Annotated in this window: 32 protein-coding genes, 14 tRNA genes and 2 rRNA genes; 44 read left to right on the forward strand and 4 right to left on the reverse strand. The window is 39.0% G+C overall.

Annotation, left to right across the window (positions count from 1 at the left end; translation table 11 throughout):
• Positions 1-129 precede the first annotated feature (129 nt).
• The 32 genes from rrf (BHF68_RS05185) (at position 130) to BHF68_RS05340 (ending at position 22,472) form a co-directional block, all read left to right on the forward strand.
• Positions 130-246: ribosomal RNA gene (gene rrf, locus BHF68_RS05185) — 5S ribosomal RNA — on the forward strand.
• Positions 247-260: 14 nt separating this feature from the next.
• Positions 261-335: transfer RNA gene (locus tag BHF68_RS05190), tRNA-Asn, on the forward strand.
• 1 nt (position 336) lies between these two features.
• A tRNA-Thr gene (locus tag BHF68_RS05195) sits at positions 337-412 on the forward strand.
• Positions 413-455: 43 nt separating this feature from the next.
• Positions 456-530: transfer RNA gene (locus BHF68_RS05200), tRNA-Glu, on the forward strand.
• 5 nt (positions 531-535) lie between these two features.
• Positions 536-611, forward strand: a tRNA-Val gene (locus tag BHF68_RS05205).
• Positions 612-669: 58 nt separating this feature from the next.
• Positions 670-745: transfer RNA gene (locus BHF68_RS05210), tRNA-Thr, on the forward strand.
• A gap of 3 nt (positions 746-748) precedes the next feature.
• Positions 749-834 (forward strand) — tRNA-Tyr (locus BHF68_RS05215).
• 31 nt (positions 835-865) lie between these two features.
• Positions 866-940 (forward strand) — tRNA-Gln (locus tag BHF68_RS05220).
• Positions 941-943: 3 nt separating this feature from the next.
• A tRNA-Lys gene (locus tag BHF68_RS05225) sits at positions 944-1,019 on the forward strand.
• A 51-nt stretch (positions 1,020-1,070) separates the two neighbouring features.
• Positions 1,071-1,155 (forward strand) — tRNA-Leu (locus BHF68_RS05230).
• A gap of 45 nt (positions 1,156-1,200) precedes the next feature.
• Positions 1,201-1,275 (forward strand) — tRNA-Gly (locus BHF68_RS05235).
• A gap of 6 nt (positions 1,276-1,281) precedes the next feature.
• Positions 1,282-1,398 (forward strand): 5S ribosomal RNA (gene rrf, locus BHF68_RS05240).
• 2 nt (positions 1,399-1,400) lie between these two features.
• Positions 1,401-1,477, forward strand: a tRNA-Arg gene (locus BHF68_RS05245).
• A 53-nt stretch (positions 1,478-1,530) separates the two neighbouring features.
• A tRNA-Pro gene (locus BHF68_RS05250) sits at positions 1,531-1,607 on the forward strand.
• A gap of 19 nt (positions 1,608-1,626) precedes the next feature.
• Positions 1,627-1,700: transfer RNA gene (locus BHF68_RS05255), tRNA-Gly, on the forward strand.
• A gap of 3 nt (positions 1,701-1,703) precedes the next feature.
• Positions 1,704-1,779 (forward strand) — tRNA-Ala (locus BHF68_RS05260).
• A 262-nt stretch (positions 1,780-2,041) separates the two neighbouring features.
• Positions 2,042-3,502, forward strand: coding sequence for a helix-turn-helix domain-containing protein (locus BHF68_RS05265; protein WP_069642609.1), 1,461 nt, complete (start codon positions 2,042-2,044; stop codon positions 3,500-3,502).
• 145 nt (positions 3,503-3,647) lie between these two features.
• Positions 3,648-4,841: a ferredoxin-like domain-containing protein gene (locus BHF68_RS05270; protein ID WP_069642610.1), complete on the forward strand. Its 1,194-nt coding sequence runs from the start codon at positions 3,648-3,650 to the stop codon at positions 4,839-4,841.
• Between the two features lie 97 nt (positions 4,842-4,938).
• Positions 4,939-6,690, forward strand: a complete 1,752-nt coding sequence (locus BHF68_RS05275; protein WP_069642611.1) for an adenylyl-sulfate reductase subunit alpha — start codon at positions 4,939-4,941, stop codon at positions 6,688-6,690.
• Between the two features lie 28 nt (positions 6,691-6,718).
• A complete protein-coding gene (locus BHF68_RS05280; RefSeq protein WP_069642612.1) occupies positions 6,719-7,039 on the forward strand; it encodes a 4Fe-4S dicluster domain-containing protein in 321 nt (106 codons plus the stop codon).
• Positions 7,040-7,144: 105 nt separating this feature from the next.
• Complete coding sequence (gene sat, locus BHF68_RS05285) at positions 7,145-8,296, forward strand: sulfate adenylyltransferase (protein ID WP_069642638.1); 1,152 nt, start codon at positions 7,145-7,147, stop codon at positions 8,294-8,296.
• 194 nt (positions 8,297-8,490) lie between these two features.
• Complete coding sequence (gene cdaA / locus BHF68_RS05290) at positions 8,491-9,306, forward strand: diadenylate cyclase CdaA (protein ID WP_069642613.1); 816 nt, start codon at positions 8,491-8,493, stop codon at positions 9,304-9,306.
• Positions 9,299-10,519 (forward strand): CdaR family protein, encoded by a 1,221-nt coding sequence (locus BHF68_RS05295; protein ID WP_069642614.1) that lies wholly within the window; start codon positions 9,299-9,301, stop codon positions 10,517-10,519. The genes cdaA and BHF68_RS05295 overlap by 8 nt, the downstream gene beginning before the upstream one ends.
• Before the next feature lie 66 nt (positions 10,520-10,585).
• Positions 10,586-12,244, forward strand: a complete 1,659-nt coding sequence (locus tag BHF68_RS05300; protein ID WP_069642615.1) for an NAD(P)/FAD-dependent oxidoreductase — start codon at positions 10,586-10,588, stop codon at positions 12,242-12,244.
• Between the two features lie 15 nt (positions 12,245-12,259).
• Complete coding sequence (glmM, locus tag BHF68_RS05305; protein WP_069642616.1) at positions 12,260-13,636, forward strand: phosphoglucosamine mutase; 1,377 nt, start codon at positions 12,260-12,262, stop codon at positions 13,634-13,636.
• A 183-nt stretch (positions 13,637-13,819) separates the two neighbouring features.
• Complete coding sequence (locus BHF68_RS05310; RefSeq protein WP_069642617.1) at positions 13,820-15,898, forward strand: putative bifunctional diguanylate cyclase/phosphodiesterase; 2,079 nt, start codon at positions 13,820-13,822, stop codon at positions 15,896-15,898.
• Positions 15,899-16,226: 328 nt separating this feature from the next.
• Positions 16,227-18,056, forward strand: coding sequence for a glutamine--fructose-6-phosphate transaminase (isomerizing) (gene glmS / locus BHF68_RS05315; RefSeq protein WP_069642618.1), 1,830 nt, complete (start codon positions 16,227-16,229; stop codon positions 18,054-18,056).
• Between the two features lie 114 nt (positions 18,057-18,170).
• Positions 18,171-19,112, forward strand: coding sequence for a bile acid:sodium symporter family protein (locus tag BHF68_RS05320; protein WP_245669637.1), 942 nt, complete (start codon positions 18,171-18,173; stop codon positions 19,110-19,112).
• 88 nt (positions 19,113-19,200) lie between these two features.
• On the forward strand, positions 19,201-21,006 hold the full coding sequence (locus tag BHF68_RS05325) for a MutS family DNA mismatch repair protein (RefSeq protein ID WP_069642619.1): 1,806 nt from the start codon (positions 19,201-19,203) through the stop codon (positions 21,004-21,006).
• 175 nt (positions 21,007-21,181) lie between these two features.
• On the forward strand, positions 21,182-21,685 hold the full coding sequence (locus BHF68_RS05330) for a YeeE/YedE thiosulfate transporter family protein (RefSeq protein ID WP_176719883.1): 504 nt from the start codon (positions 21,182-21,184) through the stop codon (positions 21,683-21,685).
• 15 nt (positions 21,686-21,700) lie between these two features.
• Entirely contained in the window at positions 21,701-22,246 is a 546-nt protein-coding gene (locus BHF68_RS05335) for a YeeE/YedE thiosulfate transporter family protein (protein WP_069642621.1), read from the forward strand.
• A 1-nt stretch (position 22,247) separates the two neighbouring features.
• The gene (locus BHF68_RS05340) at positions 22,248-22,472 is read left to right on the forward strand and encodes a sulfurtransferase TusA family protein (protein ID WP_069642622.1); all 225 of its coding nucleotides are present in this window, start codon (positions 22,248-22,250) and stop codon (positions 22,470-22,472) included.
• A 121-nt stretch (positions 22,473-22,593) separates the two neighbouring features.
• Here BHF68_RS05340 and BHF68_RS05345 read toward each other — a convergent pair whose 3' ends face one another.
• A complete protein-coding gene (locus tag BHF68_RS05345; RefSeq protein WP_069642623.1) occupies positions 22,594-23,520 on the reverse strand; it encodes a LysR substrate-binding domain-containing protein in 927 nt (308 codons plus the stop codon).
• 490 nt (positions 23,521-24,010) lie between these two features.
• Between BHF68_RS05345 and BHF68_RS05350 the strand changes: the two genes are divergently transcribed.
• The 4 genes from BHF68_RS05350 (at position 24,011) to BHF68_RS05365 (ending at position 28,531) form a co-directional block, all read left to right on the forward strand.
• Complete coding sequence (locus BHF68_RS05350; RefSeq protein ID WP_069642624.1) at positions 24,011-24,751, forward strand: 4Fe-4S dicluster domain-containing protein; 741 nt, start codon at positions 24,011-24,013, stop codon at positions 24,749-24,751.
• A 54-nt stretch (positions 24,752-24,805) separates the two neighbouring features.
• Positions 24,806-26,959: a molybdopterin-containing oxidoreductase family protein gene (locus BHF68_RS05355; protein WP_069642625.1), complete on the forward strand. Its 2,154-nt coding sequence runs from the start codon at positions 24,806-24,808 to the stop codon at positions 26,957-26,959.
• A 52-nt stretch (positions 26,960-27,011) separates the two neighbouring features.
• Positions 27,012-27,638, forward strand: a complete 627-nt coding sequence (locus BHF68_RS05360; protein ID WP_069642626.1) for a TorD/DmsD family molecular chaperone — start codon at positions 27,012-27,014, stop codon at positions 27,636-27,638.
• Between the two features lie 188 nt (positions 27,639-27,826).
• A complete protein-coding gene (locus tag BHF68_RS05365) occupies positions 27,827-28,531 on the forward strand; it encodes a SurA N-terminal domain-containing protein (protein ID WP_069642627.1) in 705 nt (234 codons plus the stop codon).
• A gap of 86 nt (positions 28,532-28,617) precedes the next feature.
• Here BHF68_RS05365 and cax read toward each other — a convergent pair whose 3' ends face one another.
• The gene (gene cax / locus BHF68_RS05370) at positions 28,618-29,667 is read right to left on the reverse strand and encodes a calcium/proton exchanger (protein WP_084019231.1); all 1,050 of its coding nucleotides are present in this window, start codon (positions 29,665-29,667) and stop codon (positions 28,618-28,620) included.
• Positions 29,668-29,805: 138 nt separating this feature from the next.
• Between cax and BHF68_RS05375 the strand changes: the two genes are divergently transcribed.
• Positions 29,806-30,075, forward strand: coding sequence for a DUF3006 domain-containing protein (locus tag BHF68_RS05375; RefSeq protein ID WP_069642629.1), 270 nt, complete (start codon positions 29,806-29,808; stop codon positions 30,073-30,075).
• A gap of 82 nt (positions 30,076-30,157) precedes the next feature.
• On the opposite strand, the gene BHF68_RS05380 is transcribed toward BHF68_RS05375, so the two are convergent.
• A complete protein-coding gene (locus BHF68_RS05380) occupies positions 30,158-32,173 on the reverse strand; it encodes a methyl-accepting chemotaxis protein (protein WP_069642630.1) in 2,016 nt (671 codons plus the stop codon).
• A gap of 62 nt (positions 32,174-32,235) precedes the next feature.
• The gene (locus BHF68_RS05385) at positions 32,236-32,853 is read right to left on the reverse strand and encodes a tetratricopeptide repeat protein (RefSeq protein ID WP_069642631.1); all 618 of its coding nucleotides are present in this window, start codon (positions 32,851-32,853) and stop codon (positions 32,236-32,238) included.
• A gap of 303 nt (positions 32,854-33,156) precedes the next feature.
• Here BHF68_RS05385 and BHF68_RS05390 point away from each other — a divergent pair, with 303 nt between their 5' ends.
• From BHF68_RS05390 to BHF68_RS05420, 7 genes are all read left to right on the forward strand, one after another.
• Positions 33,157-34,218: an agmatine deiminase family protein gene (locus BHF68_RS05390; protein WP_069642632.1), complete on the forward strand. Its 1,062-nt coding sequence runs from the start codon at positions 33,157-33,159 to the stop codon at positions 34,216-34,218.
• Between the two features lie 27 nt (positions 34,219-34,245).
• On the forward strand, positions 34,246-35,121 hold the full coding sequence (gene aguB / locus BHF68_RS05395; protein WP_069642633.1) for an N-carbamoylputrescine amidase: 876 nt from the start codon (positions 34,246-34,248) through the stop codon (positions 35,119-35,121).
• Between the two features lie 63 nt (positions 35,122-35,184).
• Positions 35,185-35,625, forward strand: a complete 441-nt coding sequence (locus BHF68_RS05400) for a hypothetical protein (RefSeq protein WP_069642634.1) — start codon at positions 35,185-35,187, stop codon at positions 35,623-35,625.
• Between the two features lie 117 nt (positions 35,626-35,742).
• Complete coding sequence (locus BHF68_RS15070) at positions 35,743-37,242, forward strand: sensor histidine kinase (protein ID WP_176719884.1); 1,500 nt, start codon at positions 35,743-35,745, stop codon at positions 37,240-37,242.
• A 91-nt stretch (positions 37,243-37,333) separates the two neighbouring features.
• Positions 37,334-37,696, forward strand: coding sequence for a response regulator (locus BHF68_RS05410; RefSeq protein ID WP_069642635.1), 363 nt, complete (start codon positions 37,334-37,336; stop codon positions 37,694-37,696).
• 100 nt (positions 37,697-37,796) lie between these two features.
• Positions 37,797-38,888 carry a response regulator transcription factor gene (locus BHF68_RS05415; RefSeq protein WP_069642636.1) on the forward strand — a complete coding sequence of 364 codons (1,092 nt, stop codon included), beginning with the start codon at positions 37,797-37,799 and terminating at the stop codon, positions 38,886-38,888.
• Positions 38,889-38,999: 111 nt separating this feature from the next.
• Positions 39,000-41,045: a methyl-accepting chemotaxis protein gene (locus BHF68_RS05420; RefSeq protein ID WP_069642637.1), complete on the forward strand. Its 2,046-nt coding sequence runs from the start codon at positions 39,000-39,002 to the stop codon at positions 41,043-41,045.
• Positions 41,046-41,359 lie beyond the last annotated feature (314 nt).

Below are 41,359 nucleotides of genomic sequence, written 5' to 3' on the forward strand. Positions count from 1 at the left end.
CATAGTGATATGTTTAGCGGACAGATACTAATCGGTCGAGGGCTTAACCACAAGGGTTAACAAAGATCGTAGGGAAACACAATGATATAAGCTTTTATGTCTATAGATTTAGGAAGTGTAGTTGTAAAGTCTGGTGGCGATAGCGGAGGGGACACACACGTACCCATCCCGAACACGACCGTTAAGCCCTCCAGCGCCGATGGTACTTGGGGTGAAGACCCCTGGGAGAGTAGGACGTTGCCAGGCTAAAAAAGCATTATTCCTTCGTAGCTCAATGGTGGAGCAACCGGCTGTTAACCGGTAGGTTGTAGGTTCGAGTCCTACCGAAGGAGCCATGCTCGCATAGCTCAGTCGGTAGAGCGCATCCATGGTAAGGATGAGGTCATCGGTTCAATCCCGGTTGCGAGCTCCAGTTGATGCTTAACACATAAAGAGTTTTGGCTAGCAATTCATAGGGCCCGTTGGTCAAGCGGTTAAGACACCGCCCTTTCACGGCGGTAACAGGGGTTCGATTCCCCTACGGGTCACCAATTATGGACGATTAGCTCAGCTGGGAGAGCACCTGCCTTACAAGCAGGGGGTCGGCGGTTCGATCCCGTCATCGTCCACCATGATATACAATTATATCAAATGGTAATACTACAAAAATGAACATGTTCATAACATCATGCCGCTGTAGCTCAATTGGTAGAGCAACTGACTTGTAATCAGTAGGTTGGGGGTTCAAGTCCTCTCGGCGGCACCATTTGGATGGATGCCCGAGCTGGCCAAAGGGAGCAGACTGTAAATCTGCCGGCATCGCCTTCGTAGGTTCGAATCCTACTCCATCCACCATCTTTGGACATGCTACTTGTTCATTCAGTAGTGGGAAGTCGCCAAGTGGTAAGGCACCAGACTTTGACTCTGGTATGCGTAGGTTCGATCCCTACCTTCCCAGCCATATGAGCCATTAGCTCAGTTGGTAGAGCACCTGACTTTTAATCAGGGTGTCACTGGTTCGAATCCAGTATGGCTCACCACTTTTATTTTAACTGCAGAGTTAATTAAAAGTAGTAGGAGTAATTTAATATGCGGGTGTGGCGGAATTGGCAGACGCACTAGACTTAGGATCTAGCGTTTTACGACGTGGGGGTTCAAGTCCCTCCACCCGCACCATTAAGTATAAAACTTAATAAATAGGATAATATGATATTATCTAATGCGGAAGTGGCTCAGTGGTAGAGTATCGCCTTGCCAAGGCGAGGGTCGCGGGTTCGAATCCCGTCTTCCGCTCCATAATTGTCTGGTGGCGATAGCGGAGGGGACACACACGTTCCCATACCGAACACGACCGTTAAGCCCTCCAGCGCCGATGGTACTTGGGGTGAAGACCCCTGGGAGAGTAGGACGTTGCCAGGCATGTGCCCTTAGCTCAGCTGGATAGAGCGTTTGACTACGAATCAAAAGGCCGGGAGTTCGAATCTCTCAGGGCACGCCACTTACATAACGGTTCCGTAAGAAGACATAGATTCTCTTACGGGGCCGCTTTAACGGGGTATGGCTCAGCTTGGTAGAGCGCTTGGTTTGGGACCAAGAGGCCGGGGGTTCGAATCCCTCTGCCCCGACCATCATTACAAAAGAATAATTGCGGGTGTAGTTCAATGGTAGAACACTAGCCTTCCAAGCTAGATGCGTGGGTTCGATTCCCATCACCCGCTCCATATGGGGCCATAGCTCAGCTGGGAGAGCGCCTGCCTTGCACGCAGGAGGTCAGCGGTTCGATCCCGCTTGGCTCCACCATAAACCTTTGTACTCTTTGTACGAAGGTTTTTTGATATATCCAACTATTTACATGCATACTAAGCAGGAGTTTAGAGCTATTTACAGAAATAGATATTACGATAGACTATAATTAATTAGTATTGATAGTTAGATTGATTATTTTGCAATTAGTTTATTATTTTGTAATTGATTATTTTGCAATTAGATTATAATTTTGTAATTGATACTATTATAATAGATTATTTTGTAATTAGATTGATAATTTTAGGAGGTAACGTTTGTGTCTGATTATAATTTTGATGATCAAATGGTTCCGTTTAGCTTTTTTCATTCTGTTATTGAAATGCTGCCTATCGCCATCGATATAATTAATGAGGAACAAACGTCAGTGTTATCTAACTCACTATTTGCTGAGATGTTTGCGTGGAACGATAAATATCCCTTCACTGAAGAGATTTATCAAGCATTTTTATTTAAGACCGCCATCAACACAGATGAGTATAAATGTAAAACTATCTCTGGTGATGAGCGAACTGTTCATTTGATAGTCGAGCCGTTATTTGATCAAGCCGATGTTATCGGGGCAGTTATCATTGCCAGAGATATTACTAACATAGTAAATTATCAACAGGAATACACCAAACTCGAAAATACTGTTACTGAACTGAAAAATCTATTAGCAGAAAAACAAGAGCTTTTATTGAAGATTGAATCACATTCGACATCGTCCCAGGAGCTATCTAGTGGCCATACGATAGATGACAAAAACTTAAAAGAAGAGATAGATTATACGAGTCGTGATAATAATACCTGGCTAGCTATCAGAGAGCTTAGAAACAGTATCAAAGCTAATCATCCAGTTTACTTATATGGTGATATAGGCTTGGAGAAGCGAGCTATGGTTAAGCAAATATTGCAAGCTATGCGCATTCGAACCATTAGCTGGATTGATTTAAAAGCTAATAAGCAACTTAGCCAGCTAAGAAGTGATATGGAGGTTAGTAAGTCTTTTGTAGTTGTAGACGTTAAACACAAGCAATTGCTACAACCAACGATAGATATGTTGGCTGGCCTATCACATAATGCTAATAAAAACTGGCTTATAATTGGCGATGCCCCAATTAAAACATTAAATAACAACATAGACATAATTCGCATACCATCATTAAAAGAAAGAAAGTCAGACATTCTTCTTCTGGTAGACAAGCTATTGCCTGAAGGAATTGAATTAGATGATGAAGTGAAAAGGAAGTTTATACAGTATCAGTGGCCTAAGAATATTCGTGAGCTACGTAGTGTGTTAATTTATGCAGATAGCATGCGAGCACCCCATGAGCCCAGTATAACAATAGATCACTTAGATGGAATGAAATTAACTTTAAGTAAAGCAATGAAATTGGAGAGCAATATAGAAGACTCATCAACTAAAACAAAGTTTGAAACAAAGTCAACTGAAGCAACTTCAAATGTGGAAACATCAAGTACAGGTACAATAATAAAGAAAGCTACCTCGGATATGAATGCCCTTGACCTGTTGCTGCAATCTATGGACAAGTCAAATCAAAGCATGCCAGATATATTTGAAAAAATTGAACGCATCTATATTGAAAAGGTATTCCAGAAATCAGATTACAATATAACTCATACCGCAAATAAACTAGGTATTAAGCGCCAAGCATTACAGTATAAGTTGAAAAAGTATAATCTAGCTCCTGATGAAGCGCCAGAGAAATTAAATTGATATTATGCTAGTATGTGTGCAAATCAAAGTACTGATATGCTCTATTACTAGCTTTTTTTTCTTGACTAATAGCACATTATAAAGTATCCTTAAATACAATAAAACATATCAGTTTACTATGAATTAAAAATTAGGAGGAAAATATATGCTCTATCATCAGAGATTTGTGCCAACTGTGGAAGAATTATTTGACAAAAAAGTTGCACCTGAAGATAAGTTCTCATGCTGGAATTGTCATGGCGAAGTATTGCCTGAATATCTATATTGTCCAGGGTGTGGACAGGAGGCTAGATTTTGTCGAACGTGTAAAACTCATATTGAAGCAGATGAGACTATTTGTCCAACCTGCATTGATGGCTTTAATTGGGATGTAGAAAAACGTAAGAAAGTCACTAACCAAACCTTTCAGGACTATGTTGAATTTCGCTTAGGAGGAAAGTCTGGATTCTATGATCGCTATCCAGTTTCAGAAGAACGACGCGATTTATTCCGTGATTATGTTAAGGAACGTCAAGGGAATCTATGGACAATTCGCACCAGGGTAGATCAAGGGAATATTAACTTGGAGCAAATGAGAACTGTTACGGAATTGGTGGAGAAATATCAATTGGGAGATTTGCACTGGACAGATCGTCAAGGCTTGCAGTTAATTAATGTAGATGGTCGACAGCTTTTTACCATTACTCGTCAATTGGCTGCAGTAGGGTTATATCTATCCCCGCGGGGAGGTACCGTGCGAAATACGATTGCATGCCCGTCATTACCAGATTGTCGTAATGGACTAATACATGCTTATGGTTTAGCTAAGATATTAAATAGCCGTTATAAAGACATTACAGGTCTACCGCATAAATTCAAGCTATCTGTTGCTGGCTGCCCTAATAGCTGTACCCGTGCACAGGCTCATGACATAGGAGTCATGGGTACGCAGGTTATTAAAATTAACCAGGCGACCTGTACGGGCTGTGGTCACTGTGCAAACGCATGTAAGGAAGATGCAATAACAATAAAAGACCAAAAGGCAACTATAGATTACTCCGCTTGCGTGGATTGTGGTATGTGTCATCGCGCATGTCCAACAGGAAGTGCAGAAATTGCCAAGGCTGGTGTCAGCTTATATGTAGGAGGCTGTGGTGGTCGTCATCCGCAGAACGGGAAACGTCTACTGAGAAATGCAGATGTTGAGCAAATTTTCCCTTGGATTGAAGCGCTACTTACAGAATGGAAGACCTATGGAGAAAAACGCTGGCGCTTAGGACGTTGGATTGAATACGTTGGCTGGGATGAGTTTAAAGCGAAGGTTAGCGCACGTGTACATGCACAAAATACCATAAAATAACTATATTGATAAAGAAATAGTAGGTTTATGCCCATAAGCATTTAGCTTATGGGTGTAAATTTACATTCCTTAGTACGGATTGAAGGGAGATTATCTAATGTCACATAATTATAAACATATAAATACAGATATTTTAATTATAGGTGGTGGAACTGCTGGCTGTCTCGCAGCAGTGGAAGCGAAGGAATTAAACCCAGAATTACAAGTAACCATTTTAGAAAAAGCAAACATCGAAAGAAGTGGCTGTCTAGCAGCTGGTATGAACGCCATAAACGCTTACTTAAATCCTGGGGAAACTCCAGAAAGCTTTACTAAATATGTCCGCTATGACGCATGTGGATTGCTACGCGAGGATTTAGTACTATCCCAGTCCAAAGAATTCGAATACGTAGTAAAAAAAGTAGAGTCATGGGGTCTTCCTATCCTAAAAGACGAGCAAGGGAATTATCAGCCAAGAGGTCGCTGGAACATCAAAATTAACGGCGAAAAACTAAAGCCAATCATAGCTAAGAAAGCTATTGAGTCTGGTGTTGAAGTTATTAATAGAGCTTACGCCACTAACTATATTGTTGATGGAGGCGCGGTTAAGGGAGTTTATGCAGCAAGTACAAAAGACGATACATTCTATGTAATCAGAGCCAAGAAAACAATCGTAGCAACGGGTGGAGCTGCTGGTATTTATAAACCAAATAACACAGGTGATGCACGACATAAAATTTGGTATTCGCCGTTCAATGCAGGAGCTGGCTATGCCATGGGAATACGCGCTGGTGCAGAAATGACATCATTCGAGCACCGCTTTATTGCACTACGTACAAAAGACATTATATCGCCAACAGGCACACTTGCCTTAGGCTTTGGAGCCCCACAGGTAAACGCAAATAAAGAAAAATTCATGCAAACAAAGCTAGCCCATGTTGGTGGAGAAGGGGCACCTACTCCGTATCGTGTGTTCGGCCCGACTCGTGAAATGAAGGAAGGTAGAGGACCTTGCTACATGGATACGACCCACCTTACTAAAGAACAAGCATATGAGCTAAAGAAATCCTTCCTTGATATGTATCCAGACATTGTCTTATATTGGGCAGCTAATGGTATTGAGCCAGATCAAGAGCCAATTGAGATTCAAGGAACAGAGCCATATATTATGGGTGGACACAATCAAGCTGGCTACTGGGTAACAGAAGATCGGAAAACTACCCTAGAAGGTTTATTTGCTGCAGGAGATGTAGCAGGTGGAGCGCCGTTTAAATTTGTCAGTGGCTGCTTTGCTGAAGGAGTAATTGCAGCACGTAAAGCAGTTAAGGAGTTAAGCACAGCTGACCAAGCTGCTAATACCAATAATGAAAATACTGAACATATAACCAATAGCAATGAAGCTGATGCTGAATACAGACGTGTGTACCAGCCGTTAGCAAGAAATCAAGCACATAACGAAGGTATAACGTACGAAGAGATGGAAGACCGCCTACAAAAAATCATGGATGAGTATGCTGGTGGAGTTAGTAGCTATTATGAAATGTCTGAACCAAGGCTGAAAATCGCAGAAAAAAGACTAAAACAACTGCGTGAACAGATTCCGTACCTAATTGCTGAAGACCATTTTCAGCTTATGAATGTACATGAAATTATAGACCGTATAGATGTCGCCGAAGTCCTAGTTCAACATCTGCTTTATAGAAAAGAAACACGTTGGCCTGCATACCAATCACGTACTGATTTCCCTGAGAGAAACGATATTGCATGGCTCAAATTTGTAAACTCCTATAAAGATAAGAGTGGAAACATCAACATGGTAGAACGTCCATATGAACAAATTGTACCTGGGGACAGATATCTCCCTAGATAAAGCTAATATTTCAAGGAGGATATTTTACATGACTGTTAAAGTTAATCAAAATTTATGTAACGGATGTAACGGAATAGCTGAGAGTCGCTGTGAAGCGGTTTGTCCAGGGAATTTAATGACAAGAGACGCTGAGCAGCTAGCATATATTAGAAGTTCAAAGGATTGCTGGGATTGTATGGCCTGCGTGAAAGCGTGTCCACAGCAAGCGCTTCAGACAAAGCTGCCATTTCAATTAGCTGGCTACGGTTCTAAATTAGTACCTAAATCAGAAAAGAAGCAGATACACTGGACCCTAACCCATCCTGACGGGAAAGTAGAAACCTTTACAATTCCGACTGAGTCAATTTAGTCAGAAAATATATAAACGTGATAAAGAGTTACAAAAGACAGTTTATAAAGTTTATTTTATATAGTTTATAAAGCTTATTTTATAAGGAAGGAATGAATTTTGTACATGTCAGAGCAAATAAAACCACATGGTGGAATATTGATTAACCGTATGGCAGAAGATAAACAAAGACAAGAATTAAATCTTGAGCACCTACCAATTATTGAGATTGATAGCTGGACCTTATCCGATATTGAAATGATAGCAGTTGGAGCATTTAGTCCACTGACAGGCTTTATGGGTAAACAAGATTACCATAGCGTTCTGGAAAATATGCGTTTGCATAATGGCCTAGCTTGGAGTATTCCAATCACTTTAGCTATTAGTAAGGATAAGGCAGACAGCCTGGTAATCGGAGAAACAGTACAGCTTCAATGTAAAAAAACAGGTACTACCTATGCCATAATGACTGTTGAAGAGACATATACTTACGATAAGCAAGTTGAAGCAGAGCAGATATTCAAAACCTCTGACTTAGCCCATCCTGGTGTAAAGCGCCTATTTGAACGTGAAGATATCTATATTGCGGGTCCGATAACGATGATTCAGGAGCGCACAGATAGACCACATGAGCAATATTACTTCACACCTGCAGAAACGCGCCAGGAATTCAAGAACAGAGGCTGGAAGACGATTGTTGGCTTCCAAACAAGAAATCCTGTCCATAGAGCCCACGAATATATACAGAAAAGCGCACTGGAAATTGTTGATGGCTTGTTTTTAAATCCCTTGGTAGGGGATACGAAAGAGGACGATATACCAGCAGATATTCGAATGGAAAGCTACGAAGTATTGCTAAAAAACTATTATCCACAGGAGCGGACGTTTTTAGGGATTTTCCCTGCTGCAATGCGTTATGCAGGACCACGTGAAGCAATTTTTCATGCGATTGTGCGCAAAAACTATGGCTGTACCCATTTCATAGTGGGGAGAGATCATGCTGGTGTGGGCGATTATTATGGTTCATACGATGCCCAGCACATATTTTTGCACTTTGACCAAGGCGAGTTAGATATTACACCATTATTTTTTGAGCATAGCTTTTATTGTACAAAGTGTGAGGGAATGGCATCATTTAAGACATGTCCACACGCAGCAGAGGACAGGTTGATTCTAAGTGGCACCATGGTTAGGGCGATGCTACGGAGTGGGCAGCGTCCACCGGCGCAATTTACGCGTCCAGAGGTAGCCGACGTGTTAATAAAAGGCCTTTCCTAGTTAGAACGTACTGTACTGCCCTGCTTTCCATTAGTTGAAAAAAATTCCTTTTGAATTATTTTAATAAAGAGGAATTACTGCTTTTTTGTTGAACTATATTAATGTATACTCTATGTTATTATTGAATACTTTTTAATACTTTACTTGCCAATACTAAATAACAAGTTTAGTTTAAATGGAAAGCAGGGGCAGTTATGCTAGGTTTTGAATTTACAAATGTCTTTAGGGATTTTAAAGATATAATTGATATATTTTTGGTCAGTTTTGTCTTATATAAATTGATTGTATTGATACGCGGAACGAGAGCCGTGCAATTGCTCAAAGGTATAATTGTGATTATCTTAGCTACAGCATTAAGTAGCTACTTTGAACTACGGGCATTTAATTGGCTTTTAGACAAAACCCTTACCACCTTCTTCTTTGCGATACCGGTCGTATTTCAGCCTGAACTACGCCGTGCTTTAGAGCAATTAGGGAGGGGTAGCTTTTTTGTGCGTTCACATCATGATGAAGCAGTCCTGCAGGAATCAATTCATGATATTGTGAAAGCAGCTACTTCTCTTTCGAAGAATAAGATTGGTGGCTTAATTGTAATTGAGGGTGAATCAGGCCTAAACGACTTTTCTGAATCAGGTACGAAATTAGGCGCGGATATTAGTTCTGAGCTACTAATAAATTTATTCATCCCAAATACACCGTTACATGACGGTGCTGTAATTATACGTAAAGAAAAAATCCTTGCAGCAGCATGCTACCTGCCTTTAAGTGAGAATCCTTTCATTAGCAAGGCATTAGGAACTAGACATCGTGCTGGTATAGGAATTAGTGAGCAGTCTGATGCTATGTCTGTTATTATTTCAGAAGAGACAGGGCAGATTTCTGTTGCTGATAATGGGCAGCTGTATAAAGATTTAGACGAAAAAGCTTTAAGAGAGAAATTAACGAAGCACATGGCATCTCCTAAATCAAAGACACCATCTTGGTTAAGGAGGTTGTCGAAGAATGGATAAATGGCTAGAAAGCAACCTATTTGCAAAGATTTTCGCTGTTATGCTAGCTGTATTGCTCTGGTTAGTCGTTAGTACTGAAGAGCCAACGGCACCGCCAAGTCTGACAGAACATGAGTTTAAGGTTCCAGTTACCTATAATCTAGATGAGACTCAGTATGCACTGATAGATGCTACTGAAAGTGTAGATATTATACTAAGGGGAAATCCAGCTGATATTCGCACTGTAATGCCAGGGTCGTTACGAGTAATTGCCGACATAGATGGTTTAGGCCATGGCGTTCATGAGCAAATTCCCGTTATTATCGAGGGTGTACCCCGTGGTGTAACGGCAAGCTCCCGTCCTGCGACTGTTATGTTGGAGCTAGCTCGCAAAACAACAGTAGAGCTTCCAGTCAGGATTACATTACAAGGCACAGCGGCACCAGGGTTCACTGCTGGGCAGCCTATAGTTTCACCAAGTCGTGTATTCGTAACGGCGACAGAGGAAGAATTAGACTATATAGAGCTTATTACAGCTCAGGTAAATATCGATAACGCAAGATCTGTTATTGATGAGACTGTGCGAGTGCGCGCTGTCGATAATGAAGGTAATGAACTTGATGTTGAAATCAATCCAACGGTCGTTGATGTGATAGTGCCTGTTTCTAGTCCTTTTAAGGAGCTACCACTAAGTCTTCAATATGAAGGTTTCCCTGCGGAAGGCTTTGCAGTGAATGAAGTGCGCTTATCGACAGATCAAGTGACAATCTTTGGGCCTATTAGCGAGATAGAGCGCTATGAGTTTTTCCCAGGACCAGTTGTATCAATAGCAGACTTAAGAGAAACTACTACAATTGAGCAACAATTACAACCGATTCACGGTACGACTAAGGTAGAGCCTGAAGAAGTGCTAATTACCGTTGAAATAGTTCCATCTGAGACGACTCGCATTGAAGATATACCGATTACAATTAATGGCGTTGCGGATAATATTAGTGTAACGTTAGACTTCCAAACAACTGATATTTCCCTTGAGGCAGCACCTAACCGCATTGAAAATGTACAACGGGATGACATTCAAATATTTATTGATGTTAGTAATAAATCCTTAGGAGAGCATCAGGTGCCAGTACAGGTTAATACACCTAGATTTGTTAGACCGTTTGCTATAGAAAGACCAACTATTACGGTTGTTATTGAACGCACTGAAGAAAATAATGAGCAAAGTCCCTAGAACAATAATACAAGATGCACCTCAATCAGAGTAATTACTTGTTACGTAGGATAAGGGGATGACCAGATGATTAAAGTATCAAATATAAAACTACCAGTAGGGCATGATAACCATGCCCTGCTTTTAGCTATAGGGAAGAAATTACGGATTCCTAAAGAGCAAATAGGTAACATTCAAATATTAAAAAGATCAATTGATGCGCGAAAAAAACCTCAGCTGTATTTTGTGTATCAGGTGCTAGTAGAAACCGATCAAGAGCATAAAATCCTACAGTTCCTTCAAAAAAAGCATAAACGCCCTAGCCAAGATATTGAACACTACAACAACCAAGCCCATAATCCCCTACGTACAGGGGAGGAATTGCTAGAGAACCGACCAGTGGTTATAGGAACTGGACCTGCAGGTTTAATGGCAGCCCTCTTATTAGCAGAGAATGGTTACAAGCCGTTAGTGTTTGAACGGGGTAAAAACGTACATAAACGTGCTGATGATATTCAATTGTTTTGGCAAACTGGAGAGCTACATCCAGAATCAAATGTGCAATTTGGTGAAGGAGGAGCAGGCACATTTTCCGATGGGAAGTTAACCACGCGAATCCGTGACACGAGAATTGACAAAGTGTATCAGTATTTAGTGGAAGCAGGTGCTCCAGAGGAGATTCTTTATATTAACAAGCCGCATATAGGGACGGACAAGTTACGTTTAGTGGTAGAAAGGCTTAGGAACCGACTTGAACATCTCGGAGGCGAGGTGTTTTTCAACCATAAGCTAATAGATATGGAAATTAAAAACAACGAGTTACAGGGTGTACTGATTAAGAATCTGGAAACAGAACAGTATATATTCTATCCGACTCAGCAAGTTGTATTAGCGATAGGTCATAGTGCACGCGATACTTACGAAATGCTTCATCGAAGAAATGTTTCCATGGATGCCAAGGCTCTTGCAATCGGTGTTCGCATCGAGCATCCACAGACGATGATTAACTATTCGCAGTATGGTGCATATGATATTCATAGTAGTTTAGGGGCGGCCGAATATCAGCTAGTTAAGAAAAAGGATTTAAATTGTAATCGTACTGTTTACTCCTTTTGCATGTGCCCAGGAGGGGTCGTAGTTGCTGCGGCTTCGGAACCTGGTGGTGTTGTAACTAATGGTATGAGTTATCATGCGAGGGACTTAAAGAATGCAAATGCTGCCTTAGTAGTTAATATAGATCCAGAGGATTTTGGTTACTCCCAAGGAAAATCCCCTTTACTTGGCATCGATTATTTGAGAAAATGGGAAAGGCAAGCATTTAACCTAGGTGGTGGAAATTATCACGCTCCAGCCCAGCTAGTTAAAGACTTCCTGCAGGGTGTGCCAACAGAGGACTTCACAAACACCATTGTAACACCTAGCTATAGCCCAGGTGTTAAGGGAGCAAATCTACACGAATGCTTACCAGACTTTGTGGCAGAAGCGCTAATGGTTGCAATAAGAGAATTTGGCAAGCGGATTGCGGGCTTTGATATGGGTGACGCTGTTTTGACTGGAGTTGAGACGAGAACCTCATCGCCCATTAGAATACATCGTTTAGATAATGGAGAATCAGTTAGTCTTAAGGGATTATACCCTACAGGTGAAGGCGCTGGTTATGCCGGAGGAATTATTAGTGCAGCTGTTGATGGCTTAAAGGCAGCTGAACAGATTATTAGTAAATACGCACCGATAAAATTGAAGTAGAAGCAGGTGATAGCAGTGGGAGAGTTTTTTGGTACTGATGGAATTCGTGGAGTTGCAAATAAAGATTTAACCCCAGAGCTAGCCTACCGTTTAGGCAGGGCTGCGGGTTATGTGCTTACAAAGCAGTTAGAGCTAGACCAGTCACAGCTTGACCAGTCGCAGGATAAGTTAGTGTTAATCGGTAAGGATACACGTCTTTCAAGTGATATGCTTGAAGGGGCATTAGCCGCAGGCTTCATGTCTGTTGGAGTAAATGTTATGAGGCTTGGAGTAATACCAACACCAGGGGTAGCATATTTAATTACACACTATAATGCCATGGCAGGTGCAATGATTAGTGCATCCCATAATCCATATCAAGATAACGGGATAAAGATTTTTAATAATAAAGGATTTAAACTTTCTGAGGCAATGGAGCAGGAAGTTGAGAGCTATTTATCTAATGAACAATTGTTTTTAGAGATTCCGAGGTCAACCCATGGAGACATTGGTTGTTTTGTAGACGACTTTAATGGCCCTGACCTTTATAAAGAGCACTTAATGAGTACGATAAGCATACCGTTAATTGGTATGAAGATAATTCTTGACTGTGCTAATGGTGCAGCAACTGAATATGCCCCTGGTATTTTCCAGGAGCTAGGAGCAGAAGTTTGCTGTTTGTCTATAAATCCAGACGGAACGAATATAAATAATAAGTGTGGCTCTACCCATTTAGATGAATTAAGAAAGCAAGTAGTTGAGCAACATGCTGACCTAGGATTAGCATTTGATGGAGACGCTGACAGACTTATAGCAGTTGATCATTTAGGAGAGGTAGTAGACGGTGACTATATCCTAACAATTTGTGGTATTGACCTGAAAGAGCAGGGGAAGCTTGTAGATGATACAATAGTAACTACAGTTATGGCTAACATGGGCTTTTTTGTTGCTATGCAGGACCAAGATATTAATACCTTGCAGACGAAGGTTGGTGACAAATACGTCTTAGAGGAAATGGTTAAGGGCGGATACACATTAGGTGGTGAACAATCTGGCCATATTATCTTTCTAGACTATGCTAAAACAGGCGACGGCATATTAACGGCGCTACATCTGACTGATTTAGTCGCACGTAGAAAAACATCGTTACATGAACTTTGTGGTCAAATGGTGAAATACCCACAGCTATTAGTAAACGTTAGAGTAGTTGACAAGGAAGGCCTACATTCCAATCAAAAAATCGCTGACGTGATTCAGCAAAACGAACAAAAACTAGGAAATCAAGGTAGGGTTTTAGTGCGCCCATCGGGCACAGAGGCACTTGTTAGAGTTATGGCTGAAGGTCCTAACGAAGAGGTGCTAGAAGAAGTAGTAAATAATATCGTAGAAGTTGTAAAAGAAGAACTGACGTAAATTGGATGTCGTAATAAGCACTAAGGAATCAGGTCGTAAAGGCTTTCCTGAGTGCTTTTTTTACGTTTTTAAACATCGAGCTAAATTCTGGTGCAGCAGAACTATTGTTAAATGACTAATTACAGAATACAATGGAGGTAGTTATATATAACTATTGTATAGTTGGTCTAGGGGGTGTGTGCGATGAGGGTTCTGCTTGTAAGTTCTCGTTTAGGTACTGATGTAAGTTCGCAAGCAACAATAGAGCAGCTTTTAAAAGGAGCATCTATTGAAATTGTTCAATGCGACAGCTTAAAGAATGCCAAGGTACTGGGTATTAGTCATACAACTGATTTAATGATAATACATCAGAGATTCTTAAGGGAAACAGATGCAGCAAAAATAATTGCAAGTGTCAGTGAAGACCTACCAATACTACTTGTAATTAACGACATTAAAGCAGTAGATATTATGCAAGTCTATGAGTTAGGCTGTATTGATTACATACTAGAACCATTATGTAGAGAAGATTTTCTAAATCGTGTTCTCCTATCCAGAAAGCGTAAATATAAAATTGCAATCAAGGACTCAATGGAATATTCGTTAGCCCATTTAAGAATGTCTTTTTCTGCACTTTTTCAAAACACCCCAGATGCAATCGTGCATTTTAACATAAAACATGAAATTGTAGATGTAAACCCAGGGTTTTTGCAGCTTTACGGGTACGCAAAATCTGAAGTAATAGGCAAATATATTAATAATATAATTGATCCGAATGCCATGCTTAAGGAGTATGGCTCATATAAGGTGCTTGCTGGCGAGTCAGTATATTATGAGGATACCGTGCGCTATCATAAGAATGGAAATCCTATCGAAGTAATACATCGAGGGATACCATTAATTATTAACAATCAGGTTGTCGGTGGCTACGCTATATACACAGATATTACAAAAAGAAAGCAAGCTGAGAAAAAGAACCGCTATTTAGCATATCATGATCCACTTACTGGGCTATTAAATATGAGGAGTTTACAAAAACAATTCACAAAAACCCTGAGCAATTTAAATGCAACACAAGCGGGAGCTGTACTTTTCATAGATATAGATAGGTTTAAAAATGTTAATGATTCATTAGGACATCACTTTGGCGATTTATTACTGCAGGAAATTGCAGATAGATTAAAATCAATCCTTTCCGATAAACCAATCTATAGACCTGGCGGAGACGAGTTTATTGTTATATTGGATGATGCGACGGGTGTTTCTGATATATCACAACAGATTGTAGAAGAAATTGCCAAGCCATTTATTATCGTTGATAGAGAATTAACAATAACTACAAGTATTGGGATTAGCCGATATCCTCAGGATGGTACAGACATTAACACCCTGTTTAGTAACGCAGATACTGCTATGTATAGAGCTAAGGATCGTGGTAAGAATCAATACTGCTATTACTCCGAAGACATGAACGCACGCATGCTTGAGGAACTGACACTTGAACATGAATTACGTAAAGCAATGGAAAACAATGAATTTGAACTGTATTATCAGCCACAATATGACTTTGTAACTGAGTGTATCATCGGAAACGAAGCTCTTATACGTTGGCATAATCCTTTTAGAGGAACAGTCGCGCCAGATGTTTTTATCCCGATTGCTGAAGAGACAGGGCTTATTTTACAAATAGGGGAGTGGGTTATACGCGAAGCATGCCATCAGAACAAACAATGGCAAAACCAGGGTCTTGCACCTAGGCCAGTGGCTGTAAACGTATCGCCGCTACAGTTTTTACAAAATGACTTTGTACCAAAAATAGAAAAAATCCTGCGAGAGACGGGACTTGAGCCTAAATATTTAGATTTAGAGATAACTGAGAGTATTGCTATGACAGACATAAATGAAGCAGTGAAAAAGGTGAAGAGACTACGAGACTTAGGGATACAGGTGTCGATAGATGATTTTGGTACGGGATACTCATCACTTAGTAATTTCCGAGACCTACCAATCAATAAATTGAAAATTGATCGTTCGTTTATAAGTCGCATACATGAGGATTCTAAGGACGCAGAAATTGTTGATACGATAATAGTTATGGCACAAAAGCTAGGCTTGGAAATTATTGCTGAGGGAGTAGAGACCAAGGAGCATATGCAATACCTGAAGGAAAGAAATTGCAAAATCGCCCAGGGCTACCTGTTTAGCAAGCCCGTAAAAGCCCTAGATATTGAACAGATGCTAAAAAACAACCATTTGTTAATTAAAGGCTATTGCACAAAATGACAATCTACGGCATACTCTATAGTATGCCGTTTATTTTGTATATGTAGATTTTGTAATATGATTAAGTAACAACAATAATGTAACGAACTTTTATGGTAGCGCCTGAACTGCTAAGAGCAGTTGACGAGGTGGAGGATAATCGAAAGCGTCGGCGGATGCCTCCCAGTGCTGGCCTGTGCTGTAAGCAATGACCGAAAACCATAGGGCGACCTATGACACAAGGGCATTACAAGGCTGGAAGTCTACATATTCTCAAGGGCGGCTGTAAACGCAGCGAAGGCCTTGTTTTTTGCTGTCAAAAATGTCTTTGAGAGGAGTATGTTTATTTATGTGTGGAATTGTTGGTTATATTGGGCAAAAGCAAGCCCAGGACATCTTAGTTAATGGTTTGAAAAAGCTTGAGTACAGAGGTTACGACTCAGCAGGGGTTGCCATTGATGTTGGCGGCTCTATTGTCGTGAGTAAATCAGTAGGAAGATTGAAAGAACTAGAGTCAAAAATTAATGGTACGAAGCTGCTAGGTTTTAGAGGGATTGGACATACACGTTGGGCCACCCATGGACGCCCTTCAGATGAAAACAGTCATCCCCATTTTGATTGCACAGAGAAGTTTGTAGTCGTACACAATGGAATTATCGAGAATTATGCGGAGTTAAGAGAAGAACTTAAGGCGCTAGGTCATGAGTTTAAATCTGAGACAGATACAGAGGTTATCTCTCACTTAATAGAAGAACTATATAACGGTAATTTACTAGAAACCTTCAGGATGGCAGTTGCTAGGCTCGAAGGCTCCTATGCATGCGCTGTCATGTCAGAAGATGAAAAAGATAAAATCATCGTTGCTCGTAAGGATAGCCCGTTAGTTGTGGGGATTGGTGTAGGAGAGAATTTCATTGCCTCAGATATTCCTGCTATCTTAGAGCATACGAGAAATGCATATATTTTAGACGATTACGAGATAGCTGTGCTGACAGCAGACTCCGTAGATATCTTTGACCGTCAAGGTAAGCATATTAAGAAAAGTGTATTTGAAGTGAAATGGGATGCGGTATCTGCTGAAAAAGGTGGCTACGACCATTTCATGCTAAAAGAAATCGATGAACAACCAAAAGCACTAAAGGATACATTACGCGGACGTATTGACGAGCAAAATCAGAAAATAAAGCTAGAAGAAGTAAAGCTAACTGCCAAAGAACTTCAAGATATTCAGAAAATCCATATAGTTGCCTGTGGTACAGCGTATCATGCAGGGCTTGTTGGTAAATATGCAATTGAGCAATTGGTACGTATACCTGTTGAGGTAGAAGTAGCATCAGAATTTCGTTATCGAAATCCAATCCTAAACGAAAAAACACTCGTGATGGTTATCAGCCAATCTGGAGAAACAGCAGATACGCTGGCTGCACTAAGGCTCGGTAAAGCTGCTGGTTCTAGAGTGGCAGCAATAACGAATGTAGTAGGTAGCTCTGTATCCCGTGAAGCCGACGATGTAATTTATACCTGGGCAGGGCCAGAGATTGCTGTTGCTTCAACGAAAGCCTATACTACACAGCTACTGGCAGTCTATATGTTCGCCCTGTACATGGCAGAAATTCGTCAGACCATATCAGAACAAGCACGTATTGAAATCTATCAAGCGCTACAATATATCCCAGAGCAAGCTGCAAGAATATTGGCAGACAAAGACCACGCAAAAAAAGTGGCACAAGGTTTGATAGATTGGAACAGTGCCTTCTTCATCGGTCGTGGTATGGATTACACAGTGGCACTAGAAGGAGCATTAAAATTAAAAGAGATATCATATATACACGCTGAAGCATACGCTGCTGGTGAACTAAAGCATGGAACAATCGCTTTAATTGAAGAAGGAATTCCAGTCATTAGTCTATTAACGCAGCCAGATGTATACGAGAAAACTATGAGTAATGTAATTGAAGTAAAAGCCAGGGATGCCAAAATCATCGCTGTCGTCAATGAAGGGGATGTAAAGTCCAAGGATGTGGCAGATGAGCTTATTGAGATACCAAAGACTCACCCAATTCTGACACCAATCCTATCGGTTATACCGTTACAGTTGATCTCATATTATGCGTCAGTTTTACGAGGAAACGACGTCGATAAGCCTAGAAACCTTGCTAAATCGGTAACAGTAGAATAAACTGCAAAGAGTAGTTATACAAAAAAATATCCAAAGCCCTGGGTGTATAATGTGCCAGAAAACACATTATACACCCAGGGTGTTTTAATAAGAGTGCTAGATTTTTTGTAGGGTGTGATTAAAATATTATACATTACGAATTTCATAACTAGATATTTGGCGCTTCTGATTATTCTAGTTGCAGTTGCAACTTATTATTCACCAATATACTTAGAAGTGTCGACTACGTTTCCAGGACTTCTATTAGCGATTGTAATATTTTTCACAGGATTATCGATGAATGTCAAGGCAATCAAAGACATACGTGCAAAGAAACGAGAGCTATTGATAGCAACCCTTCTAAAGTGGATAGTCATGGTGCTAGTTTCCATAGGTTTAGCGCATTTGTTTTTTTCATCTAAACCAGAGATTGCAGCAGGCCTAATATTAGCAGGGACAGTACCTAGCGCAACATCTGCGGTAGTGTATACATTTTTAGCTGGTGGCAATACATCGTTAGTCGTTGCTGCATCACTACTAGATGTTATTATCAGTCCAGTGGTAACGCCAGTTGCTCTTATAAGCATAGTTAATGCTCAAGTTGATATTTCGATCTCAAGCTTATTATTATCTTTCCTATTAATCGTTATTATTCCATTAGCAATAGGCATTTTCCTACAACGTGTTTTTCCTAATTTATCAACGCATTCTAGGAATATAACTAGAATTGGTTCTAGTCTAGCTCTTCTACTTATAGTTCATACAATAATCGGAAATGGAAGAGAAGCGATAGCATCGGAGTTTGAGATATTACATTTAATAGCACTGGCTACAGTTCTGCAAATAACAATACCAATGGTAACGGCATATTATATCGCCCTAAAGCTAAAAATTAATGATACAGATGCTAGAGGGATTCTATTTCATGTAGGACTAGCCAATACTGCATTAGCAGCTATTCTAGCATATCAATTTATTGGGGATGTAGGGGCGATTGCGCCAATAATGAACGTGGTCTTTAACACATCAATTGGAGCGGTGATAGCTAACTATTTTGCAGACAAAAAACGGCATTGAACTTTCCATTTCACTAGCATTAGGTTATAGTAGTAATCGATGAAGTGAGGGTATAAGGTTAAAAGCTAAATGGCAAATGGAGGTACGTATGCAGGGAAAACAAGAATTTCAACAGGAAGTTGATAAATACCAGCAACAGGAAGAACAGTTGAAGAAGCGTTTAGATACATTAAGTCATATTCGCTTAGGCACCTTCCTTATAGGTGCGGCTTTAGCGGGTTGGTTATACTTTCAGGGGAATGACGCAGCAGGGACATTAACGTTAGCTGTTTTTGGAGCAGCCTTTATATACTGGGTTATTAGTCATAGCAGGACAAAAAAAGAATTACTTAGAACTAGATGTCGAATCCAAATAAATCAGCAATACATGGATCGTTTAAGTGGTAGCTGGATAAGCTTTAAGGACCGAGGAATGGATTTTGTACAGCCTGAGCATCCGTTTACTAGTGACTTAGATGTCTTTGGGAACAGCTCTTTGTTTCAATTAATTAACGTTGGGAACACATATTATGGGCGCAAAATTCTTGCAGACTTTTTAGCAACTCCGACAAAAAATATAGAGGAAATTAGGCAGCGTCAGGCTGCAGTGAGCGAATTAGCAACTAAATATGAATTTACTCAAGAATTACAGGCAGAGGGAATGATGGCTGAACGCATAAGTCAGCATCCAGAGGGTTTTATCGCAACAATTGTAAAGCGAGTGGATATTGATGGACTAAGAAAGTGGAAAGCATTATTCTACATCTTACCAGCTTTGACGATAGCGTCGATTATAGCACTTGTAATCGGGGTAGGGGTTTCTCCGTATGTGCCTTTAGGGTTGATTATTGTGCAACTTATACTTACTGCAGTTGGATTCTTTCGAGCAGCAGCGTTCCTAAGTGATGTCTATACCTTTAGAGAAAGTATAGAGGCTTACAGGAAATTCATTACATTAGTTGAGCGGGAGAGTTTTACAAACTCATATCTTGAGCAATTAAAGGCAAAGATGCACTCAAGGAACAAGCCTGTATCTAAACAGCTTGAAGATTTAGAGAAAGTTGGGACAGCGATTGATATGCGGCATAGTGCACTATTGTACTTCCTGCTTAATGCACTGCTATTATGGGATTATCATTGTCTATTCGCCCTAGATAAATGGAAGAAAAATCATGCTACTGGTGTACGGACATGGTTAGAGACGATTGGAGAATTGGAAGCACTATCAAGCTTGGCGGTTATTCATAAACTGAATCCTAACTGGGCGTTCCCAGAATTTACAACACAAGAGCTTGTGGTAGATTGTCAAGATATTGGACATCCACTGATCAATGTTGAACAACGTGTATGCAATGACATGTCGATTAAGAACAGCCTAGGGATTATTACGGGATCTAATATGTCTGGTAAAACCACAATGCTTCGTACAATTGGTATAAACCTTGTGCTAGCATATTCTGGGGCACCTGTGTGTGCAAAACGTATGCAATGCGCACTTGTAGACATCTTTACATCAATGCGAATTACAGACGATTTAAATAGTGGTATATCATCCTTTTACGCAGAGCTTTTACGCATCAAGAAAATTATTGAGCATTCCCATACCAAACAACCAATGCTATTCTTAATAGATGAAATCTTCCGTGGGACGAACTCCCAAGACCGAATTCTAGGGGCTAAAAGCGTAATGAAAAATCTCAGTAAAGACTGGGTTATTGGGTTGATTTCAACACATGATTTTGAGTTGTGCGATTTGGAGAATGAGCCAAATATAAGCATTAAGAATTACCATTTTACAGAACACTATGTGAATAATGAAATAAAATTTGACTATAAGCTGCGGGCTGGACGTTGCAGTACAACAAATGCCAAATATTTAATGAAAATGGTAGGAATACAGCTAGCTGAAATATAACAAATAGGCTCACACATAATGTGTGGGTCTATTTTTTACTACAACGATAGCTAATTGCGACTAAGGACATTAGTAAATTATTTTCATAGTTATTTCATAATTTTAATTGTATAATAATAGCCAACCACATCTTTATAACATATATTTATAAAATATGAAATGAAGGGAAATGCCTATGAAGCATCTATTAAAACTAGAATGGCCCTATCTTTGGGGAGGAATTGCCATTGCTGTTTTTAATACCTTCTTCTTGCTGCTTAATGGTAAACCATGGGGAGTTACTACTTCGCTAACGCTGTTAAGTGCAAAAATAGTGGATTTTTTTGGGTTAGGCATTAGTGGCTGGAGTTATTATATGGGTAATGAGCGCTATGCTCAATTTATTAACAATTGGATTATCGAGATTGACTTAATAATAATTATTGGATTTTTTGCAGGTGTGCTGATTTCAAGTATTAGTGCTAAGGAATTTAGTTGGAAAAAGATTCGAAGCAAAAAGCAAATAATGTTAGCAATTACAGGTGGTTTTATCATGGGTTATGGGGCGCGGTTAGCATCAGGCTGTAATGTTGGTGCATTCATTGGCAGTTTTTCATCTTTAAGCTTACATGGTTGGGTATTTGCTATTGCATCTTTTGTTGGTGTATATATGGGTATTAAAATTATGTACAGTCGTTAGAGAGGTGGTGTGAAAATGATGGGAGCAATCATTTTAGCTAATTTAGTGTTAGGTGTGGCCTTAGGTTATGCATTGCATCGGTCTCGTTTCTGTTTTGCGGGGGCGTTTAGGGACTTCATATTATTCCGAGATGGGGGCTTGCTAAAAGCACTAATTATTTCTTTAATGATATCAACTATCACCTTTGCACTAATTCAATATATATATTTAATTGGCGACACTACAGTGCCTGGGAACTTCTATCCTATTGGTCTATATACAATAGTGGGCGGAATTTTATTTGGTATTGGTATGGTTATTGCTGGTGGATGCGTTTGTAGTATATTTTTGCGTTTTGGTGAAGGCTTTAAATTGTTTACCTTTGTTTTATTGGGTTTGATATTAGGTTCACTAGTGGGGACGCTAAATTACCCTTGGTGGGAGATGAATTTTACCTGGGTTGAACCTGTATATTTGGCGGAAATCCTAAGTTGGCCAATCGCCATAGGATCACAGTTGGTGCTATTGTGGGGGCTATATAAAATAGTAAATCGTCAAGAGAATAATATGGGAGGGCTATAGAATGGACAAGTACGAACTTGACTTACTAGGAGAGGTTTGCCCTGTCCCCTTATTAAAGGCTCAGGAGAAGCTGGCTGTAATGAACAGCGGAGATATATTAATAGTTCATACAGATTTTACGCGATCGGTAAGAAATATTATGAATCTATGTCTTAAGCATGATTATCCAATTGATGTGAAAGAAGTGAGTTCAGGTGTGTGGGAGCTTACGGTAACTAAGGGGTAAAGTTTATACTGATAATTTTAAAAATAAAGGTGAATAAAGCAAGAGCTTATAAGTGGGAACAGGACACTCATAAGCTCTTTTTGTATGTTTTTTTATTATTATTTCAAGATTATCAATGCATCTATTCGCAGTACTGTAATTCTTGTGGAACTGTAATGAATTGAATGAAGCGCTTTGAGATTAGGGATAGAAAGCTGTCGTTTCTATACACTAGCTTAAATGGCATTGGTGCAGCAAAGTCGGGTATTGCTAATTCGCGAATTGTCCCATGCTTTAATTCTTTTTGGACTGCCATACGACTACTAATAGAATAGCCTAACCCTGCAAGTACAGATGATTTAATCGAACCTATACTACCTAATTCAGAAGCTATATTAAAGCTATCAATTGATAGGTCGTTCTTCTCTAGGGTATCAAGGAAAGGCTCTACTAGACCAAGTCCTTTTTTTGGCATAATAAACGGGTGTTTAGATAATTCGCTTAGACTGTCAATTGTTTCAAATTGCTCTGTCCAGGCATCTTGTCCAGGGTAAATTATTATGGCCTCGTCGCTACTAGTCATTTTTTCGATAAACCTATTTTCGTAGAGTTTTAAATAGTCCATTCCTTCTACAACGGCAATATCTATTTGCCCATCTGCAAGCTGCTGCAGGATGCTTTTTAAACTATCGACCTCTAGAATAATTTTGGCATTAGGGTATTTTTGTTTAAAGGTCCATATGCTGCACGGTATTGCGTAGTTGCCAACGGTCTGCGTAGTCCCAACTATTAGCTTCTGATTATCGATGTTTAGATATTGGTCTATTTCTCTGTCCATCTCATCATAAGAAGCTAGAATTTTTAATGCGTGTTTCATAGCAATTTTACCTGGCGCTGTTAACTCTACACCTTGCTTCGTACGCTCAAACATACTAGCCCCATAATGGTTTTCTATAGCTTTAATTTGTGAGCTTACTGCAGGCTGGCTTAGGTGCAATAGTTTAGCAGCACTTGAAATTTGTTTTGTTTGCGCAACTGTCAAAAAAACCTCAAGCTGGTGCTTGTTCATCGAATCATCTCCTGAATAATAATACAAGCTCTTATTTGAATATAAGTAAATTCTATATTCAACTATTAGTACAATCCCTATTGTATAACATTTTCTTCGGAATACAACGATCATAGATTTTATAAAAACTTAACGGAGCATGCTGTTGTGAACATAATTAGTAATATAATACTATAAAAATGAAGAAATGTTGAAAGGGAAATTAAGCGATAAATGCAGTAGTTCACAGTTTGCAATTATATGATGCGTGAAAAAAATAAGCAAACAACACTAGGTATTACTAGCACTACTAGTAAATATATAAATTTTATTTATATCCCATAGAAAAGCGGTATGCACAAATCAGTCTGAAAGTGAAGATAAATTGAAGATATCGTGTTATGATTAGCTTGTCAAAAAACAAATAATCCTGATGTGTATGCAGAGATATACAGAAGATTAGTTGCTTTTGGCATAATTCTAATATTTTGATGGAAGGGGAGCAATTTCGATGTTAGAAAAGAAAATTGATCGCAGAAATCTATTGAAGATTGGTACCACATCTGCTGTAGTTGGCACAGCGTTGCTGTTTACAGGTTGTGAGGAAGAGGCGGCAGCACCGATTTTTACTGATGCAACTAAAACAGCAATATTAATGGACACTAGTCTATGTGTTGAATGTCACGCCTGTAGAGTAGCGTGCCAAAATCACAACGCTCTACCAGTAGAGCAATCCTATATTAAATTTGAATCAGTAGAGAAGGGATCATTCCCTAAGGTCGAATACCATTTATCACGTAATAGCTGCATGCACTGCACTGACGCACCTTGCGTTGATATTTGTCCTGTAAAAGCACTATATAAGGGTGACACTGGCTTTACGCACATGAACTATGATGCGTGTATCGGCTGTGGAATGTGTAAGATGCAATGCCCTTACGATGTACCAGTAATAGCTGAAGTAGATAGTGCGCGCAAAATGTTTAAATGCCAAGGCTGTGAAGATCTAATTACTGAAGGTCAAGAGCCTGCATGTGTTAATACTTGTATCGCTAATAGTCTTAAGTATGGACCAGTAGAAGAAATGATTGATGCTGCTAAAGCTAGAGTTGAAGTATTGAAGGTTAAATATCCTAAAGCAAATGTATATGGTGTTACACAACAAGACGGCTTAGGTCTGATTCTAATTCTTCGTGATGATGCTAAAGAATTTAAACTTGTTTATAAAGATAAAGTTACTAGCTTAGCATAAGGTTTCCATAAATTTCAATATCAATTACGAATTCTATATAGGAGGTAGTTATTCATGTTTTTTAATAGAAGAAAGTTCTTGAAAAGTACAATTGCTGCTGGTGCGTTTTTAGCTACAGGTGTGAAGTTAAACTTCAAAGCATGGGCTAGTGAACAAGAAAAAGCACCTGTTGAATTAAAATATTCATACTGTAATACATGCTCAAGTCACTGTGGACTATGGATTCATGTGAAGAACGGAAGAGCTTGGAAGGTAACAGGTAATGAAGACCATGCTCGTAGCCGTGGTAAGCTTTGTGCTAGAGCACACGCAGGGTTAGCGTGGATTTATGATCCAGGCCGTGTTAAAACACCTTTAAAGCGTGTAGGTGAAAACCAATTCCAAGAAATTAGCTGGGAGCAAGCAGCAACGGAGATTGGTGATAAAGTCCAAGGTATTATCGCTGAGCATGGACCTCAAGGGATTGTATGGAAGCATAACCCAAGGGAAACGGGAGTATTTTATGGACGTAGATTTCTACATGCACTAGGTTCAAATACGATTATGACGCATAACGCTGCTTGTAATACTACGTTGGCTGTTGGTTTTGGAGAGACTATAGGTAGAACTCCAGGCGCTGATAGAAATAGAACAGATTACATGATGTGTATTGGTCGTAACTATGGTGAGGGGATTCGTACAAACGAGGCAACTCAGTTTATGGGTGCGTTAGCTAGAGGTGCAAAAGTTGTGTGTGTAGACCCACGTTTAAGTGCAACTGGTGCATTAGCAACAGAATGGGTGCCTATCCGACCTGGTACAGACTTAGCTTTTGTATTAGCAATGTGTAACGTACTAATTAAAGAAGACTTATATGATAAAGAATTTATTGCTAACCATACTGAAGGATTCGAAGAGTTCCTGGCTGTTATTGATGAATATACTCCAGAATGGGCGGCAGCAATTACAGATATTGACGCTGAGACAATTAAACGTTTAGCTCGTGAGTTGGCAGCACATGCTCCTAAAGCACTTGTAGACCCGTCCTGGAAAGGTGCTTTCGGTACTAACTACAAAAACAGTACAGAAACAGCTCGTGCAGTTGCATACATTAACGCGTTGCTAGGAAACATCGGTCAGCCTGGTGGATTATCTTTAGGTGCAAGCTTAGAGACTGGATTAGGAAACCTTGATAGTGAAAGATATCCAGCTCCAGCAGCGCCAACGCTACCAAGAATCGATGGTGCAGGAATTACTGGAGAGTATCCATTATCTAGAGCTCAGGGTCTACCGCACTATGTAGCAGAGAAAGCAAAGCAAGGATTAATTAAGGCATGGTTTATCCGTCATAGCAACCCAGTACGTAACTTCCCTGATTATGAACATATGCGTCAAGGACTGTTAAACTCGGATTTAGTAGTTACTATTGAGACCCATATGACAGAATCTGCATTAGTTTCAGATTATATTTTGCCGGAACCATCTTATGCTGAAAGAGAAGAAGTAATCGAACAAATCGGTAACTCAGTATCGATGAGAACTGTTGCTGTACCAAAGGTTCATCCTGAGACTAAGAGTTTAGATGAAATTATAACATTGTTAGCAGAGAAGTGCGGAGTTGGCGAATACTTCAATTTCACACTAGATGAATTAAATAATGCACGTCTAGCTCCACTGGGACTTACTACTGATGAATTACGTCAAAAGGGCTGCGTAAATCAGCAAACAAAACCAAATGAGTTAGATACATTCAAGTTCTTCAATCAGAAGTTTGTTGATGCAGGCTTTAGTGGAGTTGTACAATGGATTGAGCCAGCAGTTGGAACTAGGGTTGGTGCAGATGAGTTCTTTATCCTTAACGGAAAACAAGGATACCATTCACACACAGCAACAGCTAATATTCCACAACTAGCGCAAATCACTAAGGACTACAATAGCCAAAGGGTATGGATAAATGCTACGAAGGCAGCGGCGCTAGGTATTAAAGACGGTGACTGGATTAACATTAGCTCGAACAATGAAGCTGGTAGAGTACAAGTGAAAGTAACGGAGCGAATTCACCCTGATGCTATGTTTATCCCAGGTGGATATGGAAATAAAACTCCTTACTATGAACTATCTAAGCAGCTAGGCGGAGTTAATCCGAACGACCTTGTAAAATATCAATTAGAGCCACACATTGGTCATGCAATGCTACAAGAGTCTATTGTTAAAGTATCATTAGCGTAAATAGGCGAAAACGAAAGTAAACTTACTAACGCAGTAATAGGGGGACGAAACAATGGAAATAAAACAATTGCGGGAACAAGGATACACACTCTTAAGTCAATTATTTGAGCAACCGAGTGATAATTTAGTAGATACTATTAAAAGCACACCTTACAAAGAATATTGGCAACGAATAGAAGAAATCTACGGAATATCGATTCCTCATAGTTGGCAAGCAGAGAACCTTCCTCAATTGAGCCAGCTATTGCAAATGTGGGCTGTTACGATGGGGCCAGTTAAACCCTTGGCTGAGCCGATTGAATCGCTATATAAGCAATGGACCATTGACCCTAGCTGTGAGATGACATTCGCTAGACAAAAAGGTTGGTTGCGTGGTGACTGGGCTTGTCATATGGAAGAAATATTAAAGGACCTTGGTTTTGAAGTTCCACAGCAATTTAACCATTGTCCAGATCATATTATACTAATATTTGAATTAATGGGTGCTATGGTTGAGAATGCACCATATGAAGTTCAGCATCAGTTTGCAAGTCAACATTTAGACTGGTTGGATGATCTGATTGAAACTGCGATAGAAAGAAAAGCTCCAACAGAGTACGTAGAATTATACAAATTATGCAAAGATTTTGTTGAAGCAGATAAATTATATTTAGCAAAGCAACAAAATAAAATTCAATAAGCTTTATTCTCCCATTAAATATATACAAAAGAAAGCGGATATCAGAGCTAATAAACTGATATCCGTTTTCTTTTTAGTTCAATATAGTAGAGCGCAGTTGGTCAAATTTGTAATTCAATATTAAATATGTTAACCTTGCAGTCAATGCCTAAAAAGGTATTAAATTTTTCAATAAAGGAGTTTTTCAATTGTTACGAAAAATATTACTGCTAAGTACGGTTGCCATATTAAGCTTTGCAATTGTTGCTTGTTCAGGAAATGCAGAACCAGAAGAAGTAGATTTTACACCTGCAACGGGTGATGATGCTAATGTTGTAGATGGTGAAGCAGTAGCTATAGTAAATGGTCAGGAAATTTCCGTGGAAGAGTTCAACGGGATGATGGGTAGTATGAAAGCGATGTACGCTCAAAGCGGATTTGATTTTGAAGATGAAGAAGCTATAGGTATGCTTCAAGAGCTAGAGCAGCAGGTTTTGAATAACCTAATTAGCATGGAAGTATTGCGTCAAGAAGCAGAGGGTAACGGCTATGAAGTTACAGAAGAAGAAATTGATGTAGAAATTGACCAATTAAAAGTCCAGTTTGGAACGGACGAAGAATTCGCTGAAGTTTTGGCTGCTAATAGTATGACGCTTGAACAGCTTCGAAATAGTATTGGCAACGAAATTCTTATAGACAGGTTTGTTGAGAATGAGATGCCACAGCCAAGTGTAACAGAGGAAGAGGCGCTAGTGTTATATGAAGAATATAGCATGATGCAGGAAGATATGCCTGCCTTTGAAGAGGTTCGCGATATGATAGAAGATGAATTGCGCCAACAAAAGCTTGATCAACAAATAGGGCAGGTTATTCAGACACTAGTTGAAGAGAGCGATATAGAGATATTAATATAAGTATATCTAAGTTGCAATCTAAGTAGTATTACACTGCGGCTGTCACCTACAAATGCTAGGTGGCGGTCTTTTTTGTCTGTTTTTTCCTAAATCAGATAAAAACCAATACCAATGATTAAGTAGGCAGCTAGCAGTATTAATCCTTCAAACCAATTTGTATCGCCATCAATAAATATAAATATTGATAAAAACACAGATAAAACCATCGCTACTAACGCTGGCATAGAAAAAAGCAATGGCATTTGTACTGGAAGTAGTAAAGATAACAGTACTAATAAGGGTGTTACGAACATAGCGATTTGCAATGTCGAGCCAATAGCAATTTCTACAGATATATTCATCTTATTTTTAAAGGCCATCAGGATTGCTGTGATATTTTCAGCAGAGTTACCAATAATAGCAACAATAATTACACCGATAAATAGTTCAGTCCACCCGAAGGTCTCGCCGACGACCTCAAAGGTATCAACTAACATATCGCTAATAAAGGCGACTGCGATAGCGGCGGATGCTAGAATGATAATTGCCTTCTTTTTATTCCATTCGGGCTCCTCATCCTCTTGGCCATCGGATTTTTGTGCGTACACCCCACGGTGAGAGACGAGCTTAAAATATAATAAGGCGAAATACAGAATTAACATAATCACGGCTATCCACACACTCATAGTCATAATCTCAGCTTCTGTTAAATAACTAGCAAACACAGCAGGAAAAACAAATGATAGCACCACACAAAACATTAATAAGCCAGCATTGTGTCGAGCGTCGAAAATATTGAACTTTTGACGCTTATACTTTAGACCACCAATGAAAAATGATAAACCAGCTACAAGTAAAAGGTTACTAATTACAGCTCCTGTCAATGAAGCTAGAACAATCGACAGAAAACCTGCTTTTAGTGCGAACACAGAGATCGTTAGCTCTACAACATTGCCGAAGGTGACATTTAGTAATCCACCGATACGTGGCCCTGAGACAATAGCCAGACTTTCTGTAGCCCGTCCGATATAGGAAGCAAGTGACACGATTGCTAAGCTATAAACAATGAACATCATAGTGGCTGCAAAACCAAGGAAGTTACCTATAAAAGCAAAGGGCACAGTGACTATTAACATTCCTAAGAGTAGCTTTTGAATCATTTATTACAATCCCTTCTAACGTTTGCAAGTTTATTACTATTGTTTTATTATTGCTAATGACAACAGATTTTATCAAAAACTTGCGGAAGGCTTCCGTTTCAACAAAGCAAGTGGGAGATGTCGGGAGGAGTATACATGAACGCTGTTATAGATAGGATTTTAAAGTTGGAAGGTAAGGCAGTATTAATAATAGACATTAATCACAAAGAGTTAGTAGTTCCAATTGAATTACTACCGACAGCCGCCCAGGAAGGCGATTATGTATCTATCACCAAAGACCATGAACTAAGTATTATTATTGAAATAGATACACACAAAACTTCGGATGCCAAAACGAGAATTGAGAACAAACTAACCAAGCTTAGACAAAATGCAGAAAGTCGCTTTAAAAAGCCTAATTATTGAAAATGATATAATAAAATAGTTAAAGCCTTTGAGCTTCATTGCTCGAAGGCTTTAACTATTGTGCGCCCAGCATGGGCGTTTGCTAAATTTTAAATCTTTCTATCATGTCCTCTAATTCGTGGGAAAGCTTCGATAAATGCTCTGATGACTTGTTGATTTGCTCAATAGCGTTTACTTGTTCTTGAATTTGATTAGCTATTTCATGGGTGTCTTCATTCGCTTGTGTCGAGATCGTTGATACTTCGTTAACGGAAGCGCTTACTTCCTGGGCTCCTGCAGACATTTGCTCTGATACAGCAGATAGGCTTTCAATCTTCTCAGCGACACTTCCAATAGAATTAAGGATACTGATAAAGATACTATCTACTTCTTTAACAGAGTTAATTCCAGCAATCGTCTCTTTTTGGTTATCGCCAATTGTCTTAACTGTATCATTAGTAATAGATTTAATCTCTTGTACTATAGCGTTAATCTCCCTAGTAGATTGCGCAGAGCTTTCTGCTAACTTTCTTACTTCTTCGGCTACGACAGCAAATCCGCGACCGTGTTCGCCTGCGCGAGCGGCTTCGATACTAGCATTTAGTGCAAGTAAGTTGGTCTGCTCTGAGATGTCATTTATTGTGCTTACGAATACATTAATTTTATCTAGACCTTCTACCAATTGGTCGATTGTATCTGCAATATTTTTTGCACTTGCTTGAATTTCATTCATTTGCTGCACAGCATTGGAAACTACAACCTTACCTTGATCAGCGTTTATTCTCATGTTGGCTGATTCTTCTGTTACACTAGCAGCAGTTTCTGCAACCTGCCCAATACCGCTTGCCATTTCCTCCATAGCCCTTGATGAGTCCTTAGCTATATGGGTCTGTGTCTCAGAAACCTCTTGAATACTATGGATTTTTTCTTCCATAAGCTTTAATGAATTCAATGTTGCTTCAGACAATTGAAGTAGCTCATCTGAAGATCCAGCAACTATTGAACTATTATCTTGTAGTTGCATGATTAAATCCTTTGTATTATTTTGCATCTGCTCTATAGCTGTAGCCATTGAGCCAATTTCATCGGCGTGCTTGAAGAACTTGTCTGGAACTCTTTCCTTGTAATCGTAATTTGCAATTGAAGCTATAACATTGGTCATACTGGCAATTGGAGAAATTTTATAATTTATAATTGGATAGAAAACAAAGAAAAATACGACTTGCACAATTATCTGAAAAGCTACCCCGATTAATAAATCGGTTCGATTCTGTCTATCGAAAGGCTCGGCACTTGTTGATGATGAGATCATACCTATCACGCTATTATCTGGGCCAAATACTGGCATAATTGTATAGAAAAAATCTTCGCCAGAGCTTGCTAAACGTCCCTGCCACATCTCACCCTTATTTAACACCTGTTCGCTTACATTTCGCTGCTGTAATTGGCTTGCTGTGGGTAGGCTACCATCAGATTTGGACGATATAAGCACTTGATCCCTTAAGAAAATGGTGAAATCAACACCAAAACCTGCCTGCATCGCTTGCATATCCTTGGCAGGGATTTCACGCCCGACCTCTATGATGGCTATCGGATTTCGATACTGGTCAGAAAAAATACCAGCAACCCTAATGGCGACACCTTCTTCAGTGATGTCATAGGTAGAAATAGTAGTTTGAGTACTAGTAACTTGCTGCAGTAATAAATCGGAGCTAACGTCATCTCCGTATCGATTAGGAGCGTCGGCTCGATAAAATGCCGTTAAGTCAAGGTCGTACATTCTTAAGCTAGTAATCCCTAATTGTCTACTTAGGTTAGCGAAGATTGCATCTAATTCGTGAGATACAGAAGAACGGCGGTTTTGTTCGAATGCTCTTACGATGGCTGGATTATATACTCCTATGTCATCGATAACCTGTTCGAACTGCTCTAATTCCTGCTCTATAATGAAATTATAGGCTGTTATTTTATCATGTAAGGTGTTTACCGCAATCTCGTCTGTAAAACCAGAAGTCCTGAATGCAGAGATAATCTGCAACGCTGTCATTGATACAAGTATTGCTGCTACTACTAATACCTGGAGCTTTAAGTTCAATTTTAATTTTTTATCCAAATTCATGGTGTGTCTCCTCTCTCTATACCCTTTTTATATTTATATTATTTAAGCAAGCTCATATTTATTTAAACATTTCCTTTTTCGTCAGCTAATTTAAGTAGCTGATCTTTTAAAGATGAAGCCATAGATTTATCGAAATTTTTGCCCATATCAGTTACTAATGCAGTATTACAAAGGTTAATAGCAGCATCATACTTTCCACGCTTCTTCATGATTATCGCCTTATAGTAGTAAGCCCAATAAGCTTTTTCAGGAGTTATGAAAATTGCTTGATTTAAATTATCTATTGCTTCGTCGTAGCGCTCAAGATTCATTAAGGATAATCCCTTTTCTAGATAAGACATCATATGATCTTTCTTAAGGGCAATTGCCTGGTCATAATGTGTGAGTGCTTGCTCGTATTGCTGTATATCATTAGAGGTAAGTAAAGAGCCTTTGATATAATGGTACTCAGGGTTATCGGGCTCAATCGCTATTAATCCGTCAACAACTTCTATAGCTTCTGCATAACGGTTGTAGGCCATTAGACAGTATAATTTATCTCGATAAGGACGAGTTTTTGTGGGGTCCATCTCAATCATTTCACTATATATTTTAATGGCTTTTTCGAAGCGCATTTTATGTGATAGATAATTTCCTTTCATGCCCCAGAACGTGTATTTTAGCTTTTTAAGTATACTCATATGTACAATCCCTTCTGTTAAAATATCTTATGTGTATATAATCAAATGTAACTGTGAAACAGTAAAACTACGCAGTATATATAATCTGCTATCGTCGTTTATTCTATAACAATAATTATTCTATAACAGAAATGTAAAACCTGCTTATTCACCAAAAAAATATATTCAAATATTTGATGACAAACATGCACACTAAATCTAGACAGGTATGAGGAAATCATTCATAATATAATAGCTTTAAAGAAAAGCTAAAAACAAAGATAATTTAACTGAACATATTAATATAAGGTGGTATGATAACCCATGTATCCAAAAGAACTCGGCTATAGAATGCCTGCAGAATTCGAAGAACATGAACGTACATTTTTGTCATGGCCTGTACAAGAATCGATGTGTCATCCTGACGACTATGATTCCGTTTGCAAGCTATATTATGCAGAGCTGGTAAAAGCAATAGCGGAATTTGAACCCGTTACAGTCATTGTGGATCCTGAAGACATTGAAAGTGTACAAGCACAGCTAGAGGAAACAATGAATACCGCTGGACATCCTATTGACTTACTTGCTATTGCTCATAACGACGCGTGGCTGCGAGATAATGGACCGACCTTTATTGTTGATGATAAGGGTGGAGTTGCCGGTATCAACTGGAAATTTAATGCCTGGGGTGGAAAATATTCTCCGTGGGACTTAGATGACGCCCTAGCAGGCAAACTGCTCGACCATTATAACATTCGACGTTTTGATGCTTCGATTGTGCTTGAAGGCGGATCAATACATACTGATGGAGAAGGTACCTTGCTTACTACGGAAGAGTGCTTATTAAACGATAACCGTAATTCAAATTTATCAAAGGAACTGATTTCAGACTTATTAAAGCAATATCTAAACATAAGAAAAATAATTTGGTTGAAAAACGGCCTAGACGGAGACGAAACAGACGGACATATCGATAATATAGCTTGTTTTGCCGCACCTGGCAAAATCATTCTTCAGGTATGTGATGACCCAGACGATGCTAATTACGAAATAACGAAGCAAGCGATTGCAGAAATAGAGAATACAATCGATGCCCAGGCACGCAAGCTAGAAATTATAAAAATTAATCAGCCACCTATGCGAAAGCACGATGACAATCGCTTAACCTTAAGCTACTTAAACTTTTACTTTGTTAATGGCGGTATCATCCTACCTATATTCGGTGGAGATGCAGAGGAAACAGATAGACAAGCAATTGCAACCTTAGAGAAAGCGTTTCCAGATCGGAAAATCCGCACAATTGACGGCATGTCAATTATAAAAGAAGGCGGCAATGTCCATTGCACAACTCAGCAAATGCCTAAGGCAAAAAAGCTCGTAAAATAGATTAAATGTCTTTTGGGAGGTGTACGAATGAGAAAGGTTAAAGTAGCAGCTACGCAAATGAGCTGTAGCAACAATATTGAACAGAACATAGAAAAAGCAGATAAGCTTGTACGGGAAGCGGCAGCAGAAGGAGCACAGATAATTTTACTACAAGAACTATTCGAGACACCTTACTTCTGTCAGAAGGAAAATCCAGATTATTACTTCTATGCGACAGAGCTTGAAGAGAATAAGGCTATCAAGCACTTTAAAGAAGTTGCTAAAGAACTCGGGGTCGTGCTACCGATTAGCTTTTATGAGAAAAAGAACAACGCTCGATATAACTCATTAGCCGTTATAGATGCTGATGGCAAAGTGTTAGGCTTATATCGCAAAAGTCATATTCCTGATGGACCAGGCTACGAAGAGAAATTTTACTTTAATCCAGGTGATACAGGCTTTAAGGTTTGGAAGACTAAATATGCAAAAATTGGCGTCGGGGTCTGCTGGGATCAATGGTATCCTGAAGCGGCTCGTTGTATGGCCTTACAGGGGGCAGAAGTATTATTCTACCCTACAGCCATAGGCTCAGAGCCCGAGGACTCATCTATCGATTCTAAGGACCATTGGCAGACCTGTATGCTAGGACACGCCGCAGCAAATCTTGTGCCAGTAGTAGCTTCTAATCGTGTGGGTGTAGAGCAGCAAGACGGCTCAGAGATTACTTTCTATGGTTCGTCATTTATAGCAGGTGCTCAAGGGCAGAAGCTAGTCGAAGCAAATCGCACGGATGAGACTATTATCTATACAGAATTAGACCTTGACCAGCTTGAGCGTCAACGTGCAGAGTGGGGAATCTATCGAGATAGACGTCCAGATTTGTACAAAATCATCACCTCCTACGATGGAGAGAATACACTGTAACCATAACTTAAACATTAAATATGATATAATATTCGTATGCATATTTAGGAGAGGATGATATTTATGGCTTCAGTGATTTTATCGATTGTCTTAATCGGCGCATTGGCAATCATATTCATTAATAGAATGAGTCGTATGCGCGAGGAGGCGAATGCACAACCAGTCGTTCAGTTAGAAACCTTAGAGGACAAACAGAACTATCTTAATACATTGCAAAGACGTAGTAGACTTGACAGCCAAGAGTGGATGTACGTGCTGTTAGCCTATTTCGTATTAGAAAAGCTCGTTGAAATTGAATCAGTACAAGCCGCCCATGATTGGATGGAACAACAATCGCCTGAAACGATTAACGACCTAATGAGTGATATGCTTAATGACGAAGCGTTTATAGATAGCATTATTGCTGACCTGCCTGAAGAACTAAGTGCTGCTCCAGTAGATAGTGTATATTCCAATGAAGATGCAGGAGCATCAGGCTCAGGAGATGCAGGTAGTGGTGAATAACCACTGCCTATTATTTCAGTCTGAATTATTTGAAAATTATGTCAATTTAACGGGTGAGCTATGAATCCAGTAGTCAGGTACAAAATAATAATATCAATATTATTTGGACTTCTAACTTTGAGTGCAGCGTTTAATTCTATGGAATATTCGTTGCCATCATTTCAGGTGAATATTTTTTGGGGACATATTTTTTTAATTATTGTAACATTAGCTTGGGGAAGGAAATACGGCTTTATTAGCGTGACTTTTGGGCTTGTGTTCCTATATCCGTTTTTGTTATGGCCCTATAATGGTGTGGCAAATATCGTGCCAGTCATTCTGCTTTATATATGGGTATGGATTCTTGGTGGTAACAGTTCCGCGGGGGTTAATATCTATGTAAGGCAGGGAATTTTTGCTGTGCTTACGGTTGTGGCTTTTTTCATTGTAGTCCCTCTTTTGTACAGTTTAAATCCATTACTTCTAAACGAGTCTATGTCAGCAACGATTGAGAGTAATCATCTGCAGTTTATTGCTGTTAAGACGGTAGTTAATGAACTAATTGTCTTGGCGGTATGCGATGCATTATTATTAATTCCAATAGTTCGGAAGATATTTAGACTGCCTAAAGTACAAGGATTCCAATATAATGGTCGAATAATATTGGGGGTTATGGCAATAAGCGTATTGTTTGCCAGTGTTATCGTAACTACAATCTACGAGATTATATTTCAACACGAAAGCTTTAACTGGATAGCTACGGAACAGCCAGTTATCATTGCAACAATGGTAATGCAAATTGCTTTTGGCATAATAGGAGGGGGAATTGCGGCGCGGTTTTATCAGAGTCGGCTTCAAGCAGAAGACTCTTTGCGAGAGTCGGTAATAGAAATTCAAAGTCTAAACTCACAGTTAGAAATGAGAGTTGCTGAACGGACTGAAGAACTTCAGCATGCTATAGAAGAACTACAAGCATATGTTTATACAGTCTCTCACGATTTGAAATCACCAGTTAGAGCAATTGAAGGATATTGTCAACTAATCTTAGAAGATTATCGAAATCAATTACCACAAGATGCAATCGAAATGTTGGAAAACATAAATACTATCAGTTCGGATATGTTGATTATGATGGATAAGCTATTAGAACATGATAGATATTCTAAAAAACAGGTAGACGGAACTTGGACGAATATGGAACCAATGATTCGAGAAATAGTAGAGGAACTACGCGTTTCTAGCATCAACCCTAAGGTGCAGCTTATCTTTTGCAAGTCACTACCAGATGTTTGGGGAGACCCTATATTGCTCCGCATGGTGCTATACAACCTGTTGTCTAACTCTATGAAGTTTGCGAAAAATCGTGAAACTATTGTAATCGAGATTGATGTAAGAGAGAATAATCAGGAATGGGAATTTTCTATTGCTGACAATGGTGTAGGTTTTGAACCTGAATATGCAGATAAGCTTTTTCAACTGTTCCAAAGGCTTCATAGTTCAAAAGATTTTGAGGGTAGCGGGATTGGACTTTCTACGGTAAAAAAGATCATCCAAAGACATAATGGCCAGGTATGGATTACAGGTAAACAAGAAAAAGGAGCTACGGTTTTTTTTACATTGCAAAAAAAGTCTGGGTAAAAGATAAGAAAAATACATACTCGAGTGCAAAATACCTTGGTACATTAACCATAGGTATTTTTTTGTAATATAACAGAGGAGGCGCTTTCATTTGGGTGAATTGGCCGTTCTAATAGTAGAAGACTCGAGATACGCTGCTGATGTTAATGCTAGGCAAGTTCAAAAAGCAGGGTATATAGTGAAATATGAAATCGTTAGTAATAAAGTAGAAATGATACGATTGATACAAGAACAATCTTGGGATTTAATACTCAGTGACCATTCATTGCCAGCATTTAGCTCTCTTGAAGCTTTGGAGATTCGCAACCGATACTGTCCAGAGGTACCTTTTATAATAGTTACAGAGTATATTGGTGAGAAGGAACATATAGTAGCAATTGAGGGTGGGTGTCAAGAAATTATACATAAGAGAGAATTACAGAGCTTGCGTAGGGCTGTCCAGAATCTAGTTTGAGAAAGTGTTTAACTTTTATGTTAATATAATTGTTATAAATGTTCCTTCGTTATACAATAATCATATATGACTATTGTTATTGGGCGAAGGGGTTGTTCAAGTGTATCGGGTGTTGATTGTCGATGACATGGAAATTATGAGAAAACTCATGAGAAGAATGAAGTTTTGGGGTTCGGTGTCTGGATTTGAATTAGTAGCGGAGGCGGAAAATGGAGCCGATGCATTACAGGTTCTTCAAGAACAAGCAATCGATGTTGTGATAACAGATATTCGGATGCCCAAAGTTGATGGACTAGAGCTGCTACAACAAATTACAACGCTACAACTTTGCAGATATGTTATTTTAGTAAGTGAGCATTCAGATTTTGAATATGCAAGAAAAGGAATTCAATATGGAGCATATGACTATCTGGTGAAACCTGTGAACGAGGCTAACTTACAATCAGTATTACTAAAAATTGAGCAGGACATACCTGTTCAAAATGTAAATAATAATAACCAATTTGAGCGACAAGTACAAACTATACAGACTTATCTAAAGCAAGGAAAAGGTACTGAGGCTATTGCAGTCTTCACACATATACTTGATGACTTACGCGAATCGGATAAGTTTCAGCACAATATAAATATAAGCACAAAAAAACTATACGGAATCTATAAAGATTTAGCATCATATTTTTTAGAGCATTTTCCATGGCTTAGCACCATTACAACAATTAACCGATACTCAGAGATAATGGATAGCATAAACTGGCAACAAGATATGGACAAGTCGACATTTAATTATTGTGAAAATGTAGTATCTGATTATATTAAGGAAATGGCTATTATTATAGAACATTTTCAATACACTACTGGTCATAACCCTGTCATTCAAGAAACAGTAGCCTACATCCTCAGTCACATTGATGAAGAGATAAATGTAGCGCAGATAGCAGGTAGTGTGCATGTGAATATTTCTTATCTTAGTAACCTATTCCGTCAAAAAACTAAGATGACTATCAAGCGATTTATTCTACGAGTTAAAATCGAACGAGCAAAAATATTGCTACTAGAAAACAAGTTGAAAAACTATGAGATAGCTGAAAGGCTGGGTTATAAAGATTACGAATATTTTGCAAAGGTTTTTAAAAAGCATACGGGGCAAACTTTGACGGAATTTCGGCAAGACCTAAAAAAAATAGGGGAATAACGATAAATAATTCCATACTCTTTATTTTGATACCTTGGTATATTCACCATAGGTATTTTTTTGTCGAAAAATCAAACAAAAACTAATTGAGTAATGAAAGGGAGACAGGAATTGCAAAACAAAAAAAGATTTATTGGAATTCGCGGCAAAATGTTTATTGCTGTTGTTGTATCAGTTATGCTCTTGTTGAGCTTGTTTTCAAGTGTGATTTATTGGAAAGCCAAGGTCATAATTGACGACGGTGTAAACACGGAGCTGGCAGCCTATAAGGAAATGATTGCTGAGGATATTACCACAGTATTGTTGCTAGCAGGACAAGATGTAATCCAAATAGAAAATAATCAATACATAAGGGATTTTATGGAGAGAGCTCCGCTGGTTAATGATGTAACACAAGCGGAGGGATATCGAGAACTGATTACAACATTGAACTCTATTCGCAACAAGAATGAGAACATGTTAAATATGTACCTTGGGATAGATTCGATTAATCGATTGCTTATTCACGATGAATATGAGTTACCTGCTGACTTCGATATGCAAGCACGTCCTTGGTACCAGGCAGCTATTGAGAATGGAGAATTAACAATTTCTGAACCGTATATTGATGTTTCGTCCAATAGTCTTGTTATTACAGTGTGTACGCCGATATATAATAATTTAGGTGATTTGTTAGGGGTGGCAGGAATGGACATTACCCTTGACCGCATTTCTGAGATTATGGGAGATTTTCAATACAAAGAAACCGGACATGCTTTGCTTTTGAACGATAACGGTCAATATATTTTTAATCCTGATTCGAATCTGATACTGCAGGAATCAATTAGCGATGAAACGCAAGGGCTAGGAAGCATTGCGAGAGGATTATTGAGTGGAGCGACTGGTTTGGATAGCATATCTATAGAAGGACGACCGCATCTTGTGTCATATGCACCAATTTCATTAAGTGACTGGACTGTTGCACTTATCGTACCTCTGGCTGAAGCAGAGGAGGAGTTGAATGTATTTAGAATACTTTTTTTCGTGGCTACAGTTATAGTTTTCATCTTTTTATCAATTGTGATTTACTTTTTGTCTGGGAGCATACTGAAGCAAGTTCCACAACTGCTAACGGCTTTTGAACAAGCAAAAGCTGGGGATTTAACAGTTCAAGCTACACCTCGGACTCAAGATGAGTTAGGTCAGCTTACAGAAGGTTTTAATAATATGATTGGTACTCAGCGTAATGTGATACAAGACGTAACAGGAATGACTCATTATATATCAGGAATTGTAAGTAATACAGAAGAGAACATTATTGAACTCAATATGAATATTGAAGAAATTTCTGCGACTACACAGCAAGTATCTGCTGGTATGGAACAGACAGCCGCTTCTATGGAAGAAATGAATGCTACCTCGACAGATATTGAGTCAGCAATGCAAAAAATAACAGATAAAGCAGACGAAGGAAATAGGTCAGCGAAGGAAATAAATCAACGAGCACTAAATCTCAAACAAAATGCGATTAAATCTAGTAAATATGCACAAGAAATTTATGAAACAACAAATACTAAACTACGCACTGCGATTGAAGAATCAAAAGCAATTGATAAGATACATGTATTATCAGAAGCAATCCTAGAAATTACATCTCAAACCAATTTATTGGCGCTTAATGCAGCAATTGAAGCAGCTAGAGCGGGAGAAGCAGGGAAAGGTTTTGCTGTAGTTGCTGACGAAATACGTAAGCTTGCTGAGGATTCGAAACAAACTGTTACACAAATTCAAGAAGTAAGTAGCACAGTTACAACATCAGTTACACATTTAGCAGAAAGTTCTCGGGAAATGCTAGATTTTCTTGAGCAACAGGTTGTTCAAGATTATAGAATGCTTGTGGAAACAGGGGAACAATACAGTGATGACGCGAAGTATGTAGATACAATGCTACAAGAATTTCAAGAGATTTCTACGCATATGCTTGACTCAATTCAAGGGATGTTGAACGCCATTAATGAAGTTACACAGGCCACTCATGAAGGAGCAGAAGGAATTACCAATATAGCAGAAAAAGCAAGTGTTTTTACGAGTAGAACTGAAGATATGGTTTCACAAATGAAAGAGACTAGAAACAATACTGAGCAACTAGCTGTTAAGATGGCACAGTTCAAAGTGTAAATAATCAGATTGGTAACACAATCCCTCTTTACTACTAGCTACGAAAAGAATAGAATATAGGTAAATATAATCCTGTCTTTGACACTTGATGAATACAAAAAGCCTGTAGAACCTTGATACTAAAGGGTCTGCAGGCTTTAATGTTTGCCGAAAAAGTGAGTAATGTTTTTATTTTTTTGTATCTTTAAAAATTTTTTTCATCTTACTTGTAGTAATAATCTGATAGTCAGTGCGAAAGCTAAATGCTTCATGTAAAGCATCAGTAAAATCAGTTCTGGTATATAAGGGTTCATAACCTTCACCCTTAATCACCT

The organism is Desulfuribacillus alkaliarsenatis (assembly GCF_001730225.1).
In the GTDB taxonomy this organism is placed as follows: domain Bacteria; phylum Bacillota; class Bacilli; order Desulfuribacillales; family Desulfuribacillaceae; genus Desulfuribacillus; species Desulfuribacillus alkaliarsenatis.

Bases quoted from the DNA above. Each gene is read 5' to 3' on its own strand.
- aguB (WP_069642633.1), top strand. From the start codon at position 34,246: ATGAGAAAGGTTAAAGTAGCAGCTACGCAAATGAGCTGTAGCAACAAT.
- BHF68_RS05310 (WP_069642617.1), top strand. From the start codon at position 13,820: ATGAGGGTTCTGCTTGTAAGTTCTCGTTTAGGTACTGATGTAAGTTCG.
- BHF68_RS05300 (WP_069642615.1), top strand. From the start codon at position 10,586: ATGATTAAAGTATCAAATATAAAACTACCAGTAGGGCATGATAACCAT.
- BHF68_RS05385 (WP_069642631.1), bottom strand. From the start codon at position 32,853: ATGAGTATACTTAAAAAGCTAAAATACACGTTCTGGGGCATGAAAGGA.
- BHF68_RS05360 (WP_069642626.1), top strand. From the start codon at position 27,012: ATGGAAATAAAACAATTGCGGGAACAAGGATACACACTCTTAAGTCAA.
- BHF68_RS05280 (WP_069642612.1), top strand. From the start codon at position 6,719: ATGACTGTTAAAGTTAATCAAAATTTATGTAACGGATGTAACGGAATA.
- BHF68_RS05340 (WP_069642622.1), top strand. From the start codon at position 22,248: ATGGACAAGTACGAACTTGACTTACTAGGAGAGGTTTGCCCTGTCCCC.
- BHF68_RS05270 (WP_069642610.1), top strand. From the start codon at position 3,648: ATGCTCTATCATCAGAGATTTGTGCCAACTGTGGAAGAATTATTTGAC.
- BHF68_RS05375 (WP_069642629.1), top strand. From the start codon at position 29,806: ATGAACGCTGTTATAGATAGGATTTTAAAGTTGGAAGGTAAGGCAGTA.
- glmS (WP_069642618.1), top strand. From the start codon at position 16,227: ATGTGTGGAATTGTTGGTTATATTGGGCAAAAGCAAGCCCAGGACATC.
- BHF68_RS05330 (WP_176719883.1), top strand. From the start codon at position 21,182: ATGAAGCATCTATTAAAACTAGAATGGCCCTATCTTTGGGGAGGAATT.
- BHF68_RS05335 (WP_069642621.1), top strand. From the start codon at position 21,701: ATGATGGGAGCAATCATTTTAGCTAATTTAGTGTTAGGTGTGGCCTTA.
- BHF68_RS05380 (WP_069642630.1), bottom strand. From the start codon at position 32,173: ATGAATTTGGATAAAAAATTAAAATTGAACTTAAAGCTCCAGGTATTA.
- BHF68_RS05350 (WP_069642624.1), top strand. From the start codon at position 24,011: ATGTTAGAAAAGAAAATTGATCGCAGAAATCTATTGAAGATTGGTACC.
- BHF68_RS05390 (WP_069642632.1), top strand. From the start codon at position 33,157: ATGTATCCAAAAGAACTCGGCTATAGAATGCCTGCAGAATTCGAAGAA.
- BHF68_RS05400 (WP_069642634.1), top strand. From the start codon at position 35,185: ATGGCTTCAGTGATTTTATCGATTGTCTTAATCGGCGCATTGGCAATC.
- BHF68_RS05325 (WP_069642619.1), top strand. From the start codon at position 19,201: ATGCAGGGAAAACAAGAATTTCAACAGGAAGTTGATAAATACCAGCAA.
- cdaA (WP_069642613.1), top strand. From the start codon at position 8,491: ATGCTAGGTTTTGAATTTACAAATGTCTTTAGGGATTTTAAAGATATA.
- BHF68_RS05355 (WP_069642625.1), top strand. From the start codon at position 24,806: ATGTTTTTTAATAGAAGAAAGTTCTTGAAAAGTACAATTGCTGCTGGT.
- BHF68_RS05295 (WP_069642614.1), top strand. From the start codon at position 9,299: ATGGATAAATGGCTAGAAAGCAACCTATTTGCAAAGATTTTCGCTGTT.
- sat (WP_069642638.1), top strand. From the start codon at position 7,145: ATGTCAGAGCAAATAAAACCACATGGTGGAATATTGATTAACCGTATG.
- BHF68_RS05275 (WP_069642611.1), top strand. From the start codon at position 4,939: ATGTCACATAATTATAAACATATAAATACAGATATTTTAATTATAGGT.
- BHF68_RS05345 (WP_069642623.1), bottom strand. From the start codon at position 23,520: ATGAACAAGCACCAGCTTGAGGTTTTTTTGACAGTTGCGCAAACAAAA.